Origin of the sequence: Flavobacterium sp., assembly GCF_027482425.1 — a bacterium.
GTDB lineage: Bacteria > Bacteroidota > Bacteroidia > Flavobacteriales > Flavobacteriaceae > Flavobacterium.
In genome coordinates this window covers 57,672-115,342 of record NZ_JAIXWA010000054.1, presented here as the reverse complement: position 1 = coordinate 115,342, position 57,671 = coordinate 57,672, and the positions used below count along the sequence as shown (strand labels likewise).

45 protein-coding genes and 1 tRNA gene (2 of these 46 cut by a window edge) are annotated in these 57,671 nt (G+C 41.9%); 27 read left to right on the top strand and 19 right to left on the bottom strand.

From position 1 onward, the window contains the following. From Q0037_RS07845 to Q0037_RS07820, 6 genes are all read right to left on the bottom strand, one after another. Positions 1-252, bottom strand: the 5' portion of a protein-coding gene (locus Q0037_RS07845; RefSeq protein WP_297517083.1) for a TonB-dependent receptor. It extends 2,127 nt beyond the left edge of the window; the window shows 252 of its 2,379 coding nt (coding positions 1-252); its start codon is at positions 250-252; its stop codon lies off the left edge, out of view. 33 nt (positions 253-285) lie between these two features. Continuing rightward, positions 286-636, bottom strand: coding sequence for a DUF2946 family protein (locus tag Q0037_RS07840; protein WP_297517082.1), 351 nt, complete (start codon positions 634-636; stop codon positions 286-288). An 87-nt stretch (positions 637-723) separates the two neighbouring features. Further along, positions 724-1,713 carry an aspartate-semialdehyde dehydrogenase gene (locus Q0037_RS07835; RefSeq protein WP_297517081.1) on the bottom strand — a complete coding sequence of 330 codons (990 nt, stop codon included), beginning with the start codon at positions 1,711-1,713 and terminating at the stop codon, positions 724-726. Between the two features lie 167 nt (positions 1,714-1,880). Beyond that, positions 1,881-2,258, bottom strand: coding sequence for a large conductance mechanosensitive channel protein MscL (mscL, locus tag Q0037_RS07830; protein ID WP_297517080.1), 378 nt, complete (start codon positions 2,256-2,258; stop codon positions 1,881-1,883). 76 nt (positions 2,259-2,334) lie between these two features. Then, positions 2,335-4,779, bottom strand: coding sequence for a bifunctional UDP-N-acetylmuramoyl-tripeptide:D-alanyl-D-alanine ligase/alanine racemase (locus Q0037_RS07825; protein ID WP_297517079.1), 2,445 nt, complete (start codon positions 4,777-4,779; stop codon positions 2,335-2,337). 5 nt (positions 4,780-4,784) lie between these two features. Beyond that, positions 4,785-5,411, bottom strand: a complete 627-nt coding sequence (locus Q0037_RS07820; RefSeq protein ID WP_297517078.1) for a thymidine kinase — start codon at positions 5,409-5,411, stop codon at positions 4,785-4,787. Positions 5,412-5,610: 199 nt separating this feature from the next. On the opposite strand from Q0037_RS07820, the gene Q0037_RS07815 reads away from it, so the two are divergent. From Q0037_RS07815 to Q0037_RS07795, 5 genes are all read left to right on the top strand, one after another. Continuing rightward, the gene (locus Q0037_RS07815; RefSeq protein ID WP_297517077.1) at positions 5,611-6,603 is read left to right on the top strand and encodes a hypothetical protein; all 993 of its coding nucleotides are present in this window, start codon (positions 5,611-5,613) and stop codon (positions 6,601-6,603) included. Continuing rightward, positions 6,604-7,281, top strand: coding sequence for a 16S rRNA (cytidine(1402)-2'-O)-methyltransferase (gene rsmI / locus Q0037_RS07810; RefSeq protein ID WP_297517076.1), 678 nt, complete (start codon positions 6,604-6,606; stop codon positions 7,279-7,281). It abuts the gene before it with no gap. 47 nt (positions 7,282-7,328) lie between these two features. After that, positions 7,329-9,029 (top strand): single-stranded-DNA-specific exonuclease RecJ, encoded by a 1,701-nt coding sequence (gene recJ, locus Q0037_RS07805; protein ID WP_297517075.1) that lies wholly within the window; start codon positions 7,329-7,331, stop codon positions 9,027-9,029. Further along, entirely contained in the window at positions 9,022-10,278 is a 1,257-nt protein-coding gene (locus Q0037_RS07800) for an MFS transporter (RefSeq protein WP_297517074.1), read from the top strand. Before recJ ends, Q0037_RS07800 begins: the two co-directional genes overlap by 8 nt. A 157-nt stretch (positions 10,279-10,435) precedes the next feature. Beyond that, entirely contained in the window at positions 10,436-11,380 is a 945-nt protein-coding gene (locus Q0037_RS07795; protein WP_297517073.1) for a hypothetical protein, read from the top strand. Here Q0037_RS07795 and Q0037_RS07790 read toward each other — a convergent pair. The 3 genes from Q0037_RS07790 to Q0037_RS07780 all read right to left on the bottom strand — a co-directional run bounded on the left by Q0037_RS07790 (position 11,375) and on the right by Q0037_RS07780 (position 13,705). Then, complete coding sequence (locus tag Q0037_RS07790) at positions 11,375-12,121, bottom strand: UDP-2,3-diacylglucosamine diphosphatase (protein WP_297517072.1); 747 nt, start codon at positions 12,119-12,121, stop codon at positions 11,375-11,377. The two genes, Q0037_RS07795 and Q0037_RS07790, sit on opposite strands and share 6 nt — an antisense overlap. Positions 12,122-12,123: 2 nt before the next feature. Continuing rightward, a complete protein-coding gene (locus Q0037_RS07785) occupies positions 12,124-12,576 on the bottom strand; it encodes a 6-carboxytetrahydropterin synthase (protein WP_297517071.1) in 453 nt (150 codons plus the stop codon). Between the two features lie 265 nt (positions 12,577-12,841). Continuing rightward, complete coding sequence (locus tag Q0037_RS07780; RefSeq protein WP_297517070.1) at positions 12,842-13,705, bottom strand: Omp28-related outer membrane protein; 864 nt, start codon at positions 13,703-13,705, stop codon at positions 12,842-12,844. Positions 13,706-13,804: 99 nt separating this feature from the next. Here Q0037_RS07780 and Q0037_RS07775 point away from each other — a divergent pair, with 99 nt between their 5' ends. From Q0037_RS07775 to Q0037_RS07765, 3 genes are read left to right on the top strand one after another with little or no spacing between them, the layout of a single operon-like run. Next, complete coding sequence (locus tag Q0037_RS07775) at positions 13,805-14,281, top strand: TlpA disulfide reductase family protein (protein WP_287784638.1); 477 nt, start codon at positions 13,805-13,807, stop codon at positions 14,279-14,281. Between the two features lie 3 nt (positions 14,282-14,284). Further along, positions 14,285-15,985 (top strand): DUF6029 family protein, encoded by a 1,701-nt coding sequence (locus Q0037_RS07770; protein WP_297517069.1) that lies wholly within the window; start codon positions 14,285-14,287, stop codon positions 15,983-15,985. Continuing rightward, positions 15,985-17,061, top strand: coding sequence for a hypothetical protein (locus Q0037_RS07765; RefSeq protein ID WP_297517068.1), 1,077 nt, complete (start codon positions 15,985-15,987; stop codon positions 17,059-17,061). The genes Q0037_RS07770 and Q0037_RS07765 overlap by 1 nt, the downstream gene beginning before the upstream one ends. 57 nt (positions 17,062-17,118) lie before the next feature. On the opposite strand, the gene Q0037_RS07760 is transcribed toward Q0037_RS07765, so the two are convergent. After that, positions 17,119-17,844 carry a T9SS type A sorting domain-containing protein gene (locus Q0037_RS07760; protein WP_297517067.1) on the bottom strand — a complete coding sequence of 242 codons (726 nt, stop codon included), beginning with the start codon at positions 17,842-17,844 and terminating at the stop codon, positions 17,119-17,121. Positions 17,845-17,899: 55 nt separating this feature from the next. Then, positions 17,900-19,711 carry a T9SS type A sorting domain-containing protein gene (locus tag Q0037_RS07755; protein ID WP_297517066.1) on the bottom strand — a complete coding sequence of 604 codons (1,812 nt, stop codon included), beginning with the start codon at positions 19,709-19,711 and terminating at the stop codon, positions 17,900-17,902. 177 nt (positions 19,712-19,888) lie between these two features. On the opposite strand from Q0037_RS07755, the gene Q0037_RS07750 reads away from it, so the two are divergent. Beyond that, positions 19,889-19,962: transfer RNA gene (locus Q0037_RS07750), tRNA-Ala, on the top strand. Between the two features lie 269 nt (positions 19,963-20,231). Here the strand turns inward: Q0037_RS07750 and Q0037_RS07745 are convergent. Both Q0037_RS07745 and Q0037_RS07740 read right to left on the bottom strand, forming a co-directional pair. Next, the gene (locus Q0037_RS07745) at positions 20,232-20,621 is read right to left on the bottom strand and encodes a CFI-box-CTERM domain-containing protein (RefSeq protein ID WP_297517065.1); all 390 of its coding nucleotides are present in this window, start codon (positions 20,619-20,621) and stop codon (positions 20,232-20,234) included. A gap of 527 nt (positions 20,622-21,148) precedes the next feature. Further along, positions 21,149-21,721, bottom strand: a complete 573-nt coding sequence (locus tag Q0037_RS07740; protein WP_297517064.1) for a DUF3109 family protein — start codon at positions 21,719-21,721, stop codon at positions 21,149-21,151. Positions 21,722-22,124: 403 nt separating this feature from the next. On the opposite strand from Q0037_RS07740, the gene Q0037_RS07735 reads away from it, so the two are divergent. From Q0037_RS07735 to Q0037_RS07725, 3 genes are read left to right on the top strand one after another with little or no spacing between them, the layout of a single operon-like run. Next, positions 22,125-22,700, top strand: coding sequence for a MarC family protein (locus Q0037_RS07735; RefSeq protein WP_288041442.1), 576 nt, complete (start codon positions 22,125-22,127; stop codon positions 22,698-22,700). 42 nt (positions 22,701-22,742) lie between these two features. Further along, positions 22,743-22,943, top strand: a complete 201-nt coding sequence (locus Q0037_RS07730; RefSeq protein WP_297517063.1) for a hypothetical protein — start codon at positions 22,743-22,745, stop codon at positions 22,941-22,943. 1 nt (position 22,944) lies between these two features. After that, positions 22,945-23,556, top strand: a complete 612-nt coding sequence (locus Q0037_RS07725) for an FAD-dependent oxidoreductase (protein WP_297517062.1) — start codon at positions 22,945-22,947, stop codon at positions 23,554-23,556. Here the strand turns inward: Q0037_RS07725 and Q0037_RS07720 are convergent. The 3 genes from Q0037_RS07720 to Q0037_RS07710 are packed head-to-tail and all read right to left on the bottom strand — an operon-like array spanning position 23,553 to position 26,226. Beyond that, positions 23,553-25,133: a S41 family peptidase gene (locus Q0037_RS07720; RefSeq protein ID WP_297517061.1), complete on the bottom strand. Its 1,581-nt coding sequence runs from the start codon at positions 25,131-25,133 to the stop codon at positions 23,553-23,555. The two genes, Q0037_RS07725 and Q0037_RS07720, sit on opposite strands and share 4 nt — an antisense overlap. Before the next feature lie 41 nt (positions 25,134-25,174). After that, entirely contained in the window at positions 25,175-25,603 is a 429-nt protein-coding gene (locus Q0037_RS07715; protein WP_297517060.1) for a dCMP deaminase family protein, read from the bottom strand. A gap of 29 nt (positions 25,604-25,632) precedes the next feature. Beyond that, positions 25,633-26,226: a HupE/UreJ family protein gene (locus Q0037_RS07710; protein ID WP_073361950.1), complete on the bottom strand. Its 594-nt coding sequence runs from the start codon at positions 26,224-26,226 to the stop codon at positions 25,633-25,635. Positions 26,227-26,362: 136 nt separating this feature from the next. Between Q0037_RS07710 and Q0037_RS07705 the strand changes: the two genes are divergently transcribed. After that, positions 26,363-26,794: a TerB family tellurite resistance protein gene (locus tag Q0037_RS07705; protein ID WP_297517059.1), complete on the top strand. Its 432-nt coding sequence runs from the start codon at positions 26,363-26,365 to the stop codon at positions 26,792-26,794. A 51-nt stretch (positions 26,795-26,845) separates the two neighbouring features. On the opposite strand, the gene fbp is transcribed toward Q0037_RS07705, so the two are convergent. Continuing rightward, the gene (gene fbp / locus Q0037_RS07700) at positions 26,846-27,853 is read right to left on the bottom strand and encodes a class 1 fructose-bisphosphatase (RefSeq protein WP_297517058.1); all 1,008 of its coding nucleotides are present in this window, start codon (positions 27,851-27,853) and stop codon (positions 26,846-26,848) included. A 131-nt stretch (positions 27,854-27,984) separates the two neighbouring features. On the opposite strand from fbp, the gene Q0037_RS07695 reads away from it, so the two are divergent. The 11 genes from Q0037_RS07695 (at position 27,985) to Q0037_RS07645 (ending at position 45,726) form a co-directional block, all read left to right on the top strand. Then, on the top strand, positions 27,985-28,845 hold the full coding sequence (locus Q0037_RS07695) for a M48 family metalloprotease (RefSeq protein ID WP_297517057.1): 861 nt from the start codon (positions 27,985-27,987) through the stop codon (positions 28,843-28,845). Beyond that, the gene (locus Q0037_RS07690; RefSeq protein WP_297517056.1) at positions 28,845-29,327 is read left to right on the top strand and encodes a GNAT family N-acetyltransferase; all 483 of its coding nucleotides are present in this window, start codon (positions 28,845-28,847) and stop codon (positions 29,325-29,327) included. Before Q0037_RS07695 ends, Q0037_RS07690 begins: the two co-directional genes overlap by 1 nt. Positions 29,328-29,397: 70 nt before the next feature. Continuing rightward, a complete protein-coding gene (locus Q0037_RS07685; protein ID WP_297517055.1) occupies positions 29,398-30,651 on the top strand; it encodes an aspartate kinase in 1,254 nt (417 codons plus the stop codon). Between the two features lie 69 nt (positions 30,652-30,720). Further along, positions 30,721-34,125: a hypothetical protein gene (locus tag Q0037_RS07680; RefSeq protein WP_297517054.1), complete on the top strand. Its 3,405-nt coding sequence runs from the start codon at positions 30,721-30,723 to the stop codon at positions 34,123-34,125. Positions 34,126-34,338: 213 nt separating this feature from the next. After that, entirely contained in the window at positions 34,339-34,422 is an 84-nt protein-coding gene (locus tag Q0037_RS07675; protein ID WP_297517140.1) for a hypothetical protein, read from the top strand. A gap of 224 nt (positions 34,423-34,646) precedes the next feature. After that, a complete protein-coding gene (locus Q0037_RS07670; RefSeq protein WP_297517053.1) occupies positions 34,647-36,053 on the top strand; it encodes a hypothetical protein in 1,407 nt (468 codons plus the stop codon). Further along, positions 36,054-37,631 carry a T9SS type A sorting domain-containing protein gene (locus Q0037_RS07665; RefSeq protein ID WP_297517052.1) on the top strand — a complete coding sequence of 526 codons (1,578 nt, stop codon included), beginning with the start codon at positions 36,054-36,056 and terminating at the stop codon, positions 37,629-37,631. It begins immediately after the preceding gene. A gap of 310 nt (positions 37,632-37,941) precedes the next feature. Next, positions 37,942-38,919 carry a ribonucleotide-diphosphate reductase subunit beta gene (locus Q0037_RS07660; protein WP_073361934.1) on the top strand — a complete coding sequence of 326 codons (978 nt, stop codon included), beginning with the start codon at positions 37,942-37,944 and terminating at the stop codon, positions 38,917-38,919. A gap of 136 nt (positions 38,920-39,055) precedes the next feature. Then, positions 39,056-41,482: a ribonucleoside-diphosphate reductase subunit alpha gene (locus tag Q0037_RS07655; protein WP_297517051.1), complete on the top strand. Its 2,427-nt coding sequence runs from the start codon at positions 39,056-39,058 to the stop codon at positions 41,480-41,482. A gap of 142 nt (positions 41,483-41,624) precedes the next feature. Beyond that, the gene (locus Q0037_RS07650; protein ID WP_297517139.1) at positions 41,625-42,956 is read left to right on the top strand and encodes a deoxyguanosinetriphosphate triphosphohydrolase; all 1,332 of its coding nucleotides are present in this window, start codon (positions 41,625-41,627) and stop codon (positions 42,954-42,956) included. Between the two features lie 85 nt (positions 42,957-43,041). Beyond that, positions 43,042-45,726 carry a T9SS-dependent M36 family metallopeptidase gene (locus Q0037_RS07645; protein WP_297517050.1) on the top strand — a complete coding sequence of 895 codons (2,685 nt, stop codon included), beginning with the start codon at positions 43,042-43,044 and terminating at the stop codon, positions 45,724-45,726. Between the two features lie 162 nt (positions 45,727-45,888). On the opposite strand, the gene Q0037_RS07640 is transcribed toward Q0037_RS07645, so the two are convergent. Then, entirely contained in the window at positions 45,889-47,664 is a 1,776-nt protein-coding gene (locus Q0037_RS07640) for a 1-deoxy-D-xylulose-5-phosphate synthase (protein WP_297517049.1), read from the bottom strand. Positions 47,665-47,701: 37 nt separating this feature from the next. Between Q0037_RS07640 and Q0037_RS07635 the strand changes: the two genes are divergently transcribed. The 3 genes from Q0037_RS07635 (at position 47,702) to pbpC (ending at position 56,356) form a co-directional block, all read left to right on the top strand. Further along, entirely contained in the window at positions 47,702-48,142 is a 441-nt protein-coding gene (locus Q0037_RS07635) for a nucleoside deaminase (RefSeq protein ID WP_297517138.1), read from the top strand. A gap of 81 nt (positions 48,143-48,223) precedes the next feature. Beyond that, positions 48,224-53,893, top strand: a complete 5,670-nt coding sequence (locus Q0037_RS07630) for an alpha-2-macroglobulin (protein WP_297517048.1) — start codon at positions 48,224-48,226, stop codon at positions 53,891-53,893. Positions 53,894-54,055: 162 nt separating this feature from the next. Continuing rightward, positions 54,056-56,356 carry a penicillin-binding protein 1C gene (pbpC, locus tag Q0037_RS07625; protein ID WP_297517047.1) on the top strand — a complete coding sequence of 767 codons (2,301 nt, stop codon included), beginning with the start codon at positions 54,056-54,058 and terminating at the stop codon, positions 56,354-56,356. A gap of 123 nt (positions 56,357-56,479) precedes the next feature. Here pbpC and Q0037_RS07620 read toward each other — a convergent pair whose 3' ends face one another. Continuing rightward, a protein-coding gene (locus Q0037_RS07620; protein WP_297517046.1) for an Rne/Rng family ribonuclease crosses the window boundary here: on the bottom strand, positions 56,480-57,671 show its 3' portion. The gene runs 359 nt beyond the window's last position; only the last 1,192 of its 1,551 coding nucleotides appear in the window; the start codon falls outside the window, past its right edge; the stop codon is at positions 56,480-56,482.

The following is a 57,671-nucleotide window of genomic DNA, read 5'->3' as shown; positions in this document are numbered from 1 at the left end:
TTGGGTTACCACAATAAGCGTATCCTTTCGTAGGTAACCCACATAGGTAACAAACACTTTGTGCTTGCCTTGGGGGACATTACGAAATTGAAACGTGCCGTCTTTTTGTGCATTGACGGACTGGTCGGAAAGGTGAATATGCGCGCCTTCGAGCGGTTGCTGTTGGGAACCATATACAATCCCCGTTACGGTGTGTTGCCCACATAAAAGGAAACCCCACAGCAAGGAGAAGACATAAAAAATTCTTGACATGGATAATGCATTAAGATCATACAAACGAGTGTATTATCCTAATGGCGGTGCGCGAAGTGCGGGGTGAAAGCCGGAATACCCGGAAATCGAAATACTATGGAAAGAAAATAGTTCCTGGGGGAAATTAGAATCCGGCCAAAGCGTGAATTCTAATGCAATGGGTTTTACGTAAGCGCCAAAAGCAAACTCACATTGAAAACACTTTTCATAATCATGATGGGCGTGAGAAACCTCAGTAGTCCCTTGGGTATAATGATGATGGCAGTGCGCGGTTTCAAATTCGTGTACAAGGTGACCGACCGCATGGACCGCCTGCAATACGACAACTCCCAGAAAGGCAAGGGATAAAATTCCACCAAAAAGTAACCGACGAACATTCATCATGGGTCAAAGATAAAGTTTCAGCAAAAAAATACCCGTCGATTTACCATTTTTTTAAGAACCGACGGGAATATATTTGTAAGAAGTAGATTATACGAGTTCGTGCGCTACCAAATATTCGGCAATTTGAATAGCATTGGTGGCGGCTCCTTTGCGTAAATTATCGGCTACAACCCACATATTTACGGTGTTCGGCTGACTTTCATCTTGGCGAATGCGCCCCACAAACACTTCATCTTTTCCGTGGGCATAGAGCGGCATCGGATAAGTGTACGTATCGGTGTTGTCTTGTACGACAACGCCGGGGGTATGGTGCAAGATTTCGCGGATTTCATTCAGGTTACAGGGATGATGAAACTCCACATTTAAGGCTTCACTGTGGCCGCCTACCACGGGAATACGAATGGCGGTGGCGGTGACATGAATCTTGTCGTCGCCGATGATTTTCTTGGTTTCGCGGGTGAGTTTCATTTCCTCCTTGGTGTAGCCGTTGGCCTCAAACACGTCGCACTGTGGAATGGCGTTGCGGTGAATTTGGTATTTGTAGGCCATTTCCCCTTGTATACCGGCATATTCATTTTCCAATTGTTGAACCGCTTTTACGCCTGTTCCCGTAATGGATTGATAGGTAGAAACCACCACGCGTTTTACCCCGTATTTTTGGTGTAATGGCGCCAAAACCATCACCATTTGAATGGTAGAACAGTTGGGATTGGCAATGATTTTATCGGCTTTGGTTAACTCGTGGGCATTGATTTCGGGCACGACCAATTTCTTGGTGGGATCCATGCGCCAAGCCGAGGAGTTGTCGATTACGGTAGTGCCCACTTCGGCAAATTTGGGAGCCCAATCTAAAGAAGTTTGGCCGCCAGCCGAAAACAAGGCGATATCTGGATGCCTGTCAACGGCTGTTTGCAATCCGACTACGGTGTAGCCTTTCCCTTTCCAAGTGATTTCTTTCCCAACAGACTTCTCGGAAGCGACAGGAATTAATTCGGTTACGGGAAAATTTCGATCGGCTAACATTTGTAGCATCACTTCGCCTACCATACCGGTAGCACCAACAACGGCAACTTTCATGGTCTTTCTGTTTTAAGTTGAAATTTGACTAGTTTGCGATTCAAGAAAACGAACAGTTCCTTGAACAGTCCCGCAAAAATAACGAGAAATCACGTCGGTTGGTACATTTTAAATAAGAAAAACCACTCGTAATGAAGTGGCTTTAGTTAGCATATATAGGTAGCGGTTTACTTCTTCAATAAATCACGTATTTCGGCTAACAATTGCTCTTGTGTCGGTCCCGCAGGCGCTGCTGGAGCGGATGCTTCTTTTTTCTTCATGCCATTAATTCCTTTAACCATCAAGAAGATGACAAAGGCAATTACTAAGAAACTGATTACTGCGGCTAAAAATTTACCGTACAAGATTCCGCCCTCGGTTTTTAATCCGGCTAAATCTTCAACATGAGCGGCTTTCAAGGCAGGATTCAAAATCGCTGGAGTAATTACATCCGACACTAATGACGTTACAATCGCGCCAAAAGCACCTCCTATAATGACCCCTACGGCCAAATCCATGGCATTCCCCTTGGCGATAAAATCTTTAAATTCTGATACCATTCCCATTTTTATTCGTTTTTTAAGGTTAGTAGTTCAAAGCTATGGATTTTAACAAAAAAAAGGCCCAGTTAATTTAAAAATCTTACTCCCGATAAAAAATTCGCTTCACGCGTTGGGAGATCGAAGTCATGATTTCGTAGGGAATGGTCTCCAATACCTGCGCCATGTGAATTACCGAGGGGTCTTTCCCAAAAACAATCACTTCATGCCCTTCTTTACAGTCAATATTGGTCACATCGACCATCAGCATGTCCATACAAATGCTGCCGAGAATCGTCGCGCGTTTTCCTTTTATCACCACATACCCTTTGCCGTTGCCCCAATGGCGCGAGATACCGTCGGCGTAACCAATAGGCACGGTAGCCACGCGGGTCAAGCGTTCGGCCATAAATCGGCGACTATAGCCCACACTTTCACCGGGTTCGATGACCCGAATTTGCGAAATAACCGACTTTAACGTGGCGACTTGCTCCAGTAATTTTTGCTCGTCTTCGTCATTGGATATTCCATACAACCCGATGCCTAAACGTACCATATCGTATTGTGCTTGACCGAAATTGGAGATGCCCGACGTATTTAAAATGTGGCGAATGGGTTGTATGTTTAATGCCTCCATGAGTTGGGTTGACAGGTCCTCAAATAAAGAAAGTTGTGCCAAGGTAAAATCAACAAACTTCATGTCGTCACTCGCCGCCAAATGCGACAAAATACTTTTCACTTCCACGGCTTGGGTTTGCTGCAAACGGGCAATCAAGGCAGGAATATCTTGTTCCATAAATCCCAATCGGTGCATGCCCGTATCGAGTTTGATATGAATAGGAAAACGCTTCAATTTTTTCTGCTCCGCCAATTTGACAAAAGCATGCAACCCCTTTAAAGAATAAATCTCTGGTTCGAGACCGTGTTGTAATAACGAAGGATAACTTGTGCTCTCGGGATTCAACACCATGATCGGCAATTGGATTCCCGCTTGCTTCAACGCTACGCCTTCATCGGCAAAAGCTACCCCCAGATAATCCACCTTGTGATGGGCGAGCAACTTGGCTATTTCATACCCGCCATTGCCGTAGCTGAAGGCTTTGACCATCACCATGAGTTTGGTTTGGGTGTATAATTTAGCTTTGTAAAAATTGAGGTTGTGACTGATGGCATTAAGGTTGATTTCAAGCACCGTTTCGTGGGTTTTCTCCTCCAAAACCGTGACTATATCCTCAAAATGAAAATGACGTGCCCCCTTGATTAATATTGTTTCTTGCTCAAAAACCAACGTATCGATCACGTCCAAAAAGGCTTGGGTCGAAGGGAAAGCCAAACAATTGGGAAATTTCCTTTTGTAAGCACTAATCGTAGGCCCGATGGCAATCACCCGGTTGATATGATTGGACACCACGAGCAACGAAACTTGTGCATACAAAGCGTCATTATCTAATCCACTCTGAAAAATATCGGAGAGAATGAGCGTCTTCTTTTTAAACTGCTGCTGACTTTCTAGAAAATCCAAAGCAATTTTCAACGATTGAAAATCCGAACTGTAACTGTCGTCAATTAAGCGGGTTTGGTGCTGGCCGTTTTTGACTTTAAGTCGCATTTCTACAGGATACAATTGCGCCATGCGTTCCTGAATCACCGCTTCATCATAACGTAAATACAACAGCACCATCAAACAATGTATGGCATTTTCTATAGAGGCAAAATCCGAAAACGGGATGACGACTTTAAAACATTGTTTTTGGTAGGTAATTCGCAATTCGGTGTAGTCGGGATGCTCGTCGGCCATGACAAACACATCCGCTTTTTTATCATCTGAACTCCAAGTAAATGTGCGTATTGTAGATGGCAAAAAAGCTTCGATGGTTCGGTTTTTATTTAAAATCAAAAGCTCCACCTCCGAAAACAACGTAAGCTTTTCTTTGATTTTTTCGCCCGCACTTTGAAAACCTTCGTCGTGTGCTGAACCTATATTGGTCAAAATTCCTAAGGTGGGTTGGATAATTTTTTGCAAATGCACCATTTCATCCACCGTCGAAATTCCTGCTTCAAAAATACCCAGGTTGTGTTTTTCATTGATCCCCAATACCGATAGAGGCACACCGACTTGCGAATTATAACTCTTGGGACTGCGAATAATATGATAATCGGGACTCAATAAAAAATTAAGCCATTCTTTAACGATGGTTTTACCGTTGCTACCCGTCACGCCTATGATTGGAAACATAAACTCCGATCGATAAGCAGTGGCCAATTGTTGCAAGGCTATCAAGGTATCGGGAACAATCAAAAAGTTGGCTTTCCCCACTAAAGCCTCAGGAACTCTTTGAACCACAAAATTGGTGACTCCTTGGGTATATACCGTTTCCAAAAAATCATGCCCATCATGATTGGGGCCGCGTAACGCGAAAAACAAGGTGTGCTGGCCATTTTGCAACGAACGGCTATCAATAGACACGGCATCTACGATCGCGATATCATGCGGCCCTTGAAATTGCGCTTTCAAAATAGGAACGAGGGTGCGAATAGAACGTGTCACAGCAGTTAGGAATTGAGTTCGGTCGATAAATCCTCTGGGTCGTTAACTTCAATATGTTCGCGCATCGCCTTGTAATACGCCGCACGACTAAGCGGTTCGTATTCTTCGGTTTCCCCCAAAAGAACTAGATTATCGTTATTGGATTTACGGTAACTGTAATGAGCGAGATTGCCCGTGCGGGTGCATACGGCGTGGACTTTGGTTACATATTCAGCAGTAGCCATAAGCGCGGGCATGGGACCAAAGGGATTTCCTTTAAAGTCCATATCGAGTCCGGCCACAATGACCCGAATGCCAGAATTGGCCAAATCATTGCAAATTTTTACGATTTCATCATCAAAAAATTGGGCTTCATCAATTCCGACGACATCACACCCTTGCGCCAAAATAGCAATGTTTGCGGCTGCAGGAACGGGAGTGGAGCGAATTTCATTTTTGTTGTGCGAAACGACCATTGCTTCATCATAGCGCACATCGATGGCAGGCTTAAAAATTTCTACTTTTTGTTTGGCAAATTGCGCCCGCCGTAAACGCCGAATCAATTCCTCTGTTTTCCCTGAAAACATGGAGCCGCAGATGACTTCTATCCACCCAAATTGCTCTTCGTGATTAACCGTATTTTCTAAAAACATTTACTAAATTGGTTAGATGAATTTAGGTTTTTCTGTTACATTTGTACAGAAACAAAAATATCAAAATTCCCCTGACTTGCTCCGGTTATTGGGATAAAGTTATGAAGAGTTTGCATATTTTTGAAGGAAATGACTGTACAAAAGACCCAACGCGGACTACCCTAAGGTAGCGACCGTATACCCAAAATTGTAATGCACCATGAAAAAAAGACTGGAAGCTGAATTGATTAGTATTGCACACCGCATTTTAAAACTACGCAACAAATCGGAAGTAGACCAACTCTACACGGAAACCCGAAAATTATACGAAACCCTTGCGGTTTTAAAATTTTACGGCGATCATTTTGAAACGCTGAAAAATGAAATCAGCGCAGAAGAACTTGAAAACCACCTCGAAGCCGCACTTACTTCTCCGGAAGTGGTTACAGCGCCTGCAGTTGATTTGACTCCAGCCGTTGAAGAAACTCCTGCGCCTGTCATAGAAGTTATGGTAACGGAAGAAGTTATGGAAGAACCCGTTGCAATGGAAACGAACGAGGAAACACCCGCAATCCCTGAGGAAACCGCTGAAGAGTCGACGGAAACCGCACCTGACGAAGAAGAAACCCCCGAAGAAGAACCCGTTATTGTGGGAGAAATTACTTTGGAGGAGGAAGAAATGGAAGAAGATATTCCAATGACGGAAGCCAAATCGGACTTGGATTTCGAACCTATTTTTGAATTGGCCGCTGCGCCTATAGAAGAAGCGGTATCCCATTCGGAGCCTGAAGTTCCTACCGCTTTAATTGAAGAGCCCAAAGTTGAGGCACCAAAAAAAGACGAACCCAAACAAATTTCCTTTGAAGAATTGTTGGGGGAAAATTACAGCGAACCCATTTTTGTTAAACCCGATGATGTGGTCGTACCGCCCTCCCTTAAAAATGTGATTGATGAACAAGGAAAGTCCTTGAACGAAATGCATTCAAAATCCATCAACATTGGCTTAAACGATAAAATTGCCTTCGTGAAATATTTGTTTGCTGACAGCACCGAAGATTACAACCGCGTCTTGTCGCAATTGAATTCCTTCTCCACTTTTGAAGAAGCCAAAGATTTTATCGACGAAATCATCAAACCCGATTACAACAATTGGGAAGGTGTAGACGATTATGCCGAACGATTTATCGCGATTGTGTCCAAAAAATTCTCATAAATGGGTAAATTGTATTTGGTTCCTACGCCTATTGGCAACTTAGACGACATGACGTTTCGTGCCGTAAAAGTCTTAAAGGAGGCCGATATCATTTTGGCAGAAGATACGCGCAATAGCGGTAAACTTTTGAAACATTGCGACATTGCGACACCCATGCAAAGCCACCACATGCACAACGAACACAAAACGGTGGACCATTGGGTAAAACGCATCCAAGCGGGGGAAACTGTTGCCTTGATTAGTGATGCGGGCACGCCTGCGATTTCCGATCCTGGATTTCTATTGACCCGAGCCTGTGTAGAAAATGGGATTGAAGTAGATTGCCTACCCGGAGCAACGGCCTTTGTTCCTGCCTTAGTAAACAGTGGTTTGCCCAACGATCGGTTTGTTTTTGAAGGCTTTTTACCCGAAAAAAAGGGACGACAAACACGCTACCTTCAACTCGCAGAAGAAACCCGAACCATGATTCTGTATGTTTCGCCGCATAAGTTGGTGAAAACCTTGGGCGAATTTGTGCAGTATTTTGGGGCCGATCGCCCGGTTTCGATTTCCCGTGAAATCACCAAATTACACGAGGAAACCCTACGCGGTACCGCCGAAGAAGTACTGAAACACTATGAAGCTAAACCCCCGAAAGGCGAAATTGTCGCTGTGGTGGCGGGGAAACCCACGAAATAAATGAGAATACATGTTTATATACGCCAACCTTTTAAAACCTAACTCTTATGCGCTGGAACTTTCACTCAAAGCCGAATCCCACAGCCGTACGCCATTTGATGGACGTACTGCATGTCGATGAACTTGTTGCCCAATTATTAGTCCAACGAGGCATCACCACCTACGAAGAAGCCAAAGGATTTTTTCGCCCTACCCTAAACGACTTACACAATCCGTATCTCATGAAAGATATGGAACAAGCCGTAGTTCGCATTGAACAAGCCATTAATAACCGAGAAAACATCCTCGTTTTTGGCGATTATGATGTGGATGGAACCACGGCCGTGTCGCTGATGGCCTCGTACCTTCGCAGTTTTTATCCCAATGTGGCCACCTATATTCCTGATCGTTATGCTGAAGGATACGGTGTGTCGTTCCAAGGAATCGATTTTGCCGAGGATAATAACATGACCTTGATCATCGCTTTGGACTGCGGTATCAAATCCATCGACCATGTCAACTATGCCAAAGCCAAAGGCATCGATTTTATCATCTGTGATCACCATCGTCCCGGAGATACGCTTCCTGATGCGGTGGCGGTTTTGGACCCCAAACGCGACGATTGCACCTATCCCTATGACGAACTCTGTGGATGTGGTGTGGGATTCAAACTGATCCAAGCTTTGTCGGAACGGCGTGGGCAAACGCTATTCGACCTAATTCCGTATCTCGATTTGGTGGCTACCGCTATCGCCGCCGACATTGTACCCATCACGGGTGAAAATCGGGTACTGGCCAAATTTGGCTTACAAGTCATCAATGAAAATCCGCGCCCTGGCATCAAAGCCTTACTGACTCAAGTCAAGAAAAGCGAACTCACCATAACCGATGTCGTGTTTATCATTGCACCACGCATTAATGCCGCAGGACGCATACAACATGGGAACGCCGCCGTAAGTTTGTTGACCGAAATGAATTTAGAACAAGCGGTTCAGTTTGCCACCGATATCGAGCAACACAACAAAGACCGCCGCGAACTCGACAAAACCATCACGGAAGAAGCCTTGAAACAAATTCAGGAATTGAATGAAACCGATCGTTTTACCACTGTGGTCTACCAAGAAAATTGGCACAAAGGCGTCATCGGTATCGTGGCCTCACGCCTCACAGAAACCTATTACCGTCCGACCATCGTGTTTACCAAAAGTGGCGATAAACTAGCCGCCTCTGCCCGTTCGGTCAAAGGTTTTGATTTGTACGAAGCCCTGGAGGCCTGTAGTGAACACCTTATTCAGTTTGGTGGACACATGTATGCAGCGGGCATGACTTTGGATGAAGAAAACTATCCTGCCTTCAAAGCCGCTTTCGAAGCAGTCGTCAAAAACACTATCGACCCCCATCTTTTAACTCCTGAAATGGCGGTCGATGCCGAAATCCAATTTTCGGAAATCACACCCAAGTTAATGCGGCTACTAAAACAATTTGAACCCTACGGTCCGGGCAATATGACGCCAACATTTCTCGCCAAAAACCTCTACGACACAGGCTATGGCAAACGCATTGGTAGCGACGAAACGCATTTGAAATTAACCCTCAAACAAGGCACCTCTGAAACGATAGGCGCTGTAGGTTTTGGCTTAGGCGATAAGGTAACCTTGATTGAAAACCGACAAAAAATGGATGCGGTTTTCTGTTTGGATGAAAATGAATTCAACGGTTCCGTAACTTTACAACTCCGTTTGAAAGATTTACGCAAGCACCATGACTAAAAACGACCCCTACGAAGCCCTGCGCTTTCGCGAATTTAACTTCTTCCTCCTCATGCGTTTTGCTTTGGTCTTTGCTTGGTCGATGCAGTTTGTCATCATCGAATGGGAAGTGTATTCCATGACGAAAGATCCGCTTTCGCTGGGGATTATCGGACTCATGGAAATCATCCCCGCGGTGAGTATGGCGCTGTTTGCGGGACATATCGTCGATCAAAACGAAAAGAAAAGCCTGTTGGTCAAATGTTTAATCGCTTTTTCACTCATCAGCCTGGGTTTGTTTGCCCTAACCCTCCCCGAAATTAAAGCACATTTTGCGGCACAAAATCTGCTCTATGCCATCTATGCTTTGGTATTTTGTGGAGGATTGGTGCGCGCCTTTATCACACCCTCCGTATTTTCACTATTGGGCCAGTTAATTCCGAAAAAAGTGTATCCCAACGCCTCCACTTGGAGTAGTTCGGTATGGCAAATCGCCGCCGTTACTGGGCCCGCCCTTTCGGGAATTGCCATTCGGTATTTTGGGGTGCATTGGTCGTTATGCATTGTATTCGGATGTACTGTTCTAGCGTTACTTTTTCTCACTCGAATAGAAAAGAAACCCATATTAAATACAAAAATTGGCGAACCCATGATGCAAAGTTTAAAAGAGGGAGTGCGGTTTGTATTTCAAAACAAAACGATTTTAAACGCCATCACACTTGACATGATCGCCGTGCTTTTCGGGGGTGCCATCGCACTACTCCCCGTTTTTGCCCAAGACATTTTAAACGTTGGCTCCGAAGGGTTTGGCATTTTACGCGCGGCTCCCGCTGTGGGTTCGTTTCTTACCATGATCTTAGCGGCTTATATTCCGTTGAACAAAAATGCGGGTATGAAATTGTTGGTGGCCATATTTCTGTTTGGCATGTGTATGATTGTCTTCGGTCTCTCGACGTACTTCTGGCTGTCGGTAGCCGCCTTATTTCTTAGTGGCGTATTTGACGGTGTGTCAGTGGTCATTCGCCAAACTATTTTACAACTCGAAACCCCCGATCACATGCGCGGAAGAGTCGCTTCAGTAAATTCCATTTTTGTGGGTTCATCCAATGAATTGGGTGCCTTTGAAAGCGGTGTTACCGCCAAATTGATGGGCACTGTAACGGCTGTAGTTTTTGGCGGCACAATGACGCTATTAACTGTGACGGCTACGGGATTACTCTCGCCTTCCTTCCGGAAATTGGACATTCATAAAAAAATTGAAGAATTATAATTTTTAGGCAGCAATAACCCCATCGTTCTTAGCAACACGATCCCGCTCTACGCTATATCCCCAAAAATCGGGGGATGCTCCCGAAACTTCGGGACGATCGCGGCTGTAGCGACGCATCATTTTCAAATCATGAAGGTAAAAACCGTAACTTCAACCCATGAAACGAATCCAACAAATAATTTATCTCAGCCTTTTTTTCCTCATCACCTTTGCTGTTTCGGGGCAAGTCGAACGAATCCTGCCTCTGGATGAAGAAACCAGTGCGTTTCTACCCGAAGTCAATTTCTACCTTTTTCACCAACAAAAGATCGTCTTCGTAGGTTTTTCAAGCGAGAAAGAACCGATCACTTTACCCCAAATTTCTTTTGATTCTATAGTTTTTTCCAAATTCAATTTCGAACCCAAAGGCTATTCCCGAGATAGTCTAACCGATGTGATTTATCTCAAGAAAAAAATCTACGAATTGGATGAAGTGGTGGTAGGTTCCCTTCCCGGAAAAATTACCTTGGGCGAACACAACCGCATTTTACCCCATTCTAGAGGTATGTATCTGCAAAAGCAATTGTTTTTTGGAATAGTACTAACGAATGATCAAGCGTTTGACTTGGCACTGGAAGCGGTGCAATGGCATGTCAAAAAGGTGGTACATCCCACGAAATACCGTGTTCTATTTTATAAAGTAGTTGTAAATAAAGACATTGTACAACGCACAAACATTCATCCCTTGTATGCCATTCCTGTATATATTTCACCCGTTCAAACCTTAGATTCCAAACAAAAAAACAAAATTAATACGCCCATCGATTATACCTTAACTCCAGGGGAAGAGATTTTAGTTTCCATTGAATTAGTCGACTATTTTGACGGGAATCAAACGGTGATTTATCCGCCATTGGAAGAGCAAACCTTAGTCAAGTTTCAATGTTCGGACGAAAACAACTTTTATACGAAATACCGTGATGCCATTACCCAAAAAGAAACGGAAGAATTGTTCAATGCCAATGTTTGGATCAACTATGATTTTGCATTTTACTTTTACAAAAAGCCTAGTAAAAGCTTGATTCGCACGCCTGCCGTCAATTTGATTGGCCGGAAATTATAGTTCAAATTTTTCGAGGGTCATTTGGGTTCCATCAAAAACCCCATAGGTAAAATACCCAATCCAATCCCCTAAATTGATATAGGTCGATTGTTCGTTTAAAGATATGGTCATGGGTAAGTGACGGTGGCCAAACACAAAATAATCATAGTGCTGGGTCTCCAATTTTCGTTTACAATATTGCACCAGCCATTCGTTGTCTTCCCCCAAAAACTTTACATCGGCTTCGCCCGAAATTAATTTGTTTTTGACCGAAAGGTATTGGGCTAATTTCACTCCAAAATCGGGATGCAACCAGCGGTATAACCATTTAGAAAGCGAATGGGTAAACACTTTTTTCATGCGTTTGTAGCCTTTGTCGCCAGGCCCTTTACCGTCGCCGTGCCCAATGAGAAACGACTTGCCGTGGAACGTAAATTGTTTATTGTCGTGATATACGGGAATATTGAGTTCTTTTTCAAAATAATCGTGCATCCACAAATCGTGATTCCCTACAAAGAAATAAATCGGTATCCCGCTGTCGCGAATTTCTGCCAACTTGCCCAAAACACGCACAAAGCCTTTCGGTACAACCGTTTTATATTCAAACCAAAAATCAAATAAATCCCCGAGCAAAAAAATCGCTTCCGCATCTTGCTTCACGGTGTCCAGCCACGCCACAAACTTTTGTTCGCGCGGAAAGCTCGCTTCAGCAGTCGGAGCACCCAAATGTTGGTCGGAAGCAAAATAGATTTTTTTGGCCATACTTACGCATTATCAGACGCATACCATTCGGCATAAGACGTCTCCGTTTCTTGTAATCGTAACGAAAAGAGTTGGATATTCGCTGGAAGGCGGTTGCTGATTTTTGTGGCAAAATCAATCACCATATTTTCACTCGTAGGTTGGTAATCGACCAAAATAACATGATGCCCGCGCTGTTGTAGCTCCTGAGCCAATTCTACATGGGGCGTATTTTGGTTGAATACGGTAGCATGGTCAAACACGTCGACTATTTCTTCTTTCACGATTTTTTTTAAATCGGTAAAATCAATCACCATTCCATATTTCACATTTGACGTATTGGTAATCGGCTGACCAATAACGGTGACCGATAACTTGTAACTGTGTCCGTGAACGTTTTTACATTTTCCATCGTAGCCATACAAGGCATGTCCGGTTTCAAAACTAAATTGTTTGGTGATTCGAATGGTACTCATACTGGTATTTTACCCGACAAAAATACGGTTTTATTCTAATCCTTTCGGTTTTTAGAACGGTAATAAAGCACGTAAGCCAAGCCTACTAAAACTATAAAGGCAATAAGTTTCCAATCCAAGCGCCGATTGCATACCCGTTATCGGGGGCTTCTTGAGGTTTTTTCCCGATGCCCGATTGAAGGAATAACACTAAAAAATTCATGAGAACAAGGATTTCTTCAATAAAAAAAGGCTATTCAATTCGAACAGCCTTTGAGGTATTTCTTTATGGATTTTCTTGGAAATTTTGATTTTCATTGGCTTTCGCCTCCCGTGCATTAATCACTATATTGTCTTCCCCACGAGTGACAAAGGCTACAAAACTGATGTTTTGCGGGTTAATTTGAGGCGCATTCGGAAAATTAGAGGGTGGCGTTATCGTAGGAATAGGAATAGAGAAATTGCGGGTGAGTGTTGCCCCATTCACGGTTCCTGTGATTGATTCCCCAACAATATTCGTTAACGAGGCACGCAACACATGATTGTGCTCAAAATTTGGTATAGGATTTACCCCATTGTACAAATCATTGTAGTAGTTTCGTTGGTTAAAAAGTAATTTGTCTTCCAACAAATACACCACTAACTTAAGATTTTGATAATCGTCTAAACACTTTATTTTAACATCCAAATTTATATTCCCGTTGGCAACCGTAGAATTCATAGCCAATCCAATAGTCGAATTGTTGGACGTTAAATCTAATGCTTGTTGCACATTGGATGTTTCAGGAAAGCCCCAAACAATCATACGGTTTAATCGTGAAACAGGCAAAGCCAAGGGAGAATTGGGTAAAATTAAATTCTTTAATGGCGCAATCCCTTGGAAATGGAAAGGGTCATTTCCATTGTGAATCGCCACAGAAACTACTTTATTTGATGCCACTTTAGCTTCTTCAATAGCCCAAGCCACACGGGTGCAATTCCCACACCATGTTCCTGTATAATCTTCAATCAAGACATTTTTTTTGAAGTATCCAGAAATAGGAGGCGCAGTTGACGATCCATCCGGTCGGTTTTCAATAATCTCGGTATCTTGACAGGAAACGAGGAGCAAAACCATTGCCAAAAAGGCCGTTGTTATCTTAAATTTCATAGCAAATTCCATTTAAAATTTAAAGCATACAAATAAAAAGAAAAATCTTTTAAAATTTATAATATTATTTATTTATTTGTAGCACCTTACCCGTGAATAATGAAAAATATATTTTTTTTACTCTTGCTTTCTAGTTTTTTAACAACTGCACAAAGCACATTACCTGAAGTTACACTAACCAATCTGGAAGGAAAATCGGTGGTGTTAAACCGCGATTTTGTAGAAAAAGATAAGCTATACATCATCTCTTTTTGGGCGACTTGGTGCGGCCCTTGCATTAATGAATTAGACGAGTTGAATGATGTTATTGAGGACTGGAAAAAAGAACTCAATTTGGAGGTTATCGCAGTTTCTACCGACGATGCGCGCACTCAAAAAAGAGTAAAACCTTTGGTGAATGGAAAAGGATGGCCGTATACTATTTTGTTGGATACCAATCAAGATTTAAAAAGAGCCTTGACCATTGTGAATATACCCTATACAATTGTGGTTAAAAACGGACAAATCGTGCATATCCAAAATGGCTATGTCCCCGGAAGTGAAGCTGCATTATTAGCCAAATTGAAGCAATTATAATTCATGAAAAACATTTCTTTTTTTGGCCTTTTTTGCATCGGTTTCTTATTATGTTCTCTTTTGACCCATGCCCAAAACAACACCAATGCTTCAGGGGTGCTAAGTGGTGGCTTTGAAACCAACACCCAATGGTATTTGAACGACAAGGGACTCAAAGACGAGTTTAACAATCCTACCGCGCAACCCGAGGAACCTTTGCGCTCCAACAGTTATTTATTTCTTAATTACAACTATAAAAAATGGACCTTTGGCATTCAAGGCGAGGCGTATGAGCAAAATGCCTTGTTAAACATGAATCCGAAATTCAACGGAACCAACGTAGCCACCTATTTTGTGCAATACAAAGGAAATCTATTGGAAGCTACTGCAGGATATTTTTATGAACAATTTGGCAGTGGATTACTGTTTAGAAGTTGGGAAGACCGTGCTTTAGGAATTAACAATGCCTTGCGTGGTGGAAAGGTGATTTTAAAACCTGTAGCTCATTTTACCTTAAAAATGGTTTATGGACAGCAACGTACGGGATTTGATGTGACCGATGCACAAATTTTTGGCGGGGACTTTGAATGGGGACTCTCTAAAGTTTTTAAATGGCAAACGACTGACTTAAGTTTGGGCGGAAGTTATGTAGGACGGTATGAAAAAACGGACATTGTAAATCCTAATTTTGATGCCTTGACGAATGCCTACGCCGGACGCATCAGTCTTACCCACCAATCCTTCTATTTATCGGGGGAATATAATTATAAATCGCCTGATGCAGTTGTACAAGCGCCAGGACAAATAGACAATCGCTTGATCAAACCCGGAAGCGCCATTTTATTGAATATGGGGTATTCCAAAAAAGGGTTTGGTATTGATGGTACATTTCGACGTCTTGAAAACATGGGATTCTTCTCAGAACGGGGTGCCAAAGGAAATGTATTCAACGATCGAATCATGAATTTTATTCCCAGTTTGACCAAACAACATCATTACAATTTGGCCAATATTTATGTCTATCAAGCCCAACCCAATGTACTATTGGCAGGTTCTGACTTTGTTAAAGCGGGTGAAATTGGAGGGCAAATCGATATGTTTTACGACTTTAAAAAAGGAACGGCCTTGGGAGGAAAATACGGGACTAAAGTGGCTATGAATTTCTCAAATTACAATGCATTAAGTGGTACTTTTTTCATTTTCAATCCGCAAGATTATGATACCGATTTCTTAGGGTTTGGCCAACGGATGTTCTCGGATTTTAATTTTGAAATCACCAAAAAATGGACCAATAAGTGGTTTACTCAGGTAAGTTATATCAAGCAATATTACAACCGAAAGTATATTGAAGATGCTGCTGGGGAAGTGAATACCCATATCGTGGCTGGGGAAGCCATTTACAAATTTGATAAAGGGCAATCCATACGCGTCATGGGTGAACATATGTGGGCCGATTACGATCGAAAAAATTGGGCTGCCGCTACGGTTGAATTCAACTTTAATTCCAAGTTTTCGATGTATGTATATGATTTGTACAACTATGGTAATGATTTGAGTCACTACCGAAATCATTATTACAACATTGGTGGAGCTTTCCGAAATAAAGCGACCCGCTTAGGCATTAATTATGGCCGTCAACGCGGCGGTTTAGTTTGTGTGGGTGGTGTTTGTCGTTTTGTTCCTGAAAGTTCTGGACTCACGCTAACGTTTAATACTTCTTTTTAATGAAACCGATTCGACTAAAAGGTATTTTCTTCAGTCTTATTATAGTAGGGCTACTGATTTCCTGCTCGTCGAATGATGCTGATTATACTGCGATACCTCAAAGTCCGGTGCAATGCGACCTTTCGCAGGTACCCTATGCTAAACTATCGGATTATCGTTTTTTTGAAGGGGAATTAAAAAATTTAATCCCCTCAATGGGAGTACTCCCTTACCAACCCTCCAGCGAACTCTTTACAGATTATGCGCTGAAAAAACGTTTTGTTTGGATGCCCAACAATACCAAAGCAAGTTATGTAAGCGATCGAGAAGTGTTGAATTTGCCTGTGGGTGCTGCATTGGTTAAGGTATTTTACTATAACACGGTCCTGCCCGGATTGACTACAAAAATTATTGAAACACGGGTGATGATTCGAAAAAGTACAGGCTGGATTTTTGCAGAATACATTTGGAATCCTGAACAAACGGAAGCCTTTCTAGAAACGGCAAGTACTTCTCGCACACTCACGATTCAACAAGGAAGTGAAACGTTGACATTCAATTATAGAACCCCCAATACAACGGTAGAATGTAACCGCTGCCACGGGGATTTGGTGACGCAACAAAAAACACCGATTGGCATCAAACCTCAAAATCTGAATTGGAATTATTTGGGAACACAAAACCAACTGACGCAATGGATTAATGCAGGGTATTTGGAGTCTAATTTGCCTTCGTCGATAACTACAGTTCCGAACTACAACAACACCTCTTTACCGATTACCGAACGCGTACGGGCGTATTTTGATGCCAACTGTGCCCATTGCCACCGTGTGGGAGGAGAAGCGCAAGTGCATCCCTTACGTATGGAATATACAGACACGAGCGACCCTGAAAACATGGGCGTTGGGGTAGGTGCTTTACACACGTTACCTGGCTACAATGGACGCATTGTACAACCCAACAATGTGGGTCAATCGATTCTCCACTACCGCATGCAAACCACTACCGATATGTTTTATATCATGCCGGCCATTGGTCGCTCAGTGCAACATCGTGAAGGGCTACAATTGGTGGAGCAATGGATCAATAGTTTTTAAAATAAAAAAGACCTGTTTGCTTAAACAGGTCTTTCTTTTTAAGGTTCTATAAATTAATTAGTTTTTAATCACTTTTTTTGTACCTGTATTTCCGTAGGTATCGGTGAATTGTAAAATATACATTCCTGATTGCCATGCGCTGGTATCTAAAGTATGAATCCCATACGGTAAATCGCGCTGTAACACTGATTTTCCATTAACATCAAATACCTGAACTTGTGACGCCTTTAGGACATCCAAAGTTAATTCTGAAGTAAAGGTGGTAGCTTTGATCAACACCCCATTTTGCTGTAGCTGCTCGATTTCTTCCACCGAAAGCGCTGGGTCAAAACGATACGTTACGTCAACAAAATTCCCCGAAGGATTTCCCGCTTGGAAAAAACGGAAGGAATAATCTTTAGGGTAAGGCGCTGAACCTAATACGGTGTTGTAAAAGTGTCCATCATTGCCGCTTTGCCCACCCGGAGGTAGTGTCAAAAAAGGAAGATTAACTGGATAATTCACTCCTTCTTCCACTGAAGATAAACATTCATTAGCAAAACACAATTCAAAACCTTGACCGTCCGTATTGACCAAAGAAGTACAGTTAATGCGCACATTCACCGAGGCTGTTGTCGATAAATTTTTAACGTAAAAATCCAACGAGCCTTGTGGATACAGCGTTGAATTAAAGGCTATCACTTGACCTGAAGCAACTGGCGTATTATTGTGACGGGTAACTGCAATTTGTGCCTGGGTAAAACCCATCATGGCTAACATTACAAAGAGAGCAATCTTTTTCATAATCTATTTTTTGGGGAGTGTTAATGGGGAGACGGCAAATCTCCCCGTTAATTATTTAGTTTAATACAATTTTTTGAGTTTGTGTAGCGCCTGCTTCATTGGTCATGGTCGCTAAGTAAATGCCTTTTTGTAAAGAAGTCAAATTCATTTGACCTCCATTTTCAAGGGCGTTAGCACGATATACTACTTTTCCAGTCATATCAGTAACCGTAATATTTACAGTACCTTCTGTCGCTACTTGTAGAATTCCATTGGAAGGATTGGGGAATAAGCGTGCGAAATTTTGTGCTGTAAAGGTGCCATTAGATAATGCATCTGTTGCAAAAGCGGCTTGCATCACTGCTTTAGTAGCTACATTTTGAATGAATACAATAACTTTAATATCCGACAATTCTTCAATATTCAATCCGCTTAAATTTGTTTGTAGTGTGTGGGTTGTTGGCGTGTTAAAAGTAAAGTTAACTGGAGTTCCACTTGGATCGGGCAACATTTTCATGGCCACATTTTTGAAGGATGTTTCTCCGTTGGTAGCAACGTTACCTGTAGTCACTCCTTCTACTACAACGGCATGGATCGTGTAATTTCCAGATAGATAAGGCGTAGTATTTACGTTCACTGTTAAATCAGATCCGTTCAATAAACGTGTCGCGTTAATCCCAAAGTATGCTGGCTCACTTAAAGCTACATCCAATGCAGTTTGCAATTGTGCTGTATTAAAGTTAGTCCCTTCTTTAGAGTCTACAAATAAAGTAGGTGCACCGGTAACCCCATAATAGCCTACGCGCTCACCGATTTCTGGAGTATAATAAGGATCCCCAACACCAGGCCAGTTCACTTGATAGGATATCAACGCTAAATTATTTTGGTTGGTTCCTGTGGTATAAAAAGGAGAAAAGAAGTTGGTGTTAAACGAAAAACAAGGAGGACATGTTGAACTCGAAAATTTCTCATACAAAGGAAGACGTGCCGTAGAACCACTAGCTACAGAAACGTTTTTGGTTACCATATCATTCGTTGTATCTCCGTCATTTCCTGCTCCATTCACATTGGATACCCAAACTTTTAATACATAATTTCCTGGGGTAGCATTCCATTGGTCATTGTGCGTAAACGTGTATGATTGTCCCATCGCAATGTTCAATCCAGAAAAAGTTTGTGAATAAATAGTCCCCGTACCAATTTGCCAATTTACAGTCATTGCGTTGATGGCAGAAGTTCCCATATTTTTGATCGAACCTGTAATCACTTTAGAACCGGCCAATACGATTGCATTCATATCTACAGTAGCCGTTTCAGCATCAATAGCTTGAATTTGTTCTACCGTGATTTCATCGATAAAGATGTTGTTTCCGTATCTTGAAGTTCCCAAGATATTGATATACCCTGTACCCGAAACTGTTCCAGGAATATCAAAAGAATAGCTGTACCAACCATCGGCGGGCACAATAGGAGCCAATTGACGTGAACGGTTAACGGTACCTAACAAAGTCCCTCCTGCTGCTGAAGTGGTGTTGTAAAAAACTTGGATGTTATCCGCATCCGTTGGATACCCTGAATCGCGGAACATTTTTAATTTTACACGGTAATTTGCCCCAGCAAAAGTTATCGCTGGTGACGTAAGGCGGCCCGTTCCGTTGTTTGGAATAGAATACGACGCAAAACGTGCCATCCCTGCACCAGCAAAAGTAGCACACGTTGGGTTGGTTCCCGCCGTTCTGCGAGACCAAGCATTGATGGTTGTACCCGCGTCACTGGTGGCTGTGGTGGTAGTCCAGCCTAAAGCCGTATCGAAGTTTTGAGAGGCAATGATTTGTGCCTGACCCAAAAAAGAAACCAATAAGGCCGTCAATAGAGTAATTTTTTTCATTTTCGGTAGAGGTTAATAGTTTGTACGTTGTTTTTTTAAAGAAGCACAATTTTATGAATAAATTTGCGATAATTTACTATGAATCAGTGTTTTTTTTGCTTTAAGTATGCAATTCTTTAGGATTCAAAAAAATATTTGGGGTTGACGGTTAAATTACTATATTTGCAACGCATTATAGGGGATGTAGCTCAGTTGGCTAGAGCGCTACGCTGGCAGCGTAGAGGTCGTGGGTTCGAGCCCCATCTTCTCCACTAAAATAAAACCTTAACCCCTATTTTATCTGGGTTAAGGTTTTTTTTAACAATTATAAAACAACCTTAGGCTCTCATTTTAAGTGGAGTTATGGCTATAAATTTTAATGATGTTTTTGTGAAAAAGATTATTTTTTATATTTCCTACTAATCTTTTTACGACAGGACCAGCAACGATTGAACCGCAATACCCTTTTTCAGCATATAGGTTAAATACATAAACTAAAATGTAATTATCATCTGTTTGATTTAAATCTAAAAAATCTTGATTAATTTTTTTTATCAAGTTTTAATTTAATTACGATAAAATGTAATGGCTTGATTAAAAAAAACATTGTGAATTTTTTAAGGGTTAAATTATCTGCAATAATGTTTGCTAGCTTTGGACTATATAAATAGTATTTTGAAATAAATTTTACACCCCAACTTCTCTTTTCTAGCCAATTATCTCTAAATTGCCTTAAATCAAAAACAACAGGATGGTTATAGTCATCAAAGACAGCTGTAGCGATAAAACATCCTTTTTTTCCCTCAACTCCATGTGATTTAGCAGTAGCTTCACATCTAATTGAGCAAAAAGATCCAAAATTTTTTGCAGCATTTGTGCGATAACGGTCGTACGAAGCATACTCTCTTGAACACCAAATACATTTACCCATAAATTATAATTTTAATTAAAATAATGCCAAATATATGTTTTTTCCTATAAATTGTAAATCATAATTTAAGGTTAGAGCTAATTACAATCTATAATTGTGAATTTGCATTTTGTTTAGTGTTATATAAATACTAAACAAGTGAGTGCGATGAATCACAAAAAAAGGTATACCCTAAAATCATAGCCAATTAGGTTTGTGATGAAGTTCGTTATATAGAAATTGTATAGTATATTTTAATGTTTCTAAGATTATTTTAATTAAACTTTTCATTCTATTTACTCTTTTCCCTTTTTGACTATTTTTTATTATAGAAATAGATAAAAATTGGTCATATTAACCCGCAAACCCAACCAAAAGAAGATGAGAATATGAGGTAGGGGAATACGATGTCTATTTTAATAAATCTACCTTGAACGTTCTTGGATAAAAGTAGTCAGTAATTCAGTAAAAAAGCTCTGTATGACTGATAAGTCGGTTGAGCTTCAACTTCTTCACAAAAAAGCCTGAATAAATGATTCAGGCTTTTTTTATTTTTCTTTTTTCAAGTCTTCCGCTACTTTTTCCAATTCGGCAAACCAATTTTCACCAAAACGACGAATCAACGCTTCTTTCACAAATTTATATACGGGCACTTGCAATTCATTGCCCAGTGCACACGCTGGATCGCAAATATCCCAACGGTCGTAATTCACCGCGGCAAATTCCGTAAAATCCTTTATTCGGATGGGATACAAATGGCACGAAACGGGTTTTTTCCAATCGATGATGCCTTCATTATACGCTTGTTCAATCCCGCACAAGGCGGTTTGTCCGTCAAAAATAACGTACGCACAATCGTTGTTGTCTATGAGGGGCGTTTCTAAATCTTGCTCCGTTCCGACCACCCATGTCCCCAAGCGTTCGATGGCTTCAACACCTTCGGGACGCAAATAGGATTTAATTTTGGGATAAATATCTTCCAAAATCTTGGTTTCTTCAGCACTAAGGGGAGCCCCAGCATCACCATCGACGCAACAGGCGCCCTTGCAAGCCGTAAGGTTACACACAAAGTCTTTTTCTAAAATATCCTCCGACACAATGGTTTTCCCGAGTTGAAACATAGTATTTTTCTTTGATGCAAAGATATTACTTTCTAGGTACTAGAAGACTGCTTACTGAACCCTAGCGCCGAGCCACTAAAGGGGGATTGGTTGTCGGTTGTCGGTAGCCCCCTAGCCCCTAAAGGGGGGATGGTGATTTGACACGCCCATTTATAATTTAAAATTCAAAATTTATAACATTCCCTACCGCGCTAAGGGTGGAAGTGAAAAGCCCACAGCGAGGAACGAGCGCGGACTTGCAACGGACGACCTGACCCCTAGGACGAAAAAACGGATAGAAATCGCCAACATCATTCCGAGGGGGAGCGCCCAAAAGTGTCACTATCAAGGGGTTGAAATTTAACGGGAATTTAAATTTTAGCTCTTTTTTTATGCCTTACTTTTGCAAAAAATTTCAACGGGTATGTGGGGCTTAGATTTTAGAGAGGTTGCGACCATTAGTATGGTGCTTTTTGCGGTTATTGATATTGTCGGCACGATTCCGATTATCGTGGATTTACGCCAGAAATTTGGAACTATTGAGTCGGAAAAAGCGTCGTTGGCAGCGGGCATCATCATGATTACCTTTTTGTTTGCTGGGGAAGAATTTTTGAAATTAATTGGCACAGACGTGTATTCGTTTGCTGTGGCGGGGTCGTTTGTATTGTTCTTTTTGGCCTTGGAGATGATTTTGGGCATCAAAATTTACAAAGAGGAAGCCCATACCTCGGCCTCGATAGTGCCTTTGGCGTTCCCGTTGATTGCGGGGGCTGGCACGATGACTACCTTACTTTCGCTTCGGTCGCAATTTGCTTCGATTAATATTGTGATTGCCATTTTTTTGAATGTGATTTTGGTGTATGGCGTTTTGAAATCGTCGGCAAAAATTGAAAAGTTTTTGGGTAAAAATGGTTTGGGTGTGATTCGAAAAACCTTTGGGGTGGTGTTGTTAGCGATTGCTGTTAAATTATTTGCCTCTAATGTTAAAGCCCTCTTTTAGTACAACGAGAAATGATTAAATTTGTCGTCAGAAAGTAAAACAATGAAAATCTTTACCACTTTATTAATCTTTATTGCCATTGCATTAGTGGTCGTTAATGTGATGATGTTGGATTTTGACCGTCCGTTAGAAGGGAACAGTTTGGTTGCTTTGATCGGAATCGTAGCTTCGTTTTGCGCTATTTTTATTCTTTTGATTTTCAAAATGTCGAAGCGCATCGAAGAGAAAATGAAAAACCAATAACATGTTTGACGTACTCATTATTGGCGGTGGCGTCTCGGGAATGTCGTGTGCCTTACTTTTGGGTTCGGCGCAGCACAAACCTTTTGCTGCGGACAAAAAAATTGGCGTGCTTACCCACCAAAAAGCGTCTTCGTTACAAAATGCAGTGTTCCACAATGCCTATGGGATTGCGGCGGGCACCACAGGAGCTTCGTTGTTGGTGGAGAGTAAAACGCATTTGGCAACCTCCTACCCGCATGTCATTCAACTCGAAAATCTTAAAATCACGGCGATCTCGGGCGATTTGAATCACTTTACACTAACAACCCATACGGGGGAAACCTTAGAGAGCCGTCGTGTAGTCCTTGCGATTGGCGCTGGAAATCCGTTTCCTATTGCGGGCTTGGCATCCTTTATTATCCCGCATCAAAAAGCCCATCCCGACAAAAACCGATTGCAATTGCGCAACACCGATCATGTAGTAAAACCCGGGCTGTATGTTTGTGGAACATTGGCCGGCTGGCGTAGTCAGTTACCTATAGCCGCAGGAAGTGGCGCCTCAGTAGCGACTGATATTTTGACCGAATGGAACGACGGGATTCCGGTGCAAGTGCATGATAGTTTGAACCACTAATGAACACGCGTAACTCCTGCTTTTTTTAACATGGGGTCTTCTTGGAGAATGACTTTGTAGTAGGCCGTATCCCCAAACAACTGCCGTGCAAATTCGGCTTTTATGTACCGCCGCACCAGCGGTTTACTTTTTTCCCAATGCATTTGCAGTCCCGACTTTTCCATATATGTTTCAAATTCAGGCAAATAGTCGGCTGTAGTTTCATAGTTTTTTTGAAATTGCTCAAAGGTCCAACCCGCAAATCGATTCCGGTTGTTGTCCAATTGTTCAAACACAAAATGGCCTACTATACCCGTTTTCAACACATACGCTACATTTTCTTCGCCTACAGCACTTTCAAGAGGAACAAAAACGTCGGGCACAATACCTCCGCCCCCATACACGGTTCGCCCTTTTTTAGTTTTAAACTTGAGCGAATCGGCTACGTTAACTTTTTGGGGCTGTGTAAGTTCCCCCGATTCATAGCGGTGCTCGTATTCGCCGTGATAGGCTTCGGTCTCCCCTTTTTTGTAAGGTTTTTGAATCGAACGACCACTGGGGGTAAAATAACGTGCTACGGTTAAACGTACCGCCGAACCGTCGTCAAAATTCATCTCGCGCTGAACCAATCCTTTGCCAAAAGAGCGTCGGCCAACAATTTGACCGCGATCATTATCTTGAATGGCACCGGCTAGAATCTCACTCGCGGACGCTGAATTTTCATCAATCAATACGGTTACTTTCCCCGATTCAAACAAGCCTTTTTCGGTAGCATACTTTTTTTCAACCGCCCCTTTTTTGTTTTTCGTAAAAACGATTAGATCCTCTTCGGGAAGCAGTTCATCGGCAATAGCAATCACTGATTCCATGACGCCGCCGCCGTTTTCGCGTACATCAATAATGAGCGCACGCATGCCTTTCTTTTTTAACTGGAGCAATGCTTGATGAAATTCTTCGCCAGTGGTTTCGGCAAAACGTTCGATTTTGATATACCCCGTTTGTCCATCCAAAAGAAGGGCAACTTCAACACTTTTCAGTGGGATGACGTCCCGAACCACTTGGGTGGTAAACGTTTTGCGGGTTTTCTTCCGATACACCGTTAATTGAATCTTGGATAAGGGTTCGCCTCTTAAGATAGTATACAGCGACTCGGATTTCAATTTTTTTCCAAATAAGGGTTTTTTTCCCGCATACAATATACGATCACCCGCTTGGATTCCTGCTTTCGCTGCGGGTCCCCCTGGAATGGGTTTGATTACCGCTATCGAATCATTATAGGTGTAAAAATTAATCCCAATACCCACAAAATCGCCGCGCATATTATCGGCCAATAGGGTTTGTTCTTGGGGTGTTACATAGACCGAATGCGGATCTAAATTGGCCAAAATACCCGTCACCGTAACATCGACAATGGAATCGGTTTTGACCTCATCTACATATTCGTTTTCAATAAAATTCAATAACCGATTGAGTTTACTGCGGTACTCTTGCTTTGACGCTTTGGCTGGAATAGGATAATTCAGGAGTCCACCAATGATGATCCCTAACGCCACACAGGAGAAAAAAAGAATCGGTATGTAAATTTTAGAAATACGCATGGGTTTGACGTAAAAAAAACGCTGAAAAAGGAGTATTCCGTTTACTCTAGTTCTTCCATCTGAACGACTTCAACGCCTGCCTTCGTTAAGAAATCAATACCAGAAGTATCGCGATAGCCCTTTTGATAGACCACTCTTTTGATGCCCGATTGATGAATGAGTTTGCTGCATTCACGGCAAGGAGAAAGTGTAATAAACAAGGTGGCATTCTCACACGATTGGGTAGAACGTGCTACTTTGGAAATGGCATTGGCCTCCGCATGAAGCACATACCACTTGGTTAAACCCTCATCATCTTCGCAACAATTTTCAAACCCCGATGGCGTGCCGTTGTATCCATCCGAAATGATCATCCTATCGCGTACAATGATGGCTCCTACCTGTTTGCGTTGGCAATACGACAATTTACTCCATTCGGCGGCGATGCGCAAATACGCTTTATCGTATTTGATTAATTTCTCCTTTTTCATGGTTTCTAAAGTACTACTTTTTGTTTGAATTACGGCTCCCAAATAGGATTTTGTGCCAACAAAGGAAGGATAATTCCGAGAACAATGGCCGAAAAAACCAGAATAAATTCTCGTTTGGAAAAACGAAAAAGGGTTAAAAACACAAAAGACAGCAACAATACGACCAAAACAATGATGAGTTGTGCCGCTTCAATTCCTAAGGCAAAAGCCAACATGGGAAGCATTTTGTCGGGCGCTTCACCGGGGAGTAAATCTTTAAAATAATTGGAGAATCCTAAGCCATGAATTAGCCCAAAAAACAAGGTAATTCCCCCGATAAAGGTGAGATTCTCTTTGGGTTTTGATTTTCCAGCGGTTGCTAAATTATACAGCGCTGTAAGAAGGATTGTAATCGGAATAAGAAACTCGATCAAGGTGGGTTGCACGCGAACGATATTCAACACCGCCAAAAACAAGGATAAGGTGTGGCCTAGGGTAAAAAGAGATACTAACAAGAGGATACGTTTCCAGTCTTTGCCTGTATACGGCACGGTAAGTACTACCAAAAAAAGCAAATGATCGTAGCCGTTTAAGTCGAGTACGTGTTCGAGACCGAATTTAAAAAAAATCCAGAAATCAGTCATAGCATTGCGGACGAGGGTTAATTAGGGTAAACTTACAATATATTTTCATAGCGAAAAAACCCTAAAGTAAAATCGGTATTTTTTTAGTCATATTTCAGAAAAAACGGTATTTTTAGGGCATAAAATCAATAACATTATGTCTATAGCAGATTTATTTGACAGTGAGTTCAAAAGCCGGAATAAAGGGCATTTTTCTGCCATCGTTCGTGTGGCGATTGCCGATGGCGATTTAACCAATGAGGAGCGAAACTTTTTGGATAAATTGGCCGTACAATTGGAAATTTCCGATGAAGAATATGCCGAAATTCTAGCCAATCCATTAAAATATCCGATCAACCCACCCTATTCGTATGCGATGCGATTGGAACGATTGTACGATTTATCACGGATGGTTTACGCCGACAAAGTGTTGGGACCCAAACAAAAGGAAATCCTTACTCGTTTTGCCTTAGCCTTGGGCTTTACGCCAGGAAACGTTCACTATATCGTTGATAAAGCGTTGTCACTATTAGTACTCAACGCCGATTTGGACACCTTTGTGTATGAAATGCGACACATGTACAAATAATAAAAAAGTCCCGAGGTATTTCGGGACTTTTTTTTCAAGTTTAAAAAACCATTATAGCGCTTCACGCATAAATTCTTCGGCTTTCGTCACCATATTTTCGCTTCCGCAAAAAAACGGCACCCGTTGATGCAACTCCGTAGGTTGAATCTCCATAATACGTTGGTAACCATCGGAGGCTTTTCCACCCGCTTGCTCCGCGATAAACGCCATGGGGTTGCATTCATATAAAAGTCTCAATTTACCTTTCGGCGCTTTGAAACTGGTAGGATAAATATAAATACCGCCCTTGATCATGTTGCGATGCATGTCGGAAACCAAACTCCCGATATAACGCGAAGTGTACGGACGATCGCCCTCTTCCAACTGGCAATACTTAATATAATTTTTTACCCCTTGTGGAAAATGCACGTAATTCCCTTCGTTAATCGAATAGATGGTTCCGTCTTTCGGGTATTGCATGTTGGGATGCGAAAGGTAAAAAGTACCGATGGCTGGGTTGAGTGTAAATCCATTCACCCCATGTCCTGTAGTATAAACCAACATCGTCGAAGTGCCATAAATCACATAGCCTGCTGCCACTTGATTGACGCCCGGTTGTAAAAAATCGGCTAAAGAAACCGGAGTTCCCACAGGGGTAACCCGACGAAAAACGGAGAAAATAGTGCCCACCGAAACGTTCACATCAATATTGGAAGAACCGTCTAAGGGGTCCATAAGTACCACATATTTGTTGTTGTGGCTGTTATCGCTGCCGGCCACCGTGATAAAATCATCGTTTTCTTCGGATGCAATGCCACAAACAATTTCGCGATTGATCAGGGTTTGAATAAAAACTTCATTGGCATACACATCCAATTTCTGCTGGTCTTCTCCCTGCACATTGGTATCGCCCGCGGCGCCAACAATATCAACCAATCCCGCTTTGTTTACTTTATAATTCACGACCTTTGCCGCCAATCGAATAGAATTGATAATGCGCGATAACTCGCCTGTCGAATACTGAAAATCGGTTTGTTTTTCAATGATAAATTCCCCTAAGGTTTTGTTGCGTTCTTCCATTTACGAAATCGTTGTAGTTGTGCTGCAAATATCCTATTTTTTCGGAATTAATTCGACAATTCCAGAGAAAATAATTCTACGAACAATTCCCGCGACTTCCTGTATCTTTGTTGTACCTAAAAAACCAAAAAATGAAATCAAAACATCTCTTTACCGTTCTTACTGTGACCGCCACCACGTGGATCACATCAGCGCAAATCAACCTCGGTGAACGGGCGCTCGGAGCGCTTCAAAAAGGCGTCGCTGGGTTTACGTTTTCCAACGAGCAAGCTGCAGCTTTGGCCAAGGAAGGCGTTCGAAAACTGGATTCGGCCAATGTTGTGGCGAGGCCCAATGATGGATACACCTTGCGTTTAAACCGCGTCTTTGGCAAACACGCCAATGAAAACGGATTGCAACTCAACTATAAAGTTTATTTAACCAAAGAAGTTAATGCTTTTGCTTGTGCCGATGGCAGTGTGCGTGTATATTCGGGATTGATGGACATTATGGACGACAACCAACTTTTGGCGGTCATTGGTCATGAAATTGGTCATGTGGTCAATGAAGATTCCAAAGATGCCATGCGTGCCGCTTTGAAAAAAAGTGCCGTTTTGGACGCGATCGCCTCACAATCGGATAAAATTGGTAAAGTAACCGACGGAGAAGCAGGGCAAATTGCCAGTGTTTTGCTCGATAGTAAACACAGCCGCAGCCAGGAAAATGATGCCGATACGTTTGCCTATGAATTTATGAAAATGCATGGCTATGATGTCAATGCAGTAGAATCGGCCTTTCTAATTTTAGCCAAACTGAGCGAAAGCGGACAATCGGATTTTATAAGCCGTATGTTAAGTTCGCATCCCGATCCCAATGACCGAGCGCTTAAAGCCCGCGAACGTGCCATCTCCGACAAACGCTATAAAGCCTACGTGCAAAAGCCCATTAACAATAAAGCGCCTGTTATAAAAAAACCAACGCCAAAACGACCCACAAAAAAGAAGAAAAAATAATGACCATTCGCCCCGCCCAACCCAACGATATGAAGCAAGTGCTCGAACGGATTCGAGAGCTGGCTATTTTTGAAAAAGAACCCGAAGCCGTGGTCATCACCGAGGCCGACCTGATTCGCGATGGATTCGCAACACCGCCGCTTTTTCAATGTTTGGTGGCAGAGGAAAACAATATGTTGTTGGGAATTGCCCTCTTTTACTACAGGTATTCCACTTGGAAAGGGAAAACCATTCATTTGGAAGATTTGATTGTCAAAGCATCCGAACGGGGTCGCGGCATTGGCATGGCGTTATACCGAGAAGTGATTCGTCGCGGCCAAGAAGAAGGGGTGCGCCGTATTGAATGGGCCGTTTTGGACTGGAATACCCCTGCGATTCATTTCTATGAAAAAACAGGAGCGCGCGTATTATCCGATTGGCGCGTGGTACAAATGGACGAAAACGCTATCGCCACTTTTATGGAAAAAAGGGATAAATTTTAAACCGATTAAGCGCCCTGATAAGAAGAATTGCTTAGTTTTGGATTTCATTTTTTTTTAAATCCCAATCTTCATGAAATTATTCAAATTTGGTGGGGCCTCTGTAAAAGATGCCGAAGGTGTAAAAAATGTGTTGCATGTACTGCAAACCGTGGGACACGAAGAGGTGGTCATCATCGTTTCGGCCATGGGCAAAACGACCAATGCCTTGGAAGAAGTGATCAAAAACTACTTCGAAAAGTCGAAAGCCTTTCATGCCTCGCTTCAGGAAGTTCGAAAATACCATAACCAAATATTATTGGAGTTGTTTGACGATGAAAACCATGAGGTGTTTTATGCCGTCAACAGTCATTTTGCCGATTTAGAATATTTTTTACGCAGCAACAAATCGCCCAATTACAATTTTGTCTACGACCAAGTGGTGAGTTATGGCGAAATTGTTTCCACCACCATTGTCAGTCATTATTTTAATGAAAAAGGAGTGTCAAACCAATGGGTTGATGTGCGCAATTTGATCAAAACCGATGCTACCTACCGCGATGCTTTGGTTGATTGGGAACAAACACAAAAGCGCATTTCCAAACAAATCAAGAAAAAAGGACTCTACATCACCCAAGGCTTTCTAGGTTCGGATGAAAACAATTTCACCACCACCCTAGGCCGCGAAGGTTCGGATTATACGGCGGCGATTTTTGCCTATTGTATGGGTGCCGAAAGTGTGACCATTTGGAAAGATGTGCCCGGTGTTTTGAATGCCGACCCACGGTACTTTGAAAATGCTACCCTTTTACACCAAATCTCTTACCGAGAAGCCATTGAGCTCGCATTTTATGGGGCTACCGTCATTCATCCCAAAACCTTACAACCACTGCAACGAAAAGAAATTCCGCTATACGTAAAATCGTTTGTCAATCCTTTATTGCTGGGAACTAGCGTTTCTAAGGGAGCCGATCTCGAACCCAAAACGGCCTGTTTTATTGTGAAAAAAAATCAGCTGCTCATTTCGTTATCGGCCATCGATTTCTCCTTTATTATGGAGGAAAACATCAGCGAAATTTTTGCGCTTTTACACCAATACAAAATTAAAGTCAGTCTAATTCAAAACACCGCCATCAGTTTTACCGTATGCGTAGAAGATAAATTTGGTCATTTTGAAAAATTAAAATCGGTATTATCCAAAAAATTCAAAGTCGCTTACAACGAAAATGTTTCTTTGTATACCATCCGCCATTTTACCCCCGAAGCAGCGGCGATGGTTGAAAAAGGAAAAACCGTATTGGTACGACAAACCTCACGCGAAACCCTGCAATTGGTTACCAAAGAATAATTCCTGATTTTTAGCGTTCCATAATCACCAAGGAAATACTACTTTTGAAAGACACGAGTGATTACGGGTATGCGGTTATTTTGGGTATGGGTACTACTTTTAGGTTGTTTTTGGGGCTTGTCGGCACAAGAAGTGGGCGCGCCTTTCAAAAGCAAAAAGATCGCCTATTCCCGCGATACACTCACGTTACACCCCGCGAGTATTTTAAAAACAGCCTTTCAACTGACCGATGCCCAAGGGAATCCTATTGATAGCACGAGTTATACCGTAGATTATTCCCGTGCAAAACTCTGGTTCACTCCTCAATTTCAATCGAAAGACTCCCTCATTGTTCGGTTTCAAACGTATCCCGAGTTTCTTACCCAATCGTATGCCCAATACGATAGCAAACGGGTGGTGCCTAATGAAGCGGGGATTTTGGTCACCGTAAAAAAAGACCCCATTAGCACCTTTAAACCTTTTGATGGACTGACTACTACGGGAAGTATTAGCCGCGGGATTACCATTGGAAACAACCAAAATGCTACGGTAAATTCTAATTTGGACCTACAAATCAGCGGGAAAATCTCGGATAAAGTGAGTTTGCGCGCCTCAATTCAAGACAGCAACATTCCGTTACAAGATGGCGGGTACTCGCAACGACTGGATGAATTTGATCAAATTTTCGTCGAACTTTTTTCCGACAAATGGAGCATTCGGGCTGGGGATTTATTTCTCGAAAATCGGCATTCCAAATTTTTGAATTTCAATAAAAAAGTACAAGGCATCAACACCCGTTTTACGTTGGGTGGCCCCAAAAACAAAACCGAACTCTTTGCTTCAGGAGCTGTCGTGCGGGGACAATATGCGCGAAGTAGTTTCACAGGACAAGAAGGCAATCAAGGGCCGTATAAATTGCGCGGAAATAACGGCGAGTTGTTTGTATTGGTCATTTCAGGATCGGAGCGTGTTTTTGTCAACGGGATTCTATTGACCCGTGGAGAAAATAACGACTATATCATCGATTACAACGCAGGTGAAGTGCGTTTTACCTCGCTTTTTCCCATTACTTCAGAGATGCGAATTGTTATCGAATACCAATATGCCGAACGCAGCTATACCCGATTTGTTACCTATGGCGGGGTGCATCATCAAAATGAAAATTGGAACATTGCCGGGTATGTATATTCAGAAAATGATGTGAAAAATCAGCCATTGCAACAAAGTTTAACGGGCGAACAAGTAACCGTTTTGCAAAATGCTGGGGACAACCTCAACTTAATGGCAGCGCCCTCGGCCTTTGAGGACACTTTTTCTGAGAATAAAATTTTATACAAAAAAGTACTCGTAGGCACCACAGAAATCTTTGAATTTTCAAACAATCCCTCCGATACTTTGTTCAATGTCACTTTTACGTTGGTAGGAGCCAACCAAGGGAATTACATTTTGGCCAACAACAATGCCGTGGGAAAAATTTACCAATATGTAGCCCCTATAGGCGGTATTCCTCAAGGGAACTTTGAACCCATCACGCGATTGATTGCGCCCGTGAAATTGCAAATTGCGACCTTGTTGGGAGGATATAAACCCAATGAAAAAACGGAGTTGGACTTTGAAATGGGGATAAGCAACAACGATTTGAACCTCTTCTCGGCCTTGGATGATGGCAACAATCAAGGCGTGGCAGCAAAATTCAATGGAAAACAACGTTTGTACACAGGGGCATTTTCGATCAATGCTATGGCCAATGCGCAGTTGATTCAACAAGATTTTCGTACCGTCGAGCGTTTGTTCAATATCGAATTTAATCGGGACTGGAATCTGAATACCGCCGTGACGGGAACCCAACTCTTGGCGGGCACGGGCTTGGAATTTGATTTTAAAACCAAAGGCGCTTTCGTGTATCAGTTTGAACGACTCGATTTGGGAACCGTTTTTGCTGGAAATCGACACAGTGTCAAAGGGCAGTTTCGCGATACCAAATGGTGGATTGTGCAACAAGCTAGTGCGCTGGAAAGTCAGGGTACGATTACCAACAGTCGTTTTACCCGCAATCGTTCGGTGGTCAAGCGGCATTGGGGCAAAAACTGGGTCGGTGGCGAGCAACAATGGGAGGATAATGAAGAAAAAGACGCGACCACTGGAAGCTTGAGTGCCTTGAGTCAGCGGTTTCGTGAAGTAGGCCTTTGGGTAGGACGCGGCGATACGACCAAAGTCTTTGTAGAAATGGGTTGGTATCATCGAAAAAACGATAGTTTACAAAATGGAGCCGTACGACGGGTGAATACTTCCAACCGATTTTTTCTAAAAACACGGTTGTTGCAAACCGCTAAATCCAATTTACTTTTGTTTGCTAACTACCGCCGATTGACCTACCAGGATGCGTTACGACCTGACGAACCCTCGTTAAACTCGCGATTGGTCTACAACGATCGGTATTGGGGACAGTTGGTACAAGTGACGACGGCTATTGAAACGGCCTCGGGTACGTTGCCGCAACAAGAATTTACGTATTTGGAGGTCAATGCTGGACAGGGCGTGTATATGTGGAACGATTATAATGGAAACGGCATTCAGGAATTACAGGAGTTTGAAGTCGCCCCATTTCCTGATTTAGCCAAATACGTTCGGGTATTTTTGCCCAATCAAATTTTTGTAAAAACACATCAAAACAAATTTTCACAATCCCTTATTCTCAATCCAGCGGCATGGATAAATGCTAAAGGATTCAAAAAAGTGCTGTCCCATTTTTACAACCAAACCGCTTTCACCGTTGACCAAAAAACACAACGGGTAGGCGAACGTTTTCATCTAAATCCTTTTGATCCTGGTTCTGAAAACCTATTGGGACTCAATGAATCGTTTCGCAACAGTTTGTTTTTTAATCGGGGACGCCAGTTACATTCCATGACATATACCTATTTAGTCACCAAAGTGCGCACCCTACTCTCGGTGGGGTCGCAAGAAAATCAGTTGCGCTCCCATCAATTACAATACGCGCATTTGTGGCGCAAAACGTGGTTGTTCAATTTTGAATCGTCTTGGAGTGGAAGCACCGGCATTTCGGACAATTTTGCGGCTCGAAATTTTGAATTGGAAGCCACCCAATGGTTGCCCAAAGTGTCGTATTTGTTTTCGGCCAATACGAGTGTAAGTTTATTTTATGAACAAAAGGTCAAAAAGAATGTGCTCACCGACGGCGAACAACTCCACCAACAACGCTTTGGCGCTTCCATCAATTATATTGGGTCGAAACAGTTTACGCTAACGGGGGAATATTCGTACTACCAAAACGACTTTTCGGGCAACACGAACAGCCCTGTTGCTTTCCAAATGTTGGAAGGACTACAACCCGGGCGCAATGGGACTTGGCGTATTTTGCTACAGAAAAATTTGACAAAATATTTAGACCTGAACCTCAACTACCTTGGCCGACAGTTGGAAAACACCAAGACGATACATACAGGGAGTGTACAATTGCGCGCTTTTTTCTAAATAGGTTGACCATTGGTGCTATAAATTTTATCTTTTTTAAGAGTCAAATATATATCCTAACCCTGTGAAAAAACTCTTTTATACTCTTTGTGGCTTTCTTATGTTAACAAGGTGATGGAGCACAAGAAGCCAAAGAAAAAGTAGTTCAAGACATGAAGGGAAAAGCAAAAAAAGAGGAAAGCCAGAGTCACGGGCACCTACAAAGGGCGAAAAGTGTTTACGGGGCCGCGCGGTGGAAAATATTACATCAATAAAAATGGGAATAAAACCTATATTGACAGCGTGCGCGAAGAATAAAAGCTGTTCCCCTAAATATCAAAAACCGTTTCTGTTGAGAAGCGGTTTTTTTTATATGAATTGAAACAAGTAATCAGTAATTTAACAGTTTTATTCTTATTTATAATCACTTTGTTGGACATGTAGGTAAAGAAAATGGCTTTTTTCAGTGAATAATTGCTCTAAAAAAAAATTTTAAGTATAACTTTACATTCAAGTATTTATAAACCAATAAAATATAAATTATGAGAACTATTACAACAATTTTATTTTTCTTCTATTTATCATTTGTCAACTCTCAAGTAGCGATTTGTGGTGAAAGTGATCAAGAAATTTTTCAAAGATTTTATGCGAATCAACCACAAAACACTACAAATACCACTTATGATGCAACAACCAAATATGTGTTTAACGTTAAGTTTCATGTAGTGTATAACGACAATGGCACCACAAGAACAAACAGTCTAGGGGAACCAGGAATTCCAATTGGATTTGATGAAATAATGAATGCTATTCGTGATTTAAATGTAGCTTTCAACCAATTTAATATTTATTTCAAATACAGAGGTTTTGACCAAATTAACGATACTAATTTTTTGGAATTAGAAACAAATGAGGAAATGAATGACTTGCGTAGTATATACTCAACCCAAAATTGTATAAACTTATTTATTGTGAACGGTACAGTAAATGGTGCCGTTGCCAGAACTCAATTTTTAGATGACAATTGGTTTATTAGAAAGTGGACGTTATGTCATGAACTCGGTCATTTTTTTGGATTACAACATGTATTTGCATCATATAATGGAGTATGTGAAAATGCGCCTAGATTTTCAGATGAAATTGGGTTTAATGCTAATACTGCTGGAGATGGCATTGTAGACACACATGCTTGGGGAAACACTTTAGAAAATAATTTTATAGATTGTAACTATGTTGGAGGTGCTGTAGACTGCGATAATAGAGCTATCATGCCAGTAATTTTAACAACAGAAAATAATTTTTATATTGACGGCCCTCCACGTAATAACTTTTTGGCAATTGAACCATATTATACTAACTGTCAACCCATTTTTACCCCTGGTCAAGGAAGAAGAATGAGATCTGCAATTACAGGATATTGGGCAGCATCATTTGCAGCTCTTATGACATCTGTTGAAAGTTTATATGAACCCTTTGAAGTTATTGGATTTGGTGGTAATCGTATTATCAGTGTGCATGATAACGGAGACGGTTCAGGTTTTGTTTGTAGAGATTTGAAAATTAAACACCGTTTCCAAAAAGGGTTTGATTATGTTTTTCCAGATAACGATGGCGTTACTGATTTAATCAATTGGAATCCTGATCAAGTCCCCGAAAATAGCAATCATTATTTCAATTATACTGTCATTATTAATCAAATTGACCCCGCAAATGCAATGACAATACTTTTAGACACAAGAGGGCAGCACTGTGAATTTGAAGAATTTGTATCGGGTCAAGACGTTATCACTGATTATCTTGGAAGTTACGTTTTTACCGTTGAAGAATGGGATTCCTTAAAAGTACAAGATCCTAATCTCTATGATTATCTTCAAAAGAATAAATATCATATCATAAAAAAAGTTACCGATAAAGGAACTATTTATCAAGTTACCATTTACAAACAATAGGTGAAGAATTTATTCAAAATAGTATTATTTTTTTGTTGTACGTCCTATTCTCAAACCGTAATTTGGCAGGATCGATTGGGAGGAGACCTTCAAAATACTTCCCATAAAAATATACTTTTAACGGATGGGGGTATACTTATAGGCGGCCGTTCCAATTCTAATGCTTTTGCTGACAAGACCGAAAATTCAAAGGGGGACTTTGACTATTGGATAGTTAAAACCGATGAGAATGGTACTATTATTTGGGATAAAACTCTTGGAGGTTCGGCACTTGATATATTTTATGATTGTGTTGCTACTAATGACAATGGAGCCTTGATTGTAGGGTACTCAAACTCCCCAGTTTCTGGAGATAAAACAGAAAATCTAATGGGTGGCGCCTATGATTTTTTTTTTTTTTTTATTGATGAGAACGGCTCTATCATTTGGCAAAATACCATAGGTGGTAATGGAAATGATACGCCGGTAAGTGCATGTTTAACCCCTGATGGAGGTTTTTTGATTTTAGGAAATTCAGACTCGAACAGTTCCGGAGATAAAACTGAAAATTCTCGAGGCTTTCAAGATTTTTGGGTAGTAAAACTGGATACCAATGGTGCTGTACAATGGGATAAAACTATCGGAGGTTCTGGTAATGATATAGCATCAAGAATTATCCCTTTAATCGACGGTAATTACTTAATTACTGGTTATTCTACATCTTCAATTTCTGGTGAAAAAAACGAAAATTCTAGGGGTGGTCATGATTTTTGGATATTAAAAATTAACCCCGCAGGAGGGATCATTTGGCAAAAAACCATAGGCGGTAATGGATTTGATGCACCCTATTGTGCAATTGAATTTAATCCTGATTCTTATGTCATTGGCGGAGAATCAAACTCTTCTATTTCAGGAGAAAAAACAGAAAATTCACGAGGAGGAAATGATTTTTGGTTAATAGAAGTAAACAATCAGGGCAGTCTTGTGCAACAAAAAACAATAGGAGGTAATCAATTCGATTACTTACTTGCCATGACCAAAACATTTGATAACCACATAGTACTTTGTGGATTCTCAAATTCGCCAATTTCAGGAGAAAAGACAATATCGAATGTAGGATTGGGTACTGATTCATGGCTATTAAAAATTAATTCTTCCTTTTCTTCTGTTTGGCAAAAAACCTATGGAGGTAACTTTGATGAAGGTACAAATAGCATTTTTGAATTTACAAACGGGGATCTTTGTGTTTCAGGTGGAACTAGTTCACCGCTTTCTGGATCTTTAACCGAAGGACCCGTTGGAGATAGAGACTACTGGATTCTTCGGCTTACAGAGTCGTTGGACATCCCCTCGTATACCGACAAAGCAATTTTTTCAATAGCTCCTAATCCAACCAATTCCAATGTTTCCTTGCAATGGCAACCCGATGGTAATCCTATCACTCTAGGTTTGTATTCTCCATTGGGCCAACTCCTTTCCCAACAAACCGATCAGTCGGGATTCGTTACGGTTGAACTCCCAGAGGCAATTGGCTTTTATTTTTTAAAAATAAATACCGTCGATGGCCAATCCTTCTTCTTTAAAATTCTAAAAAAATAATCCAGGGATTTCCTTTGTTAACCGTTTTTCTATTTACAATTTCACAACATACAGCGCCTTCGAAAACCCAACGAAAATAATTTACTCCTTTTCCGAAAACCCTTGATTTTTCTGCCTTTTATCAAAATTTGAACTTCTATATCCTTGTTTTTCAATACGTTATAAAATAGTTAAAAATCAGAATTTTCTTACGCGTTGTTAAAAACTAAAGCCGATTGTGGATAAGTTTGACTTTCTTTTTTACGGGTATTTGACCAAATTTGTAACAGTCAGAATAACGTTAATAAAATCCTAAAAAAAGAACAACACTATGGCAATTGCGGAACCCATACTACAGGACAACAAAGACCGATTTGTAATTTTCCCCATCAAACACCACGATATTTGGGAATGGTATAAAAAACAAGAAGCCTGTATTTGGACGGCGGAAGAAATCGATTTGCACCAAGACTTAAACGATTGGAACAACAAATTGAACGATGATGAACGCTATTTTATCAAACATATATTGGCTTTTTTCGCGGCTTCCGACGGGATTGTCAATGAAAACTTAGCCGAAAACTTCGTCAGTGAAGTGCAATACCCCGAGGCTAAATTCTTCTACGGGTTCCAATTGATGATGGAAAACATTCACAGTGAAACCTATTCGCTTTTGATTGATACGTATGTAAAAGATGAGGCCGAAAAAAATCAATTGTTTCATGCCATTGAAGTGTTTCCTGCCATCAAAGAAAAAGCAGAATGGGCCTTAAAATGGGTGCAATCGCCTAATTTTAATGAGCGTCTCATTGCGTTTGCGGCGGTGGAAGGCATTTTCTTTTCGGGATCATTTTGCTCGATTTATTGGTTGAAAAAACGCGGGTTAATGCCTGGACTCACCTTCTCCAACGAATTAATTTCGCGTGATGAAGGAATGCACTGTGACTTTGCCGTTCACTTGCACAACCACCATTTGGTGAATAAAGTTTCGAAAGAGCGCATTACCGAAATTTTAACCGATGCTTTAGACATTGAGCGTAAATTCATCACCGAGTCGTTACCGGTGAGTTTGATTGGTATGAATTCCAAATTAATGACTCAATACCTCGAATTCGTGACCGACCGTTTGTTGGTCGAATTGGGCTGTAATAAAGTATTCAACGTGACCAATCCGTTCGACTTTATGGATATGATTTCATTGCAAGGAAAAACCAATTTCTTTGAAAAACGCGTTTCTGAATACCAAAAAGCAGGCGTAATGAATAATGACTCCAGCACGCAGAAAATTAGCTTCGACGCTGATTTTTAATTCGATCAAAATCATTCAAAATAAAGCTCCGGGAGGAGTTCCAACCGATTCGAGCTAGCCTATCGTGGCCTCGCATCAAAAATCAATTCGAGTTAGAGAAGGGATTGTCTAGCTCATAACCTAAAACCAAACGAATATGTACGTAGTAAAAAGAGACGGCCACAGAGAGCCCGTTATGTTTGACAAAATTACCGACCGTATCAAAAAATTATGTTACGGCCTAAACGAAATGGTCGATGCTGTAAAAGTAGCCATGCGTGTAATTGAAGGCTTATATGATGGTGTTACCACTTCTGAATTGGACAACCTTGCCGCCGAAACCGCTGCTGCCATGACGGTAACCCACCCCGATTATGCGTTGTTGGCCGCCCGAATTGCGATTTCCAACTTGCACAAAAACACGAAAAAATCGTTCTCCGAAACCATGAACGATATGTTTCATTATGTGAACCCAAGAACCAATCAAGAAGCGCCGTTACTCTCTGAAGAAGTACATCAAGTAATTATGGAAAACGCCGAGTTTTTGGATTCTCATGTAATCTATAACCGCGATTTCAATTACGATTATTTTGGTTTTAAAACCTTAGAGCGTTCCTACCTTCTCAAAATAAATGGCAAAATCGTAGAACGTCCGCAACACATGTTGATGCGTGTGGCGGTGGGCATTCACTTAAACGACCTTCAGTCGGTGATTGAAACCTACGATTTGATGTCCAAAAAATTCTTTACCCACGCGACACCAACCTTATTTAATGCCGGTACGCCCAAACCGCAAATGTCGTCTTGCTTTTTGTTGACCATGAAAGACGATAGTATCGATGGCATTTATGATACGTTGAAACAAACGGCAAAAATCTCGCAATCGGCCGGAGGTATCGGGTTGTCGATTCACAACGTGCGCGCGACAGGTTCGTACATTCGTGGCACCAACGGAACGTCCAACGGAATTGTTCCGATGTTGCGTGTCTTCAATGATACGGCCCGTTATGTAGACCAAGGCGGTGGAAAACGCAAAGGAAGTTTCGCCATTTACATCGAACCTTGGCATGCTGACATCTTCGAATTCTTGGATTTGAAAAAGAATACCGGAAAAGAAGAAATGCGGGCCCGCGACTTGTTCTTCGCGATGTGGATTTCTGATTTGTTCATGCAACGGGTAGAAAATGACGCTGAATGGACCTTAATGTGTCCCAACGAATGTCCTGGACTATATGATACGTATGGGGAGAAATTCGACGAATTGTATACGTCTTACGAATTAGCAGGCAAAGGACGTAAAACAATCCGTGCACGTGAATTGTGGGAGAAAATCTTAGAATCGCAAATCGAAACGGGTACGCCCTACATGTTGTACAAAGATGCGGCTAACCGTAAATCGAACCAGAAAAACTTGGGTACGATTCGTTCGTCCAACTTGTGTACAGAAATCTTGGAATACACTTCGGAAGATGAAATCGCGGTATGTAACTTGGCGTCCATTTCATTACCAATGTTTGTGGAAGACGGCAAATTCAACCACGAATTGTTATACAATGTAACCAAACGCGTGACACGCAACTTGAATAAAGTTATCGACCGCAACTACTACCCCGTTCCCGAAGCCGAGAACTCCAACATGCGCCACCGTCCTGTAGGATTGGGCGTGCAAGGATTGGCCGATGCGTTTATCATGATGCGTTTGCCCTTTACCAGCGATGAAGCCAAACAATTGAACCAAGAAATCTTTGAAACGATTTACTTCGCTGCCGTCACCGCTTCGATGGAATTGGCCAAAGAAGAAGGACCGTATTCTACCTTCCAAGGGTCACCCATTTCGCAAGGGGAATTCCAGTACAACCTTTGGGGATTGAAAGACAGCGACTTATCAGGACGTTGGGACTGGGCCTCGTTGCGTAAAGAAGTGATGGAACACGGGGTGCGCAACTCCTTATTGTTGGCCCCAATGCCCACTGCTTCTACGTCGCAAATTCTTGGAAACAATGAAGCTTTTGAGCCTTATACTTCGAATATTTACACCCGCCGCGTATTGTCGGGCGAGTTTATCGTAGTCAACAAACACTTGTTGGAAGACTTGGTAAAACACGGGTTGTGGAATGAAAACTTGAAACAAGAAATCATGCGCCACAACGGTTCGATTCAAAACATCGACATCATTCCGCAAGAGTTGAAAGAATTGTATAAGACCGTTTGGGAAATGTCAATGAAAGATATTATCGACATGTCTCGTCAACGCGGATATTTCATTGACCAATCGCAATCGTTGAATTTGTTTATGCAGGATGCTACCTTTGCCAAACTGACCTCTATGCACTTCTATGCGTGGAAAAGCGGCTTGAAAACGGGTATGTACTACCTACGCACGAAATCGGCGGTTGACGCCATCAAGTTCACCTTGAGCAACGAGAAAAAAGAAGAACCTACGGTTACCCTACAACAACCCGAACCCCAAGCGGTAGAAGTTATCGCCCCTGAATCGGGAGAAATGACAGCCGAAGAATTCCGATTGATGGTCGAACGTGCCCGCAACGCCGGTCCTGAGGACTGTGAAATGTGTGGATCGTAGTTTTGTTATAAATGAGGAATTTTAAATTATAAATTAAGATAACAGCTGTCAGCAATGACGGCTGTTTTTTATAAAACAGTTCGGTAATTACCCATAATGAATTTATTTACATTTGTGATTACTGAAAAATCAATATTACATGATGACTTGGGAACAACTTTTATCGTTAAAACGTCAAGGCGACACGGGCAAACGCTTACGCATCGAGCAAGACGATACTCGTTTGGGATTTGAAGTCGATTACGATCGCATCATTTTCTCGGCGCCTTTTCGCAGTTTGCAAGATAAAACCCAAGTGATTCCGTTATCCAAAACCGATTTCGTGCATACGCGCCTTACGCACAGTTTGGAAGTTTCGGTGGTAGGACGTTCGCTGGGCCGTTTGGTCGGTAAAAAAATCATCGAAAAATATCCTTACCTCGCCACCATACACGGCTATCAAGCCAATGATTTTGGAGCTATTGTCGCCGCCGCTGCTTTGGCCCATGACATTGGTAATCCGCCGTTTGGTCATTCGGGTGAAAAAGCGATTGGGGAATATTTTTCCCGAGGGAACGGCCAACGCTTTAAGGAGCAACTAAGTCCCAAAGAATGGCAAGATTTGGTCGATTTTGAAGGCAATGCCAATGGCTTTTCGGTGCTTACGGGAACCCGTCCGGGCATTGAAGGAGGGTTACGTTTGTCGTATGCTACACTTGGTGCTTTTATGAAATATCCAAAAGAAAGTTTGCCCAAAAAACCTACGGCAAATATTTCCGATAAAAAATTCGGCTTTTTCCAAACCGATAAAGCTTTTTTTCAAGAAGTGGCCGAAGAATTGGGACTGCTTAAGATAAACTCGGGCGAAGATTTACGCTATTTGCGTCATCCGCTCGCTTTTTTGGTCGAAGCCGCCGATGATATTTGTTACACCATCATTGACTTTGAAGACGGTATTAATTTAGGCTTGGTGGCCGAGGATTTCGCCCTGGAATACCTCATTAATTTGGTCAAAGACACCATTGACCGGAACAAATACAATGCATTAACTACCAAGGAAGATCGCATTAGTTATCTACGTGCTTTGGCCATTGGAAACCTCATCAACGATGCCGTAAACGTGTTTTTAGCAAATGAAGAAGCCATTTTAAAAGGAGAATTTCACCATGCGCTCACTGATAAAAGCAAGTACAAAGCGCAGATGGATGACATTATCAAATTGAGTGTCAAAAATATCTACCAAAGTCGGGAGGTCATTGAAAAAGAATTGAAAGGCTACCAAATTATCAATAGTTTATTGGACAAATTTATCACCGCCTACAACCATCAATACGAGGGAAAAACCTCCAATTACGATGCGCTTTTGTTAAAAGTACTCCCCGAAAAACACCGTTTAGAAAAAAGCAGTTTGTATAATCGATTGATGCACATTTGCCATTTTATCTCGCTTTTAACAGATGGAAATGCAGTGCTGTACCACGAAATGCTAGGCTAACATTTCTTAATTTTCTGAACCTCAAAGGGCTTTGGTTGTTTTTTTCAAAAGATTACGTTAATTTTGAAAAGATTAACCAACAGCTATGAAAAAAATCTACTTAGGTCTACTGGCCCTTTGCAGCAGTATTTGGGCGCAAGAGATTCCGAAACAAGCTATTCAAAAGGCTTTACAACAGAAACAAATCGTCCAAAAATGGACCGAAACTGATATTGCTCAGTGGGAAGTAGTTAGTCAAACCACTTCTGAATCTACGGGGATCACCAATTATTTTATCCGACAAACCATTGACGGCTTGCCTGTCTTTGAGTCCGTAAATACGGTTTGGATAAAAAAGGGTACTGTGATTCAAGTTGGTGATCGTTTTATCGCGGGAATTACGCAAAAAGCTGATCGAAATACAAAAACGCAACCCGCAGCGGCAATTTTCCAGAAAGCGACGCAAGAGTTAGGGTATACCCTTTCCCCTTCGGTGCTGAAACAAGAAAGTTTAACGAAGGTAACGCTCACGAACGGCGATGCTATAGATGACCCTATTCAAGCCACCTTAGGCTATCTTACCGTCAACGATCGTTTGCAAAAAGTTTGGCATTTCGAATTTTACAGTCCCAACCAAGAGCATTTATGGAGCCTCTATGCCGATGCGGCTTCGGGTTTGATAGTACAAAAAAACGATTTAACGGTACGATGCCAATTTGATCATCCGCACGACAATTCTCAATCGGCTGCCACTATTTTTTCCTTTGAAAAATCAGTTCAAAAAGTCGCAAGTCCTATACAAGTGCAAAACGGTAATTACCGCGTCATCCCGTTTGAGTTCGAGAGTCCAAACCACAGTCCTTTTCAACTTATCAGCAGTCCCGCCAATGCATTGGCCTCTCCAAAGGGATGGCATGATACCAACAACCTTTCGGACAACATTCCAACATTAAAATACACCTATACACGCGGCAACAATGTTTGGGCGCGTGCCGACTATACCAACACCAATCCAACAGCCCATTCAACCAATACTTCGGCAAATGGATATGCGCCCGATGGAGGAAGTAGTCTCACTTTTGACTTCCCTTATGGCGGTGTGAGTGTGCTACCCAATACCTACATCAATGCCGCGGTGACCAATTTGTTTTACATGAACAATTGTTTACACGATGTGTGGTACCAATACGGATTTAATGAGCAGAATGGCAATTTCCAACAAAACAATTTTGGGCGCGGCGGATCTGGTTCCGATTTTGTATGGGCCGATGCGCAAGACGGTTCACGTTCGACTACGCCTTCGTTTAACAATGCTAACTTTTCCACTCCCTCTGATGGAACCCGTCCTCGCATGCAAATGTATGTTTGGAATGTGGCGCCTCCTATTTTTCCAGTAACCGTAAATAGTCCGGCTAGTGTAGCTGGAAATTATCGCGCTGTACAGAATGTCTTCAACCCCGGCTTTGTCAGTTTGCCGCAAGCCCCCAACTTTATTCAATCGGATTTGGTGTTGTATCAAGATGGTACAGGAGGTTTAAATGAGGGGTGTGTGGCTCCTTCTAATGGAGCGGCGATGAATGGGAAAATCGTCATTATTCGTCGTGGAAATTGCAACTTCACCGTAAAAGTCAAAAATGCACAAACGCGTGGTGCTGTGGCGGTGATTATCGTTAACAATGTCTCCGAACCCGAATTTGTGAGCATGAGTGGTGCCGATGCTACCATTACGATTCCTGCAATTTGTATGAGTTTTGACGATGGGGAAAATCTTATCGGAAATACATTTGGGAATACGGTAAATGTTCGCTTACAACTCAACGGCGCTCCTTTTGTGAGTACCGATGGCGATTTTGACAATGGGATTATTGCTCATGAATATGGCCACGGAATCTCCAACCGTTTGACAGGGGGACCGAGTTTAAGCAACTGTTTGACTAATGAAGAGCAAATGGGTGAAGGCTGGTCGGATTGGTTTGCCTTGATGTTGCAAATGAAGCCTGGAGATGTAGGAACAACACCAAAAGGGATTGGAACTTTTGCGGTAAGTCAGCCGACAACGGGAGGTGGTATACGCCGTTTTCCGTATACTACTGATATGGCGATTAACCCAAGTACATTTGCCACAGTGAACGATAACTTTATCACCGACACCAATGGGAATACTACCGTCTCACCCCACAATATTGGTGAGGTTTGGTGTGCCATGCTTTGGGATTTAACCTGGGCCTATGTCGCCAAATATGGGTATGACAACAATAAATATACAGGAACTGGTGGAAATAACCGTGCAATGCGATTGGTATTGGACGGATTGAAATTGCAACCCTGTAATCCTTCCTTTACAGAAGCCCGCGATGCCCTAATTGCTGCCGATCAAGCCACTACCGGCGGTGCTGATTATTGTATGATTTGGGAGGTTTTTGCCCGTAGAGGCTTGGGACTTAATGCAAGTTCGGGAAATCGCAACGACTCAGCTGACCAAGTAGAAGATTTTACGCAACCCCTCCCCGGACCCAACTGTTCGGCATTGAGTACTTCTATTTTTGAAAATAGCCTTACCTATCGCGTTTATCCCAACCCGGCGACCAACGAGGTGTTTGTAGAACTCCCTAACTATAGCAGTGCGCTGGAAGTTCGGGTAATCGATATCCACGGTCGTATCGTTTACCAAGACCAATGGAGCAACGGGACTTTAAACCGAATTCCAATGGGGAACTTACAATCGGGAATGTACATCCTACAAGTGACTGGAGAAAGCATACAAATCACCGAAAAAATCATCAAAAACTAAAACGAAAACGGACTTCAAAAGAGTCCGTTTTTTTTTTTTTTGGAGCGATACGTTTAGTGCATAAATAATGAACTGTCCGGCTTTCCGCTATAGTCCCTCTTGCATCGGGAGCTGCCGCTTCAACTTGCCTTCCGTCAGGAAGGTCCGGGCTAAAATTCACGTTTATTTTTCTAAAAGAGTCCCTAAAAACTGCTGAATAGCCTGTGGCGAAATTCCACATAATTCCTGCAATTGTGCAATAGTACCATGTTCAATAAATACATCAGGAATACCCAAACGACATATGGGAATTTTGTAATTATGGGCCGTTACAAATTCAGCAACTGCACTACCCAATCCGCCTTCAACCGTTGCATCTTCTAACGTAATAATGATCCAATGTTGCTTACAAATGGAATGCAAAAGCGCTTCGTCTATCGGTTTAACACAACCGAAATGATATAAACTTACCTTATGTTTAGAATCAAAATCGGCTAAAGCCGCGAGGGCGTTATTTCCTATAAATCCGGTCGAAATTAGGGCAATATCCGAACCTTGCTGCAAAATCTTTCCTTTCTTATAGTCTATTTGTTCAAACGGTTTTTTCCAGTCCAAACCCACTCCTCGTCCGCGCGGATAGCGAATAGCAATGGGATTTTCCAAACCTAAAGAAGCGGTATACAATAGTTGTCGCAACTCTACTTCATCCAAAGGCGCGACAATTTCTATATTCGGTACACAGCGCAAATAGGCCAAATCAAAAACACCATGATGCGTCGCTCCGTCTTCTCCCACCAAACCAGCACGGTCCAAACAGAAAATCACGGGTAAATTTTGCAACGCCACATCGTGAATCACTTGGTCGTACGCCCGTTGTAGAAACGTGGAATAAATATTGCAAAACACCACCATTCCTTGGGTAGCCATTCCTGCAGCCAACGTCACCGCATGTTGCTCGGCTATCCCCACATCAAAAGCGCGTTCGGGAAAGGCTTCCATCATATATTTCATCGAACTCCCCGACGGCATGGCTGGAGTTATTCCGATAATCTTGGGATTTTGCTGCGCCAGTTCAACCAAAGTATGTCCGAAAACATCTTGAAATTTGGAAGGCAAATGAGATTCTTCTTTGGTGATGAGTTCGCCCGTAGCCGCATCAAACTTACCCGGTGCATGGTACTTGACTTGATCTTGTTCGGCCTGTAATAAGCCTTTGCCTTTGGTGGTGATGACGTGTAAAAACTTTGGCCCTTTTACCTTTTGCAAACGCTTCAACTCTTGGATTAAAGTGGGTAGATCATGACCGTCTATCGGACCCGAATACGCAAAGTTCAACGACTTGATCATGTTGTTTTGCTTCGGGTTCTTTCCTTCTTTCACAGCCGTTAAATAGGTTTTTAACGCCCCCACACTCGGGTCAATTCCGATGGCATTATCATTTAAAATCACCAAAATATCGGCATCGGTTACACCCGCATGATTCAATCCTTCAAAGGCCATTCCGCTCGCAATCGACGCATCCCCAATTACGGCAATATGTGACCGCTGTTCGCCTTTCAACTGGGAAGCAATCGCCATTCCTAAAGCGGCAGAAATAGAGGTAGAGGAATGGCCTACGCCAAAGGTATCATAGACGCTTTCGGAGCGTTTGGGAAACCCCGATATCCCGCCTTTTTGCCGATTGGTTTCAAATTGATCCCGGCGGCCGGTTAAAATTTTATGTCCGTAGGCTTGGTGTCCCACATCCCACACCAACAAATCGTTGGGGGTATTGAACACATAATGTAGCGCAATGGTCAATTCTACAACACCTAAACTTGCTCCCAAATGTCCTTCTTTTACCGCCACAACACCAATGATTTTTTCGCGCAATTCCTGAGCGAGTTGCTCCAATTGCGCAATATCGAGTTGCCGTAAATCGGACGGAGATTGAATTTGTGCGAGTAAATGTTGCCCCATGAGTCAAAGGTACAAATTGAATTCCTATTTTTGTTTTATGGAACCTATTTTCACCGACGAATACTTCATGAAAAAAGCCTTGGTAGAGGCTGAAAATGCTTTTGAGAAAGGTGAAATTCCGGTTGGCGCGATTATTGTAGTAGAGAATCGGGTCATTGCCCGAAGTCATAATCTAACCGAAATGCTCAACGATGTTACCGCACATGCAGAAATGCAAGCCATTACAGCGGCGGCCAATTTTATTGGAGGCAAATACCTAAAAGGCTGTACGTTGTATGTAACTTTAGAGCCTTGTCAAATGTGTGCTGGCGCGCTGTATTGGAGTCAGATTTCCAAAATTGTGTTTGGCGCTCGTGATGAACAACGGGGATTTATGACCCTTGGTACGCAGTTACATCCTAAAACCGAAGTGGTTGCAGGAGTGATGGCCGAACAATGTGCCCAATTAATGAAAGATTTTTTTAAAAAACGACGCTAACCTATTTGCTCAACCAGTACCCTTCTTTGCCATTCCGCAACCCACCAACCCATACATAAACGTATCTTCATTCACCCTTTTATGAAAACTTTTAAGTTTCTGTCTGTGCTCATGGTCGTAGTGACCCTAGCCGCTTGTTCGAAAAAATCAGCAGCCGATTTTGATTCCGACCCTATGCTTTTCAAAGCGTACATTTCTGGTTTTACCTCAGGTTTTATTCCTGCGAAATCCGACATTCGAGTGCAACTGGCCTTCCAAAAAAAGGACTGGAATCCCGAACAAGAATTGGACGATGATCTCTTCTCTATTTCCCCAAGTGTCGATGGAAAGGTGAAAATGCTTTCTTCCAACACCATTGCTTTTATTCCTGACGAACCTTTGGACCAAAACACCTTGTACCAAGTGACGTTGAATTTGGAGAAACTGACGACTGTTTCCGATGAAAAACTGCAAGCTTTTAATTTTTCATTCAAAACTATCAAACAAGACTTTATCATTCAAACCCAAGATTTACAATCGTACAACAAGGACTATTATTATCAATATGGAACGATTCGCACCGCAGATGAAATGGATTTTGAGTTAGCTCAAAAAATTCTCAGCGCTACGCAAAATGGGGATGATTTAAAAGTAAAACTCGACAAGGAGATGAGTTCGCCCACCGAATTCAAATTCCTTATTGACAGCATTCAACGCTTTGATGATGAAAGTACCATCACCTTAAAATGGGATGGGGATGATGCTGACGTTGAAGATCAAGAAGGTTTTGTGGAAATTAAAATCCCTGGGAAAAACCAATTTAAAGTGGTGCATATCACTTCTGGGGATGAAAACAATCAATCGATACTGATCAATTTTTCAGACCCGTTAAAAAAAGACCAAAACTTTGCGGGATTGGTCAATATTCAAAATACCGATAACTTAAAATTTAGTACGATGGGGAATGTACTCAAAGTCTATTTTGACAATGTAGTATCCACAACGAACACTCAAAAAACGGCACAAAACGAAGCCGTAGACACTGAAGAAGTTGCGGTGGACACAGTTGCTGCAGTGGTAGACACAACCATGGTCATCGATACATCCGATGAGGTGTCGGATTATGAAGAAGAGGAAGAACCCAAAATGATTTCGGCCAATAAATTAGTAGAAGTTTTTGCTGGAATCGAAAGTAGTGATGGTTTCAAACTCAAAGAAAATTATACTGAAACACTCATTTTCGACCCGATCAAGCCAGGAGTGAAATTAGTGAAAAGCGGGAGTATTCTTCCGAGTTCGAATAATTTAAAAGTGAATTTTGAAGCCGCAAGTTTGAATGCAGTCGATGTCAAAATTTATAAAATTTACAAGAACAATATCCTTCAGTTTTTGCAAGACAACGAACTCAACGGCACGCAAAACCTGCGTCGTGTGAGTCAGCCCATCGCGAAAACCACACTGCAACTCAAGCAGAACAATCTCTATAATTACAACAAATGGAATACCTATGCGCTGGATATTTCCAAAATTATCGAACCCGAACCTGGAGCGATTTACCGGGTAGAATTTTCCTTCCGTAAAAAATATGCTTTGTACAAATGTGAAGGCAGTTCGGAGGAATCGTCCAATGAGGAGGAAGAAGAAGAAAATGAAGACGATGTAAATTACAGTGGCGGTGGCGGCTATTACTATTATTATGAAGAGGATTACAACTGGATGGAAAGTCAAGATCCGTGTTCCGATTATTATTATTACAACACCAAACGCGGTACCAATATTTTAGCAACAGATTTAGGGGTCATCGTGAAACGCGGTAATAACAAATCGGTGACGGTTGCGGTGAGTAATATTGTGACAACCGACCCAGAATCGGGTGCAAAAGTAGAATTATTTAATTTCCAACAACAAAAATTAGCGGAAGCCAACACGGATGGTGAGGGAATGGCAACCTTTGAGTTGACAAAAATGGCATACTTCGCGGTAGTTTCCAAAGGCGATCAAAGTACGTATGTCAAGCTGGATGACGAACTTTCATTGTCGGTAAGTAATTTCGATGTTTCGGGTGAAAGTTTACAAAAAGGGCTGAAAGGCTACATCTACGGAGAACGCGGTGTGTGGCGCCCAGGAGATAATGTGTATTTGTCCTTTATTTTGAATGACAACAACAATAAACTTCCTGAAAACCATCCCATAAAATTGCGTTTTAACGACCCCAAAGGCAAAACGGTATACCAAACGGTTCAAACTAAAAACGAGTTGAATCATTATGCCTTTACAATTCCTACCGAAGTCGATGCGCCCACGGGTAATTGGGAAGCACGGATTAGTGTTGGTGGTGCTCATTTTTATAAAAGCATTAAAATTGAAACCATTAAGCCCAACCGCTTAAAAATCAAAAATAGCTTTAATGGCAAAATGCTTTCTGCGGGTGAAAAAAACACCAATACCGTTCAAGTGACATGGTTGCATGGTGCGGTGGCAAAAAATTTGAAAACCGAAGTGCAAGCCAAATTCTCGCAACAAGTTACCACTTTCAAAGGGTATTCGAATTATATTTTTGACGATCCTTCCCGTAAATTTTCCACAGAAGAAATCAATATTTTCTCGGGAAAAATCAACGAAAATGGACAGGTTTCAATTCCTATAAATCCGACTATTCAAGGACAAGCACCAGGCATGCTTCGCGCGGCATTCATTACCAAAGTCTACGAACAGGGTGGCGATGTCAGTACCGATGTGGCAGCCGTAAATTATTCCCCGTACAAAACCTATGTGGGTATCAAAGCACCCGACCCCAATAAATACGGATTGATTGAAACGGATAAAAACAACCGTTATGAAATTATTTCGGTGAATGAAAACGGGAATCCGGTTGGGGTGAAAAACTTGGAAGTTCGCGTCTACCGTTTGGAATCGCGTTGGTGGTGGGATGCTTCCAATGAAGATTTATCCAATTACAACACGGCGAATGTGACGACTTCGTATAAATTGTTCCGAATCAATACCGATGCATCGGGTCGTGGTCAAGTAGTATTTTCAGTACCTGGTGACGATTGGGGTCGCTATTTGGTTCGTGTCGTGGACCCAACTGGTGGACATGCCTCGGGAACCACTGTGTTTTTGGATTATCCGTATTGGTCCTCGCGTTCCCGTAATGTCGATGGTGATGGTGCTACTGTTTTACGTTTTAATACCGATAAAAAAGAATATGCAGTAGGCGAAACCGCCAAAGTCTTTTTGCCTTCCAGTGATGGTGGACGGGCTTTAATTTCGATAGAAAATGGTTCTAAAGTTGTAAAAACCCTTTGGACCAAAACAAAATCAGGTGAAACCACAGTGGATGTACCCATTACTGCAGATATGGCGCCCAATGTATACATCAATGTAACCTTATTACAACCGCATGCCTCTACCAAAAACGATGCGCCGATACGTATGTATGGTGTGGTTCCTATTGGAGTAACGGATAAGTCAACGGTTTTACAGCCTAAAATTACGATGCCTGAAGTATTAAAACCCGAGCAAACTGTAAACATAAAAGTGAGTGAACAACAAGGCAAATCGATGACCTATACCATCGCAATAGTCGATGAAGGGTTATTGGATCTTACCCGTTTCCAAACCCCCAACGCATGGGATGATTTTTACAAACGCGAAGCCTTGGGTGTGCGAACTTGGGATATTTACAATGATGTGATTGGAGCCTATGGTGGTCGTGTGAATCAGGTTTTCAGTATTGGTGGAGATGCCGATGCGGGCGGTGGCAAATCGAAAAAAGCCAACCGATTCAAACCTGTGGTTGTATTCTTGGGCCCGTTTAAATTGGAAAAAGGCGCCGAAAAAACCCACGAAATCAAGTTGCCGAAATACATCGGCTCGGTGCGCACCATGGTGGTTGCCGCCAATGCCGAGAGTAATGCCTATGGAAGTGTGGAAAAAACAACGCCTGTACGTAGTCCCTTGATGGTTTTAGCCTCATTCCCAAGAAAAGTGACACCTTCTGAACAAGTGACCTTACCCGTTACCCTTTTCGCCATGGAAAATCAGGTGAAAAATGTAACGGTTCAAGTAAAAACGAGTGGTGGCATTGTTCTCGCCAGTAAAGCAACGCAATCGGTAACTTTTGCACGTCCCGATGAAAAAATGGCGTATTTCAATTTGAAAATTGCCAATGTCACAGGCATTGGAAAAGTACAAGTCATTGCTACCTCGGGTAAAGAGCGCTCTGTTTATGAAATTGAAGTCGATATTTTTAATCCGAATCCGGTAACGACTGCTTATACTGACGTGGTTTTAAGTCCGAACTCGAGTAAAACGGTGAATTGGAAAACCTTCGGAATTACGGGAAGTAATAAAGCGGTAGTCGAAATTTCGTCCATGCCTACCGTTGATTTTGGTCGTCGTATGGAGTATTTGATTCAATATCCCCATGGATGTGTAGAGCAAACGACATCCTCGGTTTTCCCACAGTTGTATTTGATGGATATAATGGATTTGGACACGAGTCGCAAAAATCGTATCCAACGAAATGTTGCCGCAGGAATACAGCGTTTGTCTAAATTCCAAACAGCGAGTGGCGGTTTGAGTTATTGGCCCGGTAGTAACTATTCCGACGATTGGGGAAGCAGTTATGCAGGTCATTTTATGATTGAAGCTGAGAAAAAAGGGTATGCTTTGCCCCCAACATTTAAAGCGAAATGGATTGCTTACCAACAACGGGCTGCCAAACAATGGCGTTTCGAAAGTCATAACGATATCGCGCAAGCCTATCGATTGTATACGTTGGCTTTGGCAGGAAATCCCGATTTGGCTTCGATGAACCGATTGCGAGAAACCCGTGATATCTCGAATGAAGCCAAATTGCGTTTAGCGGCAACCTTTGCGTTGATAAAACAAAACAATGCGGGGATGGCCTTATTGTCTCGAGCAAAAATAGACGAAGAATATTCGGATGACCGCTATTACGACTATTATTATGGTTCGCGGGAACGCAATCGTGCTATGGCATTAGAGACATTACTACTTTTGGGTCAAAAAGCGAAAGCATTTCAATTGGCAACTAAATTGGCCAAAAACATGGCTTCTGACGAATGGATGAGTACGCAAACAACGGCTTATTCTTTATATGCCATGTCAAAATTTGCTGAATTTAATGGCGGAAAAGGAATAAATGTCAATGTGATACAAAAAGGGAATTCGGAAACGATCAATTCAGCAAAATCGCTTTCGCAACGCACTTTAATCGTTCAAAACGGGTCAAACAAAGTCACCTTGAAAAACAATTTGAAAAACACCTTATTTGTCCGTGTCTACAATAGCGGCATTCTTCCGGTAGGAAAAGAAAAACCAATGGAAAATAATGTAAAAGCTTCTTTGGTATTTAAAGACCGTAAAGGCAATAAAATAGATATAACTAAAATTGCACAGGGTACTGAATTTATTGCTGTTGTTACGTTAACGAATTTGAAGAATGATTATGTGGAAAATATTGCATTAACCCAAATCATCCCTTCAGGATTTGAAATTGTGAATACAAGGTATACCGACTACGGCAATGCAACAGGAAATACCGTAGATTATATGGATATTCGCGATGATCGTGCCAACTATTATTTTGGTCTAAAAGGCGGTGAAACCCGAACGTTTAAGTTGTTATTGAACGCTTCCTATCTTGGGAAATACTATTTGCCCGGATTACAATGTGAAGCGATGTACGATCATGAATTCATTGCCCGAACTAAGGGACAATGGGTGGAAGTGGTGAATGAATAAGGTGTAAAATAATATTAACCCAGCAGATTTTTGGAATCTGTTGGGTTGTTTTGTAACGTGAAAACAAAAAGTAATTATTTTATCGATAGGTTAAAAAATAGGATTATTGTTGGCTTTCAAAAAGGAAAAGTCCGTATCCTAAAAAATCCTAAAAAATCGGCAGTGCTTTTTATAGTACTAGTAGTGTATTATTTTTCATTGCCACGTACGCTGTTTCATGTCCCCTACTCAACCGTTATTGAGAGTAATGACGGACAATTGTTGGCGGCCAAAATAGCAACCGATGGACAATGGCGTTTTCCTGCAAAGGATAGTGTCCCTGAAAAATTTAAAAAATGTATTGTCTATTATGAAGACGAACATTTTTATCAGCATTGGGGATTCAATCTAGTAGCCATGTACAAAGCAGTGCAACAAAACCGGGCGACAGGAAAAGTAGTCCGCGGTGGCAGTACGTTGACCCAACAAGTTATTCGTTTATCACGAAATAATCAAGACCGCACCTATTGGGAAAAAATGAAAGAAATCGTGTTGGCGACGCGATTGGAGTTTCGCCATTCTAAGGATACGATACTCGAACTCTATGCAGCGCATGCGCCTTTTGGTGGAAATGTGGTGGGATTGGAAATGGCCTCTTGGCGGTATTTTGGGGTTCAGGCGCATCAACTATCGTGGGCTGAAAGTGCAACATTGGCAGTACTACCTAATGCGCCTCGACTGATTTACCCTGGAAAGAATCAAGAGAAACTGTTGAAAAAACGCAATGCATTATTGTTAAAATTGTATCAGAATAAAGAGATCGACCAGCTTACTTACGAATTGGCGCTCAAAGAACCCTTACCTCAAAAACCCTATGATTTACCGCAGTTGGCACCCCATTTATTAGAACGGGTAGTTAAAAAACATCCGGGTGAGCGCATGACCACAACGATTGAGTTGCCTTTGCAAAATCGGGTGAATCAGATTGCGAGTTATTATTATAACCAATACAAACAAAACGAAGTTCATAATTTGGCGGTGATTGTGATCGACGTGCAAAACCGCAATATTGTGAGTTATGTTGGCAATGCGCCTACCGACCCGCAACACGGAAAAGATGTAGATATCATTGGAGCGCCACGAAGTACGGGAAGTATTTTAAAACCCTTGTTATTTGCTTCAATGTTGGATGAAGGCGAACTCTTACCCAACACCTTAGTAGCTGATATTCCAACGCAAATCTCGGGTTATGCTCCACAAAACTTTAACCAAACCTTTGACGGTGCGGTTCCTGCACAGCGTGCTTTATCGCGTTCTTTAAATATTCCAGCGGTATTGATGTTGCAAGAACACGGTATCCCGAAGTTTTATGAAACGTTACAAAAACTGGGACAAAAAAACATTAACAAACACCCCGATCATTATGGGTTGTCCTTGATTTTGGGCGGCGCCGAAAGTAATTTATGGGATTTAACGAAGACATATGCGAATATGACATCAACCTTAAATTATTACAACCGAACCAAAAAATACCGTTCCAATGAATTTACTGACTTGAATTTCATCCAAGGATTTGAACACGATTTTGGATTGGATTCCTATGACAAAACGATTTATGGAGCGGGTTCGATTTATTTGACCTACAATGCGATGAAAGAAGTCAATCGTCCCGAAGGCGATGAGGCTTGGAAATTTTATGATTCCGCTTTACCGATTGCATGGAAAACAGGAACCAGTTTTGGGAACCGGGACGCCTGGGCAATTGGAACCAATTCGCGCTATGTGGTGGGCGTTTGGGTGGGCAATGCTTCAGGAGAAGGACGGCCTGAGTTGACAGGGGTAGACAGTGCGGCTCCGATTTTGTTTGATGTGTTCAACACCTTACCCAAATCAGGTTGGTTTAAAGCGCCATTGAATGATTTGGAACAAGCGGATATCTGTATTCAAAGTGGCCATATTGCCCAAGACGACTGTCCGAAATCAAAACAATGGATCCCTTTAAAAGGGTTAAAAACCAAAGTGTGCCCGTATCATAAATTGGTGCATTTGGACCCAACCGAACAGTTTCGCGTAAACAGCAATTGTGAATCGGTCGATCGAATGGTAAATAAAAAATGGTTTGTGTTACCACCTGTTTGGGAATGGTATTACAAAAGTTTGCATATAGATTACCAACCTTTACCGCCCTTTCGACCGGATTGTGTGGGTGAAGCGCAGGTACAAATGGATTTTATTTATCCGAGGGCGACAAGTAAAATTTACTTGACGAAGAACTTCAATGGGGTGATGCAGCCGGTAGTTTTTAAAGTGGCGCATTCCAACAGTGAAGCGAAATTATATTGGTATGTAGACAACCGTTATTTGGGAACGACCCAAACCTTTCACGAAATGCAGATCACGGCTCAAACGGGGGTACATCGGGTGACGGTGGTGGATGACAAAGGGAATGAAATAAAGCGTAAAGTTGAGTTGATACGCGATTGATAGCAGCTTGCAGCCCGGATTGAAGCGGCATCCTCCCGACGAAGGAGGGAGATACAGCCGAAAGCCGGAATAGCTGCCCTAAAAATAAAAAAACCGCCCTTCAGGTAGAAAGACGGTTTTTCTTTATTCTTTAATCTCGTTTCCTTCTTCGTTAAAGAAACGGTATTCGAGGTACGTGTAAGCATCACGAGGTATGATTTTCACCCATTTTTTATGTTCGAAGAACCACTTCAAACGTAAAGATGGAAAACCTTTGGTAAGGTAGGCAGCCACAAAAGGATGGGCATTAAGCACCAACTTATTTTGACTGTCTTTTAATCGTTCAATATCGGAAGCAATGCGGTCGATTAACAAAATGGGCGCATCGACTTCGCCTTGTGATCCTTGGCTAGGATCTTCTTCCTGTGTTTTAATGTTGACTTCAGGTCGCACCCGTTGTCGTGTAATTTGGACCAATCCGAATTTACTCGGAGGCAAAATTTTGTGTTTTGCTTTGTCATCGCTCATTTCTGCTTTGAGATGATCATAGAGGACTTTGCGATTTTCAGGATTTTGCATATCAATAAAATCAATCACAATAATCCCACCCATATCGCGCAGTCGCAACTGTCTCGCAATTTCTGAAGCTGCAATCAAATTGACTTCCATAGCGGTGCCTTCTTGACTGGTTGCTTTATTGGAGCGGTTGCCACTATTCACATCAATGACATGGAGCGCTTCCGTATGTTCGATAATCAAATAGGCTCCTTTACTCATGGAAACCGTTTTCCCAAAGGAAGTTTTGATTTGTCGTTCAATATGAAACCGTTCAAAAATCGGATGATCGACGGCTTGATAAAGCTTCACAATTTTTTGTTTCTCCGGCGCTATTTCGGCTAAATAGTCCTTGGTTTGTTGGTACAACACTTCATCATCAACGGTGATTCCCGTGAAGGTATCGTTGAAAATGTCTCTAAGCATCGAAGAAACTTTGGTAAGTTCGCTCAACACTTTCGACGGATGATGTGCCGTAGGTAATCGTTTGCACATTGCAATCCATCTGTTCATCAGATTTTGCAAGTCTTTTTCGAGTTCGGCTGTTGATTTGCCTTCGGCTACTGTTCTCACAATAACACCAAATCCTTTCGGTTTGACGGCGGTAACTAATTTTTTAAGTCGGTCTTTTTCTTCTCGAGAATTGATTTTTTGTGAAACCGAAACCCGATCGGAGAACGGCACTAACACCAAATAACGTCCGGCAAACGACAGCTCAGAGCTGATGCGCGGTCCTTTGGTGGAAATGGGTTCTTTGACCACTTGAACTAGTACCGATTGA

Coding starts and splice junctions, on each gene's coding strand:
- Q0037_RS07720 (WP_297517061.1), bottom strand. CDS start 25,133: ATGCGTATTTCTAAAATTTACATACCGATTCTTTTTTTCTCCTGTGTG.
- Q0037_RS07795 (WP_297517073.1), top strand. CDS start 10,436: ATGAAACGAATCCAACAAATAATTTATCTCAGCCTTTTTTTCCTCATC.
- Q0037_RS07640 (WP_297517049.1), bottom strand. CDS start 47,664: ATGGGGCAACATTTACTCGCACAAATTCAATCTCCGTCCGATTTACGG.
- Q0037_RS07785 (WP_297517071.1), bottom strand. CDS start 12,576: ATGAGTACCATTCGAATCACCAAACAATTTAGTTTTGAAACCGGACAT.
- Q0037_RS07655 (WP_297517051.1), top strand. CDS start 39,056: ATGTACGTAGTAAAAAGAGACGGCCACAGAGAGCCCGTTATGTTTGAC.
- Q0037_RS07745 (WP_297517065.1), bottom strand. CDS start 20,621: ATGGGTAAATGTATTTGGTGTTCAAGAGAGTATGCTTCGTACGACCGT.
- Q0037_RS07670 (WP_297517053.1), top strand. CDS start 34,647: ATGAGAACTATTACAACAATTTTATTTTTCTTCTATTTATCATTTGTC.
- Q0037_RS07775 (WP_287784638.1), top strand. CDS start 13,805: ATGAAAAATATATTTTTTTTACTCTTGCTTTCTAGTTTTTTAACAACT.
- Q0037_RS07740 (WP_297517064.1), bottom strand. CDS start 21,721: ATGTTTCAACTCGGGAAAACCATTGTGTCGGAGGATATTTTAGAAAAA.
- Q0037_RS07800 (WP_297517074.1), top strand. CDS start 9,022: ATGACTAAAAACGACCCCTACGAAGCCCTGCGCTTTCGCGAATTTAAC.
- Q0037_RS07690 (WP_297517056.1), top strand. CDS start 28,845: ATGACCATTCGCCCCGCCCAACCCAACGATATGAAGCAAGTGCTCGAA.
- Q0037_RS07725 (WP_297517062.1), top strand. CDS start 22,945: ATGTTTGACGTACTCATTATTGGCGGTGGCGTCTCGGGAATGTCGTGT.
- Q0037_RS07715 (WP_297517060.1), bottom strand. CDS start 25,603: ATGAAAAAGGAGAAATTAATCAAATACGATAAAGCGTATTTGCGCATC.
- Q0037_RS07650 (WP_297517139.1), top strand. CDS start 41,625: ATGACTTGGGAACAACTTTTATCGTTAAAACGTCAAGGCGACACGGGC.
- Q0037_RS07685 (WP_297517055.1), top strand. CDS start 29,398: ATGAAATTATTCAAATTTGGTGGGGCCTCTGTAAAAGATGCCGAAGGT.
- rsmI (WP_297517076.1), top strand. CDS start 6,604: ATGGGTAAATTGTATTTGGTTCCTACGCCTATTGGCAACTTAGACGAC.
- fbp (WP_297517058.1), bottom strand. CDS start 27,853: ATGGAAGAACGCAACAAAACCTTAGGGGAATTTATCATTGAAAAACAA.
- Q0037_RS07835 (WP_297517081.1), bottom strand. CDS start 1,713: ATGAAAGTTGCCGTTGTTGGTGCTACCGGTATGGTAGGCGAAGTGATG.
- Q0037_RS07660 (WP_073361934.1), top strand. CDS start 37,942: ATGGCAATTGCGGAACCCATACTACAGGACAACAAAGACCGATTTGTA.
- Q0037_RS07780 (WP_297517070.1), bottom strand. CDS start 13,705: ATGAAATTTAAGATAACAACGGCCTTTTTGGCAATGGTTTTGCTCCTC.
- Q0037_RS07815 (WP_297517077.1), top strand. CDS start 5,611: ATGAAAAAAAGACTGGAAGCTGAATTGATTAGTATTGCACACCGCATT.
- Q0037_RS07710 (WP_073361950.1), bottom strand. CDS start 26,226: ATGACTGATTTCTGGATTTTTTTTAAATTCGGTCTCGAACACGTACTC.
- Q0037_RS07645 (WP_297517050.1), top strand. CDS start 43,042: ATGAAAAAAATCTACTTAGGTCTACTGGCCCTTTGCAGCAGTATTTGG.
- Q0037_RS07755 (WP_297517066.1), bottom strand. CDS start 19,711: ATGAAAAAAATTACTCTATTGACGGCCTTATTGGTTTCTTTTTTGGGT.
- Q0037_RS07730 (WP_297517063.1), top strand. CDS start 22,743: ATGAAAATCTTTACCACTTTATTAATCTTTATTGCCATTGCATTAGTG.
- Q0037_RS07630 (WP_297517048.1), top strand. CDS start 48,224: ATGAAAACTTTTAAGTTTCTGTCTGTGCTCATGGTCGTAGTGACCCTA.
- Q0037_RS07705 (WP_297517059.1), top strand. CDS start 26,363: ATGTCTATAGCAGATTTATTTGACAGTGAGTTCAAAAGCCGGAATAAA.
- Q0037_RS07735 (WP_288041442.1), top strand. CDS start 22,125: ATGTGGGGCTTAGATTTTAGAGAGGTTGCGACCATTAGTATGGTGCTT.
- Q0037_RS07635 (WP_297517138.1), top strand. CDS start 47,702: ATGGAACCTATTTTCACCGACGAATACTTCATGAAAAAAGCCTTGGTA.
- Q0037_RS07790 (WP_297517072.1), bottom strand. CDS start 12,121: ATGGCCAAAAAAATCTATTTTGCTTCCGACCAACATTTGGGTGCTCCG.
- mscL (WP_297517080.1), bottom strand. CDS start 2,258: ATGGGAATGGTATCAGAATTTAAAGATTTTATCGCCAAGGGGAATGCC.
- Q0037_RS07760 (WP_297517067.1), bottom strand. CDS start 17,844: ATGAAAAAGATTGCTCTCTTTGTAATGTTAGCCATGATGGGTTTTACC.
- recJ (WP_297517075.1), top strand. CDS start 7,329: ATGCGCTGGAACTTTCACTCAAAGCCGAATCCCACAGCCGTACGCCAT.
- Q0037_RS07680 (WP_297517054.1), top strand. CDS start 30,721: ATGCGGTTATTTTGGGTATGGGTACTACTTTTAGGTTGTTTTTGGGGC.
- Q0037_RS07840 (WP_297517082.1), bottom strand. CDS start 636: ATGATGAATGTTCGTCGGTTACTTTTTGGTGGAATTTTATCCCTTGCC.
- Q0037_RS07820 (WP_297517078.1), bottom strand. CDS start 5,411: ATGTTTTTAGAAAATACGGTTAATCACGAAGAGCAATTTGGGTGGATA.
- Q0037_RS07695 (WP_297517057.1), top strand. CDS start 27,985: ATGAAATCAAAACATCTCTTTACCGTTCTTACTGTGACCGCCACCACG.
- Q0037_RS07765 (WP_297517068.1), top strand. CDS start 15,985: ATGAAACCGATTCGACTAAAAGGTATTTTCTTCAGTCTTATTATAGTA.
- Q0037_RS07770 (WP_297517069.1), top strand. CDS start 14,285: ATGAAAAACATTTCTTTTTTTGGCCTTTTTTGCATCGGTTTCTTATTA.